Here is a 57,671-nt window from a genome sequence, read left to right on the forward strand (position 1 = left end):
TGTAATAGTCTTTTTTACACGTCGCTAATTCACGGCTCCAGTCGTAAGCAAAACCCAGTGATTGTAATTGGTTACGCATGTAATCAATATTTTCATAGGTCCATTTAGCTGGCGCTGTTTTGTTTTTAATTGCCGCATTTTCTGCAGGTAAACCAAATGCGTCCCAACCCATAGGTTGCATAACATTTTTGCCTTGCAGGCGCTGATAGCGAGAGATAACATCACCTAAACTATAATTACGCACATGCCCCATATGTAAACGTCCACTTGGATAAGGGAACATAGCAAGACAGTAATATTTTTCTTGACCGGGCTTTTCTTCGGCTTTAAAGGTATTGTTATCAGTCCAAAATTTTTGAACTTGCGCTTCGATAGCTTGGGGATTGTAAATGGATTCCATTAAAGATTTCTCAAACACTTTAGAATGTGGTGTTCATTAGCCAATCAATAGTAAATTGACCGCGATTATGAACGCATAAAAATAATGGCGATAGAATACCTTATATACCTGTCTCACATCAAGATACTGTTTTGAGCATATTGAAGTAAAGGAAGGATATGTTATAGTTTTTAGAAGTTTATTTGATTTGTTTTTTCTATAAAGCTATGACTAGCTATACTTAATCTATAAGTCGTCAAGGAATGTGTTATGAAATCAAAAAATAGTGTTTTTCAAGAGCTTTATCAAGCTTTAGTTACATGGGCTGAAGATGTTAACCAGCATGAGATAACTGATATTGTTAACAAAGTAGAGCAAAGTAAGCTTTACTTGCAAGCGGCAGAAAAACTACCTGAAGAGAAAGTTAAGCAGTTTGTTGATAATTTACGTTTTGATATCAACGAATTTATTATTCAAAATGAAGCACAAGCCAAACATTCCCTCTATTTAGGCTTACTCAATGAGTCTTTCTGGAAAAATATGCAAGCGATTACTGATAAGTCACAAGTGGAGTGGTCAGAGCTTGATGAAGATATTAAGCATCGTGGTCTATATGAAACGGGCGACTTTATTGGTTTTGGTTTGTTAGAGTGCCAGCATTGCCAAGAAAAAATAACATACAGTCATGCGGCGGATGTTGCTGATTGTTTTAATTGCGGCGGTAGTTCTTTTATAAGGTTACCCTTTGCTCCTTAAAACGAAGCTGGGACGCCACTAAAATTTACTAATTATTTAAAATGAGGGTACACTGGCATTATTAAATTTATTAATTATTATACGCTTTTTTTTTAAGCGTTATCAGTGAGATATTGTATGCCTTCATCCGTTAAGTTAACTTCTTCAATTACTCGGTTACCTGTTGAAAAATTAACTGCTCAATTATCTGCTGAGCAGTTTTCTAATGCTGAAGTCACTCCTGATGTAGAGCAAATTATTATCGGTCATGCTCGCGCTAAAGAGGCGCTTGAATTTGGTTTGTCTATGGAAGCTCCTGGTTTTAATGTTTTTGCTATGGGAGAGCATGGTACGGGCAGACAAACCTTAATTAAGCAAATGTTAGCAACAACCGCTGGCAATCAAGAAACGCCTTATGAGTGGTGTTATATCAATAATTTTGATGATGTTCATGCACCGCACAACCTCTATTTAAGTCCCGGAGATGGTAAACAATTATTGGCACGTATCAATACTTTTATTGATGAATTATTAGACGTGTTTCCTGAGATTTTTGATAACCCAAGTTATCAACGACAAAAGTCGGCGGTTGATCGCGCATTTAATAAAAAATATGATCAAGCCATCGCTGAAGTCGAAGAAAGTGCTTTAAAAGATAATGTTTTATTATTTGAAGAAAATGGAGAGATTGGTTTTTCACCGCTGGTTGAGGGAAAACCTTTAAATGATAAAGAATTTGCCGGTTTAGATGAAGGTAAACGTGCTGACTTTTATCTGTTGCTAGATAAATTAGAAAATTTCCTCTCTGAAAAATTGATTGAATTACCACAATGGAAACGCATCTCATCGGATAAATTACGTAAATTAAAAAATGAGACAGCAGAACAAGCTATTAGGCCGTTTCTAGAAGAATTAGAACATGAGTTTTCCAGTAATATTGGTGTGTTAAAGTACTTGTCAAAAGTAAAAACCCATGTAGTCGATACTGTTTTAGAAATTCTTGTTGATGAAAGTGTTGAGAACAGAAACGATAAAGATGCGCGTAAACTTATGGTTGAACAATTTTTACCTAATTTACTCGTTTCTCAAAAACCTGATGCTGGCGCTCCTGTTATTTATGAGCAAAACCCAACCTTTCAAAACTTATTTGGCCATGTTGATTTCGCGAGCTTTCAAGGAAGCACCTATACCAGTTATCGATTAATTAGACCTGGAGCATTACATAAGGCTAATGGCGGTTATTTAATTTTAGAGGCAGACAAGTTACTCAATCAACCCCTTGTCTGGGCACGTTTAAAATTAGCGCTTAAATCACAAGAAATTACCATTGAAAATCCTTACTCCGAATATAGTCAACCGGGCTCATTTAGCTTACAACCTGAAAAAATTCCATTAAACGTTAAAGTGATATTGCTTGGTGACCCCGAAATTTATTACATGTTGCAAGACTATGATCAAGAGTTCACCGAATTATTTAGGGTCTTAGCAGACTTTGATCAGTATCTTGAAAGTAACGAAGAAAATCTTAATGATTACGCTCATTTGATTCGCCAGCGTGCACATAAATACAGCTATCCACATGTCAGTAATGAAGCTGTATTAGAGCTAGTGCGCTATGCATTGAGACGTGCAGAGCATCAACATAAGATTTCGGCTAATATTGTTCAAGTAAACGACTTACTTGATGAAGCTTTTTATTTGTGGAAAAAAACAGACAACAAAGGTCATTTAACTGCCAGCCATGTTGCTTTAGCGCTTGCAGCTAAACAGCGAAGAACTGGCCGAATGAGTGAGTCATGGTTAGGCGAAATAAAAGAAAAACAAGTATTGATTGACACCCAAGGGCACCATATCGGTAAAGTCAATGGTTTAACTGTCTTAGAAATAGGAGACAGTGTTTTTGGAACGCCTGCGCGGATTACAGCAACCGTTTATGCGGGAAGTGAAGGTGTCACTGATATAGAAAGAGAAGTAGACTTAGGTAAGTCTATTCACTCCAAAGGCGTGCTGTTATTAACCGGGTATTTAGGACATAAATACGGGCAAGGTTTTCCAGTGTCAATTTCTGCTAACCTTGCAATAGAACAGTCTTACGGACATATTGATGGTGACAGTGCGTCTATGGCGGAACTTTGTGCGCTTATTTCTGCTATTTCTTTACTGCCAATTAAACAAGGCTTTGCCATTACTGGTTCGATTAACCAGCACGGAGGTGTGCAATCAATTGGTGGCGTAAATGAAAAAATTGAAGGTTTTTATCGTTTATGTAAGGACGAAGGCTTAACGGGAAAACAAGGGGTTATTATTCCGCGCACCAATGTTAATAATCTGATGTTAGCGGACGATGTTATTGAAGCGGTTAAAAACAACCAATTTGCCATTCACGCTGTTGAAGACATTGATCAAGCATTAGAGTTGCTGATGAATGAACCCGCTGGAGAAATTAGTCGAACGGGGCGCTACCCAAGAAAATCTATTCATGGTTTAGTTTTAAATAAACTTTCACTTTTTTCTGATTTGTTAACGGGTGCTGACGAGTAATTAAAATATTATCTACGTTTAAATGATTTTAATATAGGTCAGGCATATATAAGCGTCTGGCCTTTTTTATATCAATGTCTAGATAAAATGACCGATATAGCTCAGGCCACAGAGGATTACTTGTCAGTATTTGTAATTTAACCCCAGCCATTTCTTTTTCACGGCCAATCTCATTACCGCTGTTATTTATCTTTATTGGTATTAAATACATTTTTCTGATTGTTTTTTGAACAAAATGATTTATATACCTTGAATAATAAATAAATGTCAGTATAATGCGCGCCTCGATAACAGTGATTCTGACTTGAATATTTTCTTTCACACTGGTTATACGAAATGAGTGGGGTTTTCCGCCCAATAGACTTCTTAGCTAATATTCTTTATTAGCCCTATGTTCTTTAGTGAACGTGCCTTAAGTCTTCCTGGTGGTTTCCTCGTATATAACGCGGAATGTTTTGGTTACTTTTAACCTATTCCGCCACAAGAGAAGACAAAATTTATGACTACTTCTAACGATGCTCCTGTGAGCTTTGACTCTTTAGGCTTGCCTGAAACTTTATTATCTGCTGTAAAATCTATCGGTTTCGAAAACTCAACTGATATTCAAGCAAAAACTATTCCGCCATTATTAGCGGGTAAAGATGTTTTAGGTGAAGCACAAACAGGTACAGGTAAAACTGCTGCCTTTGGTTTACCTGCATTGGCTAAAATTGATGTTTCATTGAAAAAGCCACAGTTAATGGTGTTAGCACCAACACGTGAATTAGCGATGCAAGTTGCTGAAGCAATTGAAAGCTTCGGTAAAAATATGAAAGGTTTATTGGTTGCTACTTTATACGGTGGTCAATCATACCAGCCACAATTTCAACAATTAGAGCGTGGCGCTCAAGTTGTTGTTGGCACACCTGGTCGTTTAATGGATCACTTACGTCGTAAGAGTCTAAAACTAGGTAACTTATCTTTTTGTGTACTTGATGAAGCTGATGAAATGCTTAACATGGGTTTCCTTGAAGACATTCAGTGGATACTTGACCATTTACCAGAAACGACGCAAATGGCTTTGTTCTCTGCAACTATGCCACCAGCAATTCGTAAAATTGCTAACCGTTTCTTAAAAGATCCAGAACATATTAAAATTGCTGCTGTTAAACAGTCAAAAGCAAATATTTCTCAATTTGCTTGGAAAGTTAGTGGCATTCGTAAAATTACCGCTTTAGAGCGTATAGCTGAAATCGTTGATTACGATGCGATGATAGTTTTCGTACGTACTCGTAGCGACACGGTAGAAGTTGCAGAACAACTAGAGCGAGCTGGTTACCCAGCATTAGCTTTAAACGGCGACATGAACCAAGCACAACGTGAACGTTGTATCGAACAAATGAAATCAGGTAAGTCATCTATATTAGTGGCAACTGATGTTGTTGCTCGTGGTTTAGATATTCCACGTATTTCATTAGTGGTTAACTATGATTTACCAGGCGACAATGAAGCTTATGTTCACCGTATCGGTCGAACAGGTCGTGCCGGTCGTGAAGGTATGTCAATTGCATTTGTTCGTCCTCGCGAAATGCACTCTCTACGTCATTACGAACGTTTAACTTCAGGTGTTATTAACACTTATGAATTACCAAATATTGAAGAAATTGGTAAAAAACGTATTGAACGTACACGTGTTGAAATGGTGCAAATTGTTGCAGATAAAGATTTAGTAAACATGCGTGAAATTGTTGAAGCAATGGCCAATGAATCAGAGCTTTCTATGACTGATTTAGCTGCAGCTTTATTGTTCCAAAAACAATTAAACCAGCCATTACAACCAAAAGAAGATCCTAAGCCTCGTCGTGAAACGCGTGAACGTAGTGACCGTGATTCTAGAAGTGAGCGTGGTGGTCGTAACGAAAGTCGTGGCGGCAGAAATGAACGTGGTGGTGAACGTGGCGCTGAGCGTGGTGGCGAACGTGCTCCTCGTAAAGTTAAAGTTAACCGTACCGACGTTGATTGGCAGACATACCGTTTAGAAGTAGGTAAAGAGCATGGTGCACGTCCTGGTGATATCGTTGGCGCAATCGCTAATGAAATTTCGTTAGATAGTAGCTACATCGGTGCCATTAACTTACATGATAAACATACTTATGTTCAGTTACCAAAAGGTATGCCAGAGAAGTCATTTGAGCAATTAAAGCGTGTTAAAATTCGTCGTCAATCATTAGAAATTACGGTTTCAGATGTTAAGACGGTTGAATCAACACCAACAACTGATCGTCCTCGTAAACGTCAAGAGCGTTCTAATCGTCCTAGCTAGTCGATAAATAAATAATAAAAAGGTACGTATATCGTACCTTTTTTTATGCCCGTAATTTGCCAAAAAGCATGAATACTTTAGCGTTAATTAGTCATGTAAACATAACTGAACAGCTATTGGCTAAGCACTATATGGCTTGTCTTGACGTCGAATACATTCCGCACAGATAGCACGTACATTTTCTGTTACGCTGCGTTGCTTTATTAGATTTGCTTTGCGCTATCTCTTCATTGAAAACCTAGCAATAATGCAGCTATTGATTCTTTAAGAGAGATAAACATGACTGATGTAAAAAATCCACTTAACCTTCGTGGTATTGAATTCACTGAATATGCGACACCCGATTCAGATTTTATGGAAAACGCTTTTTATGGTTTTGGTTTTTCAAAAACAAAAAAGTTTAAAGGTCGTGATATCGATTACTTTAATCAAAATGATATTCATTTTTTATTAAATAATGAAAAAGCAGGTTTTTCAAAAGAATTTGCTAAAAGCCATGGTCCTGCTATTTGCTCTATGGGCTGGCGTGTAGACAATGCTGATTTTGCTTTTGAAGAAGCGATTAAGCGTGGTGCTAAATCTGCGGCTAATGAAGACAACAAATTACCTTATCCCGCTATTTTTGGTATTGGTGACAGTTTAATTTATTTTATTGAGAAATTTGCAGCGTCAACGACTAATCCGGGTTCTATCTACGAAGATGACTTTGAAGCGATTGACGCTCCGGTTATTAACGAAGATAAAGGTTTTTTACGTGTTGATCATTTAACGAACAATGTTCATCAAGGTACGATGGAGCATTGGGCTAATTTCTATAAAGATATTTTTGGCTTTACCGATGTGCGCTACTTTGATATTAAAGGTGAGAAAACTGCACTAATTTCATACGCGTTAGCATCGCCTTGTGGCACTTTCTGCTTACCAATTAATGAAGGTAAGGGTAAGAAGAATAACCAAATCGATGAGTACTTAGATGAGTATAACGGTCCTGGTGTTCAACACTTAGCCTTTATCAGTGATGACTTAGTTGGCTCTTTAGACAAGTTAGATAAAAATATTATTGATACCCTTGATATCGTCCCTGAGTATTATGATGACGTATTTAAACGCATTCCTTGGGTTAAAGAAGATCATAAACGCATTCAAGATCATCAAATTCTTGTCGATAGCCAAAAAGAAAACTCGTATTTATTACAAATTTTCACTAAAAATATTTTTGGTCCAATCTTTATCGAAATGATTCAGCGTGTTGACGACCAAGGTTTTGGAGAAGGCAATTTTACCGCTTTGTTTAAATCTATTGAGCTTAACCAAATGGAAAAAGGTACCGTTTAATTTTTATAAATGAGCGGTATAATGATTAAAGGTCTGCTTATGCAGGCCTTTTTTGTTGCTATTTTTCGTTTATTTAAGTGGCTTAGTTACTTGATTTTTAACGAATAAACTTAGATGTAATACAAATTAATCCAGATTTTTTTAAGGTTTTCTTAGCTAGGTTGTAAGGGAAGAGTATTGTTCAATAATACGGTTAATCGTTTGTTTCTCATTATCTTTTGCGGCCAGTAACATACGCTTATAATGGCCAATGGTTTTCGCTAAATATTGTTGATGTGATTTAATCGACAAATCCCACATTTTATCACCGGTAGGTGATATTTTATTTAAAGTGTTATCAATGTCGGCAGATGCACCAAACTGTTTTTTGACATGGATAATTTCATAGCAACGTTTGTTTTCAGTAACGATACATTCATCCAGTAAAATAAAATTATGAGCTATTAGGGTTTGTCTTACAGGGTAGTTGTAATGCACGGGGCAAACGATAAACTCTATTTCGCTTGTTGGGGGAACGAGCGAGTTTTGCTGAAAATTAGTGATGATACTTTCAATAAAACTAATGAGTAGCTCTCCACCAACGCCAGCAATAATAACTAACTGTTTATCTTGTATTGCCAACGGTAGCTTTGCGACATCAATACAATGGACCTGCCAAGCTTGGATATAGTCGTCTGCACTAAAGTGCTTTTGTAATAATGATTCAAGATGCGTGGTTAATGAGGGAACAATATCGACAAAATGCACAGTGTCAGCTGTTTGGCGCTTTAATAATGTTAGTCCCAGTAAACCATGATCACAGCAACAATCCCAAATGCTTTGATAGTGAGTACTGACCATATTATCTATTTTTTGCAATCGTTGACTAATGTTTCTCATCTGCATGCTTAAACCAAATTAAACCAAATCAAACCAAATTAAACCAATTTTTTTGCTGGCTTTCATCGAGAAAACTCCAAGCAATAAAACGACTGATTTTTTGTCCTTGCGCCATATCTACAACTTTTATTTGTTTGGCTTTCGACTTATTAAGCGTCTGCTTTAGTTGGCTAATGTGGTCTTTTTTTGACACTAAGCAGGTAAACCATAGCACTTGTTTTTGGATAGATTTACTTTCTTTTATCATCTGATTAATAAAGGCAAGCTCGCCACCTTCGCACCATAATTCCGCATTTTGACCGCCAAAATTTAACGAAACACTGGGGCTGGTTGTTAGGGAAGGTGTTAACGTTTTTTTATTTGCCGCTAAATTTTTGACTTTCCGAGCTGAGCCTTTTGTTGCCTCAGCCAATGAACGATGAAAAGGAGGGTTACACATGGTTAATTCAAAGCGATCATCTTCTTCAATGATGCCATTAAATATTTGTGATGAATTCGGCTGTAAGCGACAAGTAATCGATTTTTTAAACGACTTGTCAGCAGAGATTATTTGCTTGGCAACTTTAATGGACGTCGGATCTATATCGGTGCAAGTAAACTGCCATTGATATTCACGTTGACCTAAAATAGCATAAATGCAACTTGCCCCGGCGCCTATATCAAGCACGGATACTTTGCTTTCCTTTAAGGTTGAAGTTGCAGGGAGTGATATTACTAATAAATCAGCAAGATAATGAATATAGTCGACTCTGCCAGGGATAGGTGGACATAAATACCCCGTAGGTATATCCCATTGATTTACTTGATAGTGATATTTCAATAATGCCTGATTAAGTGCTTTTACCGCCTTTGCATTGGCAAAATCAATAGATAAGTTCTGATATTTATTGGTATGAACAAAGGGTTTTAATGTCGGTAACGACTGGCACAGTGCTAAAAAATCATAACCGTTGTTATGGCGGTTGCTTGGATGAAGGTTTTGTTTTAATGGCACGAATTTTCTCTACAAATAAATATCCCTAACATTTTAACATTTCCTTTATAGCCATGCCACATGATAATAAATGATAAGTTTGTCGTATATAAAGGTTATACGACAAACGTCAATAGCATCATCTTTACTTGAATGGTTTAAAGGTCATAACCTAGGTGCTGGTGTAAACGGATGACTAATTCTTCTTTCGAATTAACATAGCCTAGTTTTTCAGCAGTTGAACGCAGTGCTTGTTCAGCTAAATTAAGGAATTTACCATAGCCTTGACTCGTTTTATGATCTTCTGTTGCTATGATAACAAATTGTATGGAATCAACTAAGCAATCGCCAGCAAAATGTAAGGTGAAGTTATTATTAGGTTCAAATGGGTTGAAGCTTAATTTTTGTAACTCACCTGCAGCTTTATGCTTTTCTTCCAAACGACTTCTGACGATAGGTATTAAACCATTGGCTAAAATAGCACCTTCGAATAAATGTTGCTTATTAGCCGACTCAATAAAAGCATGGCTGATTAAATCATAGAGTGGTTGATAAGGTTGCTCTTTTGATTTATCAATATTAAGTAGTTCTTTGATGCGGCGGTTAATAGGTAAATCAGCCACTACATAAGTAAGTACATCTCTTTTGTCTGGCAAGCTAATATCATCAGCGGCATAGCGATTTTTTAAAGTACGTAATTTATGGGTTTGTGTACCCGTAACGCCTTTATCTTTAGAGAATAAATCATAAGTAAAATGTTGGTGATCACAGACTCTTACTGTTGATTTATTAATGTGGTTAACGTCAATAAACTCATTTAAAGCGAGCACAACATTCTTATGAAACTCTGCTGAGGTTTGGCGAACATCGTCACCATTAGCTAAAAATACCAGTGTAATAACTCGCACGCGCTTTTTGCCATTAATGTAAGTGTTTTGGCTGTAATGGTTGCGCGGACTGTACAAAAAAAGAATTTCTTCATCAGTTTGTACGGTTAATTTTTCTGGGCTATAACGGATACGAGCAAATTTTCCGTTAGCAATAAATTGTCCACTTTCTATGTCTAATTTATTATTCACGTCAAAGAAACTATCAGCTAAATGTTGATATAGACGCTGGTAGGGCTGCTCACTAGTTCGATCAATTAATTGATTGTTAAGACTGATTAACTCGTCAGTCAGTGGGAATTTAACTAACAAGTAGTGATTAGTACGCGCAGATGACGGAATGTATACTTTATGCTGACTATTACGAGAACGTGAGATAGGCATTTTATTTCCTTATTAAATAGAGTCATAAATCTTAAAGGCATTATAACAAGAAGCGTCTGTATTCACATGATCTAAAACAAAAATTTGGAGTATGATCACTTTATTCTCTCGTTTAAAAATTTTCGAGGGTAAATAAATATCAGCAAGTTAGTGAACTAATAGCCATTTTATTATATGACAATACCCCAGTGAAACCTTTAAAAAGTCAATGTACTATTATTAAGCTCATTTTTTTATTAAGTAGCGCATTTTGCAAATGAGCAACCTAATGCGTAGGACTTAGTGGGTAAAACATACGGTGTGGCACATTTATATCCACTAAGAAAAATATATTTTGATAGTCGTAATAATCATGTTCAAAAGAGACAGTTAATTAACTAAGGCGTTTTAAAACAAAAGTCTTAGATAAATAAAGTTATTTTTAATTGCACTGAAGACTATTATTTAATGTCATTGGTACCAACTGAATAAAATGTAAATACCCGCGTTAGTAAACCGATTACATCACTGAAATTTATTAATGAGTTGAAAATTACTCACTTGCCCAGTATGCTACGCGACCCCTTTTAGACTCAGTGGTATAAATAAACAATGATAGGTTTTGATTACGGTACTTCAAATTGTGCTGTCGCAGTAATGGAAAGTGGCCAGCCGAAGATATTATCTTTAGGCGAACATGGTAAGTATATTCCTTCAACACTATACGCACCAAGTCGAGACATTATTTCTCATTGGTTATGTCAACAATTAAGTGAAGAGCAACAGCTCCTGTTCAAACAACAACGGGTTGGTCCATTACAAAGGGGTCAGAATGTATTACGAGAGCTAAAGCTCGATGGCATCCCTAGTGAATTATCGTTTGGCCAAACGGCGCTGAACCTATACCTAGAAGATCCTGAAGAAGGCTATTACATTAAGTCACCAAAATCCTTTTTAGGGGCGAGTGGTTTGGTTGATAGCCAAATTAACTTATTCGAAGATATTGTTGCTGCAATGATGAGCAACATAAAAACATTGGCTGAAGAAAACCAGCAAAAAGAAATAACGCAGACTGTTATTGGCAGACCGATTAACTTTCAAGGCTTAAAAGGTGAAGAAAGTAATCGTCAAGCGCTAACGATATTAACTAATGCAGCTAAACGCGTCGGTTATAAGAGTGTAGAATTTCAATATGAGCCAGTTGCCGCTGGTTTTGAATATGAAGCAAGTTTGCAAGAAGAAACGAAAGTTTTGGTTGTTGATATAGGTGGTGGTACTACTGATTGTTCAATGTTATTGATGGGACCACAATTTAAAAGCAGTACTTCAAGAGAGCAACATTTGCTTGCGCACACCGGTGTTCGTATTGGCGGTAATGATTTCGATATTCAATTAGCGCTCAAGGGAATAATGCCAAGCCTAGGGATGAATGATACGTTAAAAACGGGTAAACCTATGCCTGTTAATAGTTTTAATCAAGCTGTGGCCATTAATAATATTAGCGAGCAAACTAATTTTTACAGTCAAGCCAATTATCGTTATTTGCAAACGCTGCAACGCGATGCTAAACACCCTGAGGTATTCTCACGTTTGTTAAAGGTTCACCAGCAAAAATTAAGTCACCTTATTGTTAATGGTGCAGAGCAAGCAAAAATAGGCTTAACCGAACAAGACTCTCAGCCAATATACCTAGATGAATTAGCTGATAATTTAAAAGTAGAAGTTAATCGTGCCTTGATGTTGAAAGCAAGCTCTTCACAATTGAAGCAAATTGCTCAATTGATGAATGAATGTGTGGTGCAAGCTAATTGCCAACCTGATGTGATTTTTGTTACTGGAGGCTCAGCAAAGTCACCGGTGTTAAACCAATTTTTACGTGAGCAAATGCCAAATACGCCGGTGATTGCTGGCGATCACTTTGGCAGTGTAACCGTCGGCTTAGCGCGCTGGGCTGAAAAAGTATTTCAATAGCATGACTATTTCACTGCAATTATCTTGTAATAGTAGTGTCAACAATGTTAAAAACAATACTGTGGAGTTGTGACTGGTTTTACATTTAAAAAGGAATTGATATGTGTATTAAAACATTAAGTTTTATTTGTTTTATTTATAGTTTTTTCACCTTCAGTGGCTTAGCTAATAATTATCAACCGATAGTTGTTGGCGTTAATGAAAGCATTGCCGGTAAATCACTTGATCAATATGCGAATACTTGGTGGCAATGGACCCAAACAATGAGTGATAGAAGCTCTCCGGTGCGTGATAGTACTGGAGAGTTTTGCGGTGTTAATCAAAAAGGGAATGTTTGGTTTTTAGCCGGTGGTTATGGCACCTCGAAAATAAAGCGGCATTGCATTATTCCTTATGGTAAACATATCTTCTTTCCTATTATTAATATGGCGTATTGGCCAGAACAAAATGTCAGTAAAACCTGTGATGAAGTAAAACAAGAAGCGGCATTAAACAATGGAGAGTTATATTTTGTTTATGCTGAACTTGATGGCCAATCTATTCCCAATATCCGTAATAATCGAATAAAATCAAAAGAGTGTTTTGATTTACACGCATTACTTGCGAAAACACAAGCAACAGAAAAAGTTTATCCTTCTGCTACTGATGGCTATTGGTTAATGTTGCGCCCCTTAGCTAAAGGTGTTCATACGTTAAAGTTTAATGCCCAGTACCATCATGATAATTCGGTACATGGACATATGATGCAGGATATTGAATATAAGATTGAAGTCATTTAAATGCGTTAAGCCTTTGAAGCGTTATGTTGATTGAATTGAATTGAATTGAAATAGACATTGAACATATTTAAGCAGCATTTTACAATGGTTTATGTTTACTTTCATATTGCTTAATTATGTCCTCTGATACCTTAGGCGCAAGCCTCAATTACAAAGCCAAAGAAAAGGGTTATCGTGACCGTGCCCTCAAATTATTTCCTTGGGTCTGTGGCCGCTGTGCTCGTGAGTTTGTTTATTCAAACCTTATGGAGTTAACTGTGCATCATGTTGATCACGACCATACTAATAATCCAAATGATGGAAGTAATTGGGAACTGTTATGTATTTACTGTCACGATAACGAGCACGCTAAATATACAGATCACGCTAAATATAAAACAGAAGTTATTGCCGGTGATACTAATCAAGATACGGCAACCTATAATCCATTTGCTGACTTGAAATCAATGCTTAAGAAATAATTTATCTATATTTCAACGTGGTTACAATTTTTTTCATTTTTTTACAAAATTACCATTGTGTTTTACCGAGATAACCCTGAGTATATTAAGTGAAGACAATTTTCTCTTAGTAAAAGGTAACATTATGAAAATAAATATTTCCGGTCACCATGTTGAAATTACTGAAGGTATCCAGCAGTCAATTGAGGACAAGTTTAAAAAAGTTGCTAAGCATTACCCAAGTCTCACTTCTATTAGCGCAATTATTACCGTCGAGCCTCATCAACAAAAATTAGAAGTTTCTACTCACTATGAAGGTAATGAGATCTCCGTAACGGCATCAGGAAAAGAGTTGTACGCTGCTATTGCAAGTGCTGCTAAAAAGATGGAAGCAGCCCTCGCTCACCGCAAAGGTGTCTTAGCTGCAAAATTACATAAAAAATATGAAGTTGAGCAATCAGATGCATTTTTACCTGTGGAATAAATGTAATCTAATTAGTTTATTATCTTAACAAAGGTTGCTATGAGCAGCCTTTTTTATGTTCAGGAAAATGTTCATAACAGCTTTAGGCATCCTAGTCTTTGCTGCAATAGTGCTTGTTGCACGTTATTTTAGCTGCCGACAAATCTAGACCTTCCATTGTGGATGGTAAATAACGATGATGTCTATAACTGGCAGCGTAAACAGGGAGAAACCATTGGCCGGATCAAGTTTATTAACCTTACTCGATGATATTGCAACAGTACTTGATGATGTCGCTATCTTATCAAAAGTCGCAGCAAAGAAAACAGCTGGCGTATTAGGGGATGATTTAGCACTGAATGCTGAGCAGGTCTCATGAGTTAAAGCTGAACGTGAATTACCGGTAGTTTGGGCTGTTGCTAAAGGGTCGCTGTTAAACAAACTTATCATTGTGCCTACCGCTTTAGTTATTAGTGCTTTTGTGCCGCCCTTAATTACTCTCTTGCCTGTTATTGGCGGGCTGTTTTTATGCTTTGAAGGTTTTGAAAAGGTCTTCCATAAATTCTTCCAACATAATGATAATTCATCTCAAGATCAAAAAGGGGCACATCAAAAAAAGTTGTTAGCTTTAGCCGATGAAAACGTAGATTTAGTCGCCTTTGAAGAGAAAAAATTAAAGGTGCCATGCGCACTGATTTTATATTATCAGCAGAAATTGTTGTTATTGCTTTAGGCACAGTTCAAGAGGCTGCCTTTGAAGTTCAAGTTTCGGTCGTTTCTGGACTTGCCCTAGCAATAACCTTTGGTGTTTATGGGCTTGTTGCCGCTATCGTTAAACTTGACGACTTAGGCTTATACTTATTAATAAAGTCTGTTTCGGGGCGCTTTAATGCCATTCAACGAGCTTTAGGGCGCGGTTTACTTATTTTTGCCCCGGCATTAATGAAAACGCTGACAGTGGTTGGTACTATTGCAATGTTCTTGTAGGTGGTGGTATTTTGGTCCATAGTTTTTCATGGTTGCATAAGCAGGTACATCATATGGTTGAATTTCTGGCGAACACTTTTGGGGCGATCGCTGAAATTATAGTACCGATATTAACCGAAGGTATCATAGGTATTATTGCCGGAGGCTTAGTGTTATTAGTCGTAACATTAGTAAAGTCACTTAAAAAAGCCCATTAATATGTTTTCTGTGGTTAGTTTAATGTAGCTGATGTTTAAAAACATTCAGCTACATGCTTGATTACTGATTACTGATTACTGATTACTGATTAAACCTTTCATATGTTCAACGACACTTCGTCCTAAAGCACTTAAAGCATAGCCTCCTTCAAGCATTGATATTATTCGACCTTCGCTGTACTTATCAGCAATGGTCTTAAGTTCATCCGTTACCCAACGGTAATCACACTCAGTCAGGCTAATTTGCGACATTTCATCTTCGATATGAGCGTCAAAACCAGCAGAAATGAAAATAATTTGTGGTTTAAATTTCTCTAAAGCTGGCAACCAATGCTTACATATTGCTGCTCTAAACTCAGGGCCTTTGCAAGTGGCAGGTAAGGGGGTGTTGATAATAGGTGGCGTATCACTTTCTTGCATTTCAAAAGGATAAAAAGGGTACTGGTAGCTTGAACAAAATAAGTAACCTTGTTCTTTGCCATTAGCGGTGGCTCTTTTAATAATATCTTCGGTGCCATTACCATGATGTACGTCAAAATCTACGATCGCGACACGTTCTAGTTTATATTTTTTCTTTGCGTAAGCGGCTGCGATAGCAATATTATTAAAAAAACAAAACCCCATACCTTTATCATATTCAGCATGATGCCCAGGAGGGCGCGTAGCACAAAAAGCGGCAGTTAAGGTTTTATCCATCACTAAATCAACGGCATTAATGGCTGCACCAGCCGATAATAAGGCAGCTGGTAAGGTATCAGCATTCATGCTGGTATCATCATCAAGGCGAAAAATGGCATCTTGATCGCTTGTTTTTGGAGCATTATCAAAAATATATTGGATATACTTGTCATCGTGAGCAAGTGAAATGAGATCTCGGTCGATAGGTGTAGCATCATATTGGCGGATAACATATTCAAGACCACTGCGGATCAACTGATCTTGAATCGCCCCCAGTCTTTTTGGGCTTTCTGGATGATAATCCCCCATACTGTGCCCATTACATTTATGATGACCAATTACACCTACTGTCATGATTGTTCCTCTATTTCTGCTATTGTTGATGCTGTTAATTGTAATTCTAAATTGAGTTCGTCCATCTCTTCAGAATATTTTCGAAGAAACCCTGCTTTTTCAAAAACCTTTAACATTGGCGCATTATCTCGTCTTACACAGGCAATGAGCTTGTCTAGCTTACGTAAGGTAGCAATTTTTATTATTTCATCTAATAAGGTTTTTGCCATTCCTTTACCACGTTTATGCTCGCTGATAACGAAAGCTACTTCACCACAATTATGACTTTCGATGAAGTAGTAGCGACCAACGGCATGGATAACATCAGCTAAATTAGTGCGCTGAGTAAAGCACAAGGCTAAATCTTTATGTTGGTCGACACTGACTAACTTACAAGCGTTTTCACGGGTCATTTGTGTGGCATGATGGTTATAACGCATGATCAAGGTTTCTTTGGTATGCGAATAGAAAAACTCCTGTAAACGACGTTCGTCAGCGGGAGCTAAGGGGCGTAAATAATAATTAATGTCTTCAAAGGTAAATTTTTTGAGTTCTATTTCGCCTAATTCAGGTACTGAGGTTGGCGAGCTCTCTTGATATTCTGGCACCCAATAGTTTTTCCTGACATCTTTTAAAAGTTGCTCGCGAAATTTTGGATGAGCAATACGAATAAGTTCTAATGCTCGTTCACGGATACTTTTCCCTAATAATGAAGCAATACCATATTCAGTAACAACATAAGAGACATGACCGCGAGAAGTGACCACACCACCACCTTCGGTAATATGGGCAACAATACGAGAGGTTTTTCCATCTTTAGTTGTCGAGGGCAGCGCAATAATGGGTTTACCACCTTTACTCAATGACGCGCCACGTACAAAATCGACTTGACCACCAATACCACTATAAAATTGATAACCAATAGAATCTGAAACGACCTGACCAGTCAAATCTACTTCTATAGCGCTATTAATAGAAACCATATTATCATTTTTAGCAATATTTACTGGAGAGTTAACATGCTCTGAAGGATAGAATTCAACATGGGGGTTACCATCAACAAAATCGTAGAGTCGCTGCGTTCCCATACAAAAAGTTAACACAGCTTTTCCTTTGTGGAAGGTCTTTTTACGGTTGTTAATAACACCCGAACGTATTAAGTCGATTACGCCATCAGAGATCATCTCACTATGAATGCCTAAATCTTTATGGTTCGCTAAATAGCGTAAGACCGCTTCAGGAATTTTTCCTATACCTATTTGCAGGGTTGAGCCATCTTCAATGAGCATAGAAACATATTGACCTACTTGCTCTGCCACTCGGTCAATACTCGGTTGTGCTAAAACAGGAAGAGTTTGATCTGCCTCTAACCAAGCATGAATTTGATTAACATGAACAAAACTATGTCCATTCGTTCGTGGCATTTTTGAATTGATTTGTGCAATAACATATTTTGCTGATTTTACTGCTGACGACACTATGTCTACGCTCACGCCAAGTGAACAATAACCATATTCATCTGGCGGACTAACCATAATTAATGCCGCATCAAGTGGTAAAACATTTTCACGAAATAAACGGGGGATATCAGAAATAAAGCTCGGTGTATAGTCAGCTCTGCCTTCTGCGATGGCTTCGCGAATATTTTTACCACCAATAAATAGCGCATTTACTTTGAATAAATCTTTGTGCTCAGGTGTTGCCCACTTATTATCTGAAAGCGTTAATATATGAACCGTTTCAATGTCATGCAATTTTGCACTGTTGGCAATTAAATCGTCGATTAAGGCGTTTGGTACAGCGGCATTAGAGCCAATGAAAATGCGATTACCTGATTTTAAGAATTGTTCCCATTTTACTGTTTTCTTATCTTGGTCGAATAATGACATAGTAAGTGACTCTCATTAATGATGATAAATAAAGTATGCCGCAACAGCTAAAGGCTTTATTGATTAAAATCAAGGCAATTGAGTATAACGTAACGTTATTGTCTATTGACTTGTACCTTGAGATACACACTTTTGGGTTATAAAAGTAATTAATTTATTTATTATCATTGACTGTAAAAAATAAAACCAATCCAGCTGATGACTAAAAGCAACCAAGGTAAGTAAAGTGCCCTTTTAGATGGTGTCTCTTGGGGGCAAGCTTCAGTGCTTTTTTCTTGATTGATTTTTTCTCTCAGTAATGATTTTTTGGCTTTATCACGCATGCGAGACTTTTTACTCTGCTGTTTCTTATATTCAGCAATACCTTTCTCAATACCTTGGGCAATAAGTTTAGTTTGCTCCTTCGTTTGTTTAGGCTTTTGTATGCTTTTAGCTATTTTTATTGCTTGTTCTTGTACTTCAGGAGAATGTTTATCTAACATTTTATTTATTATCGTCTAATATTAATATCATAAGGATGAATCTATAAGAACCTCACCTGTTGAGCAAGGCTTATCTTAACTTTTAAAAAGTGATAAACCATGCGCATGCCAGTGAAGGTAGTTGTTGAACTTTGAATGAAGATTTTTTAATTGTATGGCTTTATTATTTAAAAAAGAATTACTTGTCTTACTTATCTTTATTAATGTCGATAGTTATGCATCTAATGAAAATAAAGTGAAAACCTTCAAACAGGATCCACCTAGCATTCAGGTTGTATCTGAAATTTATCCACCTTACCAAGTTATCAATGAAAACGGTGATCTTGGTGGGCTTTCTGCTGATAAAGTAAAATTGCTCTTTCATCATTCGTCTATTGATTATCAGGTAAAGATATATCCGTGGGCACGAGCTTATCAATTAGCGTTAACGCAACCCAATATCTTTATATTTTCGCTGTTAAGGACACAAGAGAGGGAGTCTTTATTTCAGTGGGTAGCACCATTATGTTCAATAGAATTTTCATTTTATCGCTCAAAAAAAAGACCTGACATTCAAGTTAATTCATTAGCAGAAGCAAAAAATTATCTTATTGCTGTACAAAAAGGACAAGCTTCAGCTGAGTATTTATTAAGGCTAGGTTTTGAACCCAAAAAAAATCTATCTATTTCTTATAATGCTGATAATCTTATGCAAATGTTAGTCTATGATCGCGTTGAATTGATCGTTCTCTCATCAACATATTTTGCATCGCTCATTGAAAGCAATTCAAAATATGTGGACAAGATAGAACCTATTTTTCCTATCGATTACTTAACACGTAATTTATATTTAGCGAGTAGTCTTAATACTTCTTTAGATTTGATCAATAGACTTAATATATCTTATGATGAGTTAGCACCACAATTTGACCATGACTGTAAAAAATAAACCTTATTATTACTCGATGGGTTGGTTGAATTATACGGATATTGGTTAAAAATGCTAAATGATAATATTTTATTTTACTATTTAGTACCGTGGATATGTAAGGCATTGTAATTTAATACTATTATTAATGGTCTGTTTATTGCTTTAATTTCAATAATATTTTGGCTGTTTAGAGGAATAATAATATGGCCGTTAACATTGCAGACAGGCCTGTCGATAAAGTAAGAGAAGAGGTGGTTGACCAATTAGTGATGAACTATAGTCACGGTGAACTTTCACATGAAGCTTTTGAAAGGCGATTAGATCAAGCAATGGCTTTTGAATCTAATGAAGACCTTGTTTCACTTGTTGCTGATTTAGACTTAAAAGTTGACGAAGAATATATCGAAAAGAAAAAAGAAGACTTTCGCTTTAATTATTCCTCAACGCCAACAGATGACAGTGATTTACTTATTAATATCTTTAGTGGAAGTGGCCGTAGTGGTGAATGGCGAGTCGCTAAAGAAATCAAATCAATAAGTGTCTTTGGTGGTTGTGATATTGACTTTAGTGAGGCTATTTTTACTCAGCGTGAAGTAACAGTGAAAGTTTTTTGTTTGTTTGGCGGAATTGATATATTCGTACCTGAAAATGTTAAAGTTGTTTCGAAAGCTTTTTGTATTTTTGGTGGCATTGACAATAAAGCGCCATCAACTGATTATATTGATGCACCAAAAATATATGTTGAAGGTTTAGTTTTATTTGGTGCACTAGATATCAAGCTGAAACGTACCTTAAAAGAACGTTTCACCGCTTTTGCTAATGGGTTAAAAGATATATTTTATTAGCCTAGATGATGTTATTTCAACGTTAAATTAATGGCTTTATTCCTCAAGGAAAGTAAACTTGATTTTGGTAGAGTAACGTTTAATAAAGGCACTTTCGATAATCGCCCAAAATAATAGATAAATAAAACGCTGACTCATTACGTGTCAGCGTTTTTTATTCGCGAATAAAATAGTTAGTCTGTAAAGGTAATTCTTGGTTTAGCACCCTTAGTAGAGTCTATTTTTGGTGAGCAAAGTAACAGCCTAGAAGAGGCAATGCCGTGTTCTTTTACCATATAATCTTTAAAAGCCTCAAGGCGCTGTCCAGAGATTTCAGCCAATTGTTTTATATCATCTATGTCGGTAATCTTAGTCCCTAACGGTTTATCAATGTCTTCTGGTGTTGCAATAGCACACAAGGTTAATTGTGTATCGAGCTTATCTGTCATCAGGGCTGAAAATTGAGTTAAAAATTGGCTTTGCTGAGCTGTTAATTGCGTTTCTTTTATTGGAAAGTTTAAATCATTAAAACGAACTTTTAATAAGTAATCACCCGCAGACATAGCCACATTAACTACATTGGCGTAAGGCACAAAGGTAGTGATCAAATATTCTTTAGCAGCAGACATCGTTGCTTTCTTTACCAGTAAATTAATAAAACCGCTCATGCCAAAAGAAGGATCATCAGTGCTACCTTTCAACGGAATATCTAGCTCTACGTTGCCATCACCATCTTTTAACATCCCTAAGGCAATGTTAAAAGGTACCGATGTTTGGCTTTTCACTGTGCCTGTTTCATGATCGTTTGCTGCACCTAGTTCCACACCTCTTAAAAATAACTTGGTCTTGCCAGCAATTTTTTTATCATCAATGGTTACATCTAGATCGACATCAAGCTGACCGCTTTTAAGTTCGTAGTTAAGTGCTTGCGCAATATAAGTCGATAATGAAGGCAAACTGACCTCTTTGAAGAAACCATTCAATTTATAATAGTCTTTTTTACTAAAAGGTTTAGCAACGGCAGATAAGTTGAAATTAGCGTATTTATCACTGTTACCGGTTAAGGTGAAATTACTTTCTTGCTGTGGTTTTTGGTTATCAAAAGAGCCAGCGTTAAACGTTGTGATGTTGAATGATCTTTTGTAATACGGACTTGTGCTGCGATCAATAAAAGTAATACCGGCGGTATCACCAAATGAAAAAGAATTGAGTGATAATAAAAATAATTTTTCTTCGCTTCCTGCCTCTCCCTCAATGGTTTTAGGTGAATTAATTGTTTTGGCTATCGGCTCGGCAACGGGTGGTTGATCTTTTGGTGAAGTGGGTAAACCAGTAATATTTTTTTCTTTGTCTAAGTTGGTATCAATAGTTAAACCTAAAAGGTTAATTGTATCGATGAATAGACCCTGCTGCGACACAGTTACATCATTAATACTTAGGTTTTTGAATTGGGCTAAAGGAGGGAAATTATCTGTGGTATTTTCAGCAAATAGACTTTGCTCAATAATCAAATTTTTGATACTAGCTGTTATTAATGACTCTGTTGTAGTCACCGTAATATCATCAAGTTTTATTGTTGATATTTTAGCCAATAATTGTGCGCCTTCACCTTCATAAGCCTTTAAATCATTAATATTTAGTGAAGCGGTACCATTTATTTTAGGTGCTTGTTCATTAACAAGCACCAGAGAAAAGTTTTCTAAAGTTAGTGGGAAAATATTAAGTGCAAGCGTTTTGTTTTTTTTTGTCGCTTTAAAGTCAGTTGCTTTTAACTCAAAAGTTTCAACGTTAATGTCGGTGACAGCAGTCGACAGAGAAATTGACTGCTTGCTATTAAGACTGATAGAACCTTGCATTGTTAGTGGTTCTTGCTCGGGGATATTAGCGGTTAGCAGCGGCTGTAATGGGGCGAGTGCTAATTCAGATAAGGTTATTTCAGAGCTTATTTTACGCTGTTCTGAAGTCAAATCGGCATTTAATTTTAGAAGCAAAGGGGCCTTATTAATTAAAGCATTAAGTACAACCTCTGCTTGTTGTGTTTTTGTCGAGGCAAGTACATTTTTTATAACAAGTGAATTAATGATAAATTCTTGTTGGCTTTGTTCAATACCAACATTAAAAGTAGCATTGGAAAGGCTAAAATAGGGTAATGAAACTTGATAATTATTGGCAACCTCATTATTTGAATCTTTTGCTAAATCTGCTGTTTGTGCTGCAGGTGTTTCGACGGATTTTTTAGTCTCGTTTGAATTATTGGCAATAACAAAGCCACCAATAATGGGTGCCTCACCATTTAAATTAACATCTAGATATAAGCCATCAATAGCAAACTCTGAAACAAATAAAGTGTCAGTTAATAGTTTAAACAAACTCAACGTAACGTTTAAAGATTTTAACGATATAAGGGGCTTGTCGCTATTTTCTACGCTTACTATTTCTAGCTCTCGTATATTTAAATTCGACCAAAAAGGGTTATAACGTATGGTTGTTTTATCCGCTAGGGTGAGCTGGTGCTCATTAAGGTATTTAGTTAGGTAATGTCGACTAACAAATGGCGAAGAGAGCCAGATAATTAGCAAAAGAGCAATAATAAATAAGCTGAAAAACTTAATTGCTTTAGCTAAGGTTTTTATCGAAGAAGACATAAATTTCCTAATTTAGGGAGCAGTTGTTATTAAAATTATTATTCATTAAATAAAGCAGATGTTTAATACTTTTGCATCATGTTCTTGTTAAAAAAATGATGCTTAACGGCAATAATATTGTAAATTGGAGTAGGTTATTGACTTTTTAATCGACTGTCTAGTCTTATGGTTAGGATCTTGCCAGTAATCCAAGTCTTAAGTTATTTTTGTTGATCAACAGTACCCAACACCGTATGCTGATTATCCACTGGTCGGACCTTTTTTTCTATTCACGAATATTTTAATAATCCTATGATAAATCAAGAATCTTTATTTTTATCTCATGGAGATCACCAACTTCATTTAAGGCATATTTGGCAAAAAAAGGGCGGGGCGCCTATTTTTATGTTGCATGGTGCGATTGAAAATGGCCTTATTTTCTATACTAAAAAAGGTAAAGGTCTAGCATGTTACTTAGCAGAGCAGGGTTTTGATGTTTATGTCGCCGATTTACGTGGCCGTGGTGAAAGCACACCCCGTATTGATGAGCATGCTGTACATGGTCAATTTGAAGCGATCACTGAAGATATCCCACGTTTTATAAATTATATTTTTCAAGTCACACAACAAAAAATTCATCTTGTTGCACATTCCTGGGGAGGGGTTTTATTGGCGAGTACGCTGGCCAGGTTTCCTAAAATAATTGAACGTATACGTAGTAAAACTTGTTTTGGTACCAAGCGCATGGTGACAGTAAAAAGTTTAGAAAAAATGTTTAAAGTGAATATTGTTTGGAATAATGTCGCCCCTAAATTGGCAAGGAACAGAGGCTTTTTAGATGCTAAAAAGCATGGCATTGGCTCTGATAATGAAACCGAACAATCGTTAGCCGATAGCGTCGCTTGGGTTAAAAAAAGTGCTTGGCATGATACGACTGATGGTTTTGATTACTTTCAAGCCGCTAAGTCTGTTGATTGGCCCCCAACATGGCACTTTACTGGCAGTAAAGATAAAGTATTAGGACATGCCAGTGATGTTAATATTTTCATTCAAGAATATAATCCGAAGGCGAAATTTACTTTGCTGTCAAAATCTTCAGGGAATATGCAAAATTACGATCATATTAATATTCTTACTCATCCTAATGCTAGAATTGATCACTATCCGCAGCTAGTTAAATGGTTAAAGTCTCATTGACTTACCGAACAGTTAGGTCGTTTTCTAAGTGGTTATACAAATAGCCTTTTACCCGAGACCTTATTAAACCAATAATGTTATTCATTCAGTGTAGATATTTAGCCTAACTTTAGTGTTTAAAAATTTGCTGCAACCGCCTTTACTGAATGCTGCAAGGGTAATGCTATTCTTCTCCCCTTCCACCGACAATATAAATGCGGCAATGAGAAAAACAACAAGGTTATCAATGAACAACCTTGTGGTAGGTATTTATCTAGTCTTGATCCTAAAAAGAATACTTTGTTGAATCATCCTAGTAAAAATAAAATCAACATCAACATAACGACAAGTGCAACTCATCCTTATTTAATGATAGGTCAGGTAGCTCACCTTTGTAAAAACAACCATTGTTACAATTTATTACTTGGTATTAGAGGATAATGCTATTAAGTTTGAACTATGTTAATCATTTGTAATCAATATTAGTTCAATATCTTTGTGTTCACTTAGATGGGTATAAAGACTAGCAATAAATCAGACACCAAAGGATTATTATGTCAAAGATAGCAACAATAACGATGGTTTTATTATTAACGACTTTAGCTTCTCCTCTACTTTTAGCAAAAGCTAATAAATTAAATTTTAATAAATCTCAGCAAAGTTCGCAGCACAAAATAACAGGGAAGTTGCTGTATCTAAATGAGAAGGGTAGTGATGTTGATTTACTTATTCATGATGGTAACCGCTTTAGTTATTATCCCCGTATCAGTAAGAGTGGTTTAGTTGAGCAAGCACAGATTATTGATATTCCTGAAAACGCACAATTCTTTAATCAAGCAACATTGGCGAAGCAAGTAGGCGAAGTGATTGTTTACTTAACAACTAATGCGGTGATGTCTTACAACCTAGAAGATAAAACCATCAGTAAATTGATAGACGTTGATACTTTATACAAATACCAAGGCATTTTTGAGGTAAACTTTGGTGATTTTGTCAAAGATTTTAATCAGGATGGTCTAAGCGATTTTATTACTCACAGTTTAGATACAACTCACATATATTTGCAAAACGCTATGGGAGAATTTACTCATCAATCCTTCGCAATATCACCTCGCATTGAAAAGTCAGGACGTGGTCTGTCATTTACCCCTCAAAATTTTTACCATGCTGACTTTAACCACGATGACAAAAAAGATATCGCCTTCCAAATTGATGATCAATTGATGGTCTTTGCTCAAACGCCTGCTCAGTTATTTGATATTAACCCCATGGTTATAAACTTAAATGCACATTTAGAAAATAAAAACTCTAGGATAAAAAAACAACAAGGTGAAAAAAGTCCTTCTGTAAACCTTGAAACCATTGAAGATATCAATGGTGATGGGCTCGTTGACATTGTCACTAAAGAGTCAGTACGAGAAGGCATGATGTCTAGAACTAATCACTTGATGATACGTTATGGGTTCATAGAAAATGGTCTGATGCACTACAAAAAGGAAGCTGATGGTCATGCGACTTTTGATGGTGAGGGTATGATAAAGTTTAAAGATGTTGATGGTGATGGCTTGAAAGATTATTACACCTTAAGTGTTGAAATGGGCATAGGTACTATGATGTCGGCAATGTCTGGTGCTATAGATATGGATTTACGCTTCTATAAGTTGGAAAAAAACGGTAAGTATGTAAAAAAGCCTATTTATGAAAATGAAGTTGAAATAGCAATTAATTCTGGCAGTGACGGTCAGGCACTAACCGATGTTAGCGACTTTGATGGTGATGGCATTAACGACCTGATCCTTAAAACAGATGATAAAGAATTTACCATTTACTCGGGGGCTAAAGGCAAACGTTTATTTGCTAAACGTGGCGCTGATTATGAAATCTCCTTACCTAAAAGTGTCCGTACTGAAATTAAAGATTTTAATAATGATGGTAAAGCAGACATCCTCTTTTTATATGGCACCCACTATGATGAAGATGAAGAGAAAGAAGTGGGTGAAAATAAACTGACATTATGGTTATCAGCGAGTTAATTAACACTAAAGTTCGTTATACTATCAAGGGTTAATGCCAATGTGATTTGCTACAAGCAAATCACAAGCCTTCCCTTTTTTTAGCAATGTCATAGTGCCATAAATAACACCATGACAATTTTTAAGGTCACATTATGCGTTTTTTATCCCGTAGATTGGTTCTTCCTAATGATTTAAACTATGCAGACTCACTTTTTGGTGGCCGTGCATTAGCCTGGATTGATGAAGAAGCTGCTATTTTTGCTATTTGTCAATTAGAGACTAACTGCCTAGTGACTAAACACATTGGTGCAATAAATTTTGAATCACCAGCCGTACAGGGTGATGTAGTTGAGTTTGGTTTATCAACTAAAAGTGTGGGGAAAACGTCAATAACAGTCACTTGTTTAATGCGTAATAAAATTACTAAAAAGACCATCTGTTTAGCTGATGATATCGTCTTTGTACAAGTCGACCCTGAAACTAAAGCACCTATCCCACATGGAAAAACCTTACTAGCTTTACAGGCTCAAGAAGCGGAATAAATCACGCCACTTTAGATTCTCATCAAAATATCCCTGTCATAAAAATCAACATTTCCTGTTGATTTTTTTAATTTTTTAATTTTTTAATTTTTTTATTGATTTCACTCCGCTAAAGAACCATTTGAAATATTTATTTACATATGTAGATTATTTTATCTACATATTTTTCTTGTGTGCTGGTGTGTTGGTGATGTATAACACACGTATTGTTTTTATTTAAACATAAATAACAGAACTTAAGCATAACTACCGTTAGGAAATATTATGATACCTCAGTGGGATAATGAAAAACCGATATACCTACAGTTATACCAGCAAGTTGTTGCTCGTATTCTCGATGGTTATATCAAAGAAGGCGAAGCATTGCCATCAGTCCGAAAAGTGGCTGCAGAATATCAAGTGAACCCAATTACTATTTCTAAGGCGTATCAAATGTTACAGGATGAACAAGTTGTAGAAAAACAGCGTGGAAAAGGTTTATTTGTTAAATCAGGAGCGCAAGAACTAATGCTTGATCGAGAGCGCGAAACTTTCTTGGTTCAGCAATGGCCAGAAATATTAAAACAAATAACGCGATTAAAACTTTCTGCTGAGCAGTTGCTAACAGGAGATAAGTTATGAATGAATTAATTTCTATAACAGGCTTAAACAAATCTTACGGTAAGAAACATGTTGTTTCTGATGTGAGCTTAAGTATTCATAAAGGACAAATTGTTGGTTTAGTTGGTCCTAATGGTGCCGGTAAAACCACATGTCTTCAATCATTGCTAGGTTTAACTGATTTTCAAGGTGATATTAATGTTCTTGGCCATCATCCAAGAAAAGACCGTGAAAAGATGCTTAATGATGTCGCCTATATTTCAGATGTCGCTATATTGCCTAAATGGTTAAAAGTTACTCAAGCATTAAGCTACATGAATGATGTTCATCCTAATTTCGATATTGAAAAAGCACGTACATTTCTGGCAAAAACTAATATCGATATGAATGATAAAGTGAAGGCTTTGTCTAAAGGAATGGTTACTCAGTTACATTTATCTTTAGTATTGGCTATAGACGCTAAAGTGCTTGTTTTAGATGAACCAACGTTGGGTCTAGATATTTTAACCCGTAGACAGTTTTATACGCACTTATTAGAAGACTTCTACACGGAAGATAAATGTATTCTTATAACTACGCATCAGATTGAAGAAATTGAGCATATTTTAACAGATGTTGCCTTTATTCAAGAAGGTAAAATTGTTATAGCTGAAAGCACTGAAAATATTCGTGAACGTTTTACATTGTTAACCGTAACTCAGGACAATATCGAGCAAGCAAAGCAATTTAAACCGCTATTTTCAAATAGTTTAATGGGGTTAACCACCATGCTTTTTGACAATCAAAAAAATGAGGACTTACAAGCGTTGGGTAAAATAAGCGTACCGAGTTTAGCTGACATTTTTGTTGGCGTGATGACCAAGGAGATATATTCATGAACACGAAAGTATTAACAACTTCAATTAAAAAAGAATTATGGGAATTTAGCAATATTCTAAAATGGCTGCCCATTATTATCGCTGCTTTGGTCATCGTGATGCCTCTCGCTATTTTTATGCAAAGTAATGAAAGTCTTAGTGAATTATTTCAGTTTTTAACGACATTCCCTGAACAGTTTTTTTCTGCTGAGCATGCGCCAATGATCCCTAAGTTATTCTTTGTAATGGCACTTTCTTTATTTGCACCCTTTTTAGTGGTGGCGCTAATCATTCAGCTTTATTACTTTACTGTCTGTCTATTTGATGAACGCAGAGATTTATCTATTATGTTTTGGCGTTCGTTACCTGTTTCTGATGTCACCGCAATTATTGCCAAATTAATTACCGGAGCCTTAGCAATTCCAGCTATATTTTTAGGAGCCGCAACCGCTACTTTATGCTTGATTCTTTTGTTAGCGTTTTTAGTTTGCATTATATTGTCTGTTGGTTACGATGTTAGCTTATGGGCATTGTGGGTTGATGCTGATATTTTAAGTGGTGTATCACTTATTTGGTTACACCTTCTTCCCCTTGCTATTTGGATGCTACCTTTGTTTGCATGGTTAATGTTAGCGTCTATGTATGCGAAGAAAGCCCCATTTTTATGGGCAATACTACCTGTGGCCGTTGTTTTATTAGTGGAAGGTTTTGTCGTGCACTACTTCCATTTATCGCAATCCTATATAGGTAGCTTATTACTAGAGTATTTCTCACTTTCATCACAATTTATTGAATCTGTGCAAGGGCAAGAACATTTTGCCAGAACAGTACCATTACAGGCATTTATTACTAAATTAAATATAGGAAGTGTATTAGTGGGTATTTCATTACTTTATGGCACATATTGGTTAAGAAAGAATAAAGCTGAGGTGTAACATTATTTAAGCATATTAACTTAAACATATTAATTTTAGCCGCAACAAGCTGCGCCACCAACATGCTATATGTTAATGGCACAGCTTTTTTGTGGGTTAATAGTCTTAACTTTAAATATCTAAAAACAACTAAGTGAACTTAGGTTGATATTATATTTGGCGAAGTAATTGATAATAGTTCGAATAGGAAAGTGTTTGGTAAACGCTATAGCAGAGCCTATAGCGCGATAAATAATTTAGACGATAACTTTCTTTGCAAATAAAGTTTCAATTTGTTGTCTTAAGCGATTTTTAACTTGCTTATTAAGGCCGAGTGTAAAAAGTATACTTGAAATTGTGGCTACGATAATCACTGTTTTATATAATTTTATCCCCGTAAACATAATTAACAGTATTAACAATAGTGCGTAGGCTACTCCCATTACAGCAAGGCATAAACAGAGTCCTTGCAGCTCTTTATTTTGAAATAATTTCATATTTTAGCCTTTTTAACTTTCTTTGATTTTAATATAATAAGCTTAGCAAAGTTATCTTATTCGCTCTACATAGAAGCTAATGATAAATGTTACATTAGATTTCAAAAGGAAAAAATGGCTACCAACTTGGCCTTACAATCAGTTTTTTAGCTGGTGTCACAGGTTTACTTATATAATGCTGGCCGATTTACGACTTTTTAGAATTCATAAAGGAAATACTATGCAATTAAATGACTTACTTAAACAGCTATCAACTAAAGCTGAACAAATAGAATTTAGTGAGGTAATGGCGGTAATATCAGCTAACTATAACTATCAACCATGTGCTTTTAGTAATGGTGACTTAATGAATGAGTCAGGAACTAATGAAGGGTCGTGTAAAATATTTGCTTTTGCAAAGTTACATGATTTATCCGAACAGACAACATTAGCGTGTTTTGGCGAATATTACCGAAAAGATGTATTGTTAAATCCTAAGGGTGACGATCACACCAATATTCGAAACTTTATAAAGCAAGGTTGGCAAGGTATTACGTTTGCAGGTGTCGCGCTTTCTTAATTAAGTGTCGTCTGCGGATAAGTAACTCTGGTAACCTTTTACGCCAAAATATCGAACAGATTTTTTTAGTTTGATCATTTTGGCGATAAGTGACCCACCAAAATAAACTTTCACGACTTGTTTTTCGCCATTAGTGTCGCTTTGGTATTGATGGAGCGGATTGTTTCTTAAATTATCAAACGCTGTTTTCATAATTAATTTCAATGGCTTAATTTTCTTCCTTTAACGTGCTGGTATATTTACTGACTATAGCATTTATTTTTCCATTCTTTACTAAGCGATTAATAGCTTGGTTTATAATAGGTAAAATATGCGCTTTAGATTTATGTATACGCAACGGGCGTAGGGAATGTTCATGAACTTGACCTATGACAACCGTTAACTGATGACTTCTACTCAGGTAGTTAACTATGGTTCGATCGACAATGCCGACCGGTAATCTATTACCTTCAATAAGCTTTAATAATTTCAGTTCACTTTCTACATCATAGCGGGTGAAAACGGTATCAAAAGCGTAGCCAAAACCCTTGATTGTTGCAATGTTTTCATCTGCTAACGGACCAATAGTTCTTAATTTCCCTTGCGGAAATACATAAACGTCTTCAGTTTTGAATAGCGGTTGGCTATAGAGAGAAATGGCCGTTTCGTTTGCTCGCCACGCGCCAATAGGACAACATTCGATATCGACTTTACCGTCGGTAAAACTAGAACGTACTCGTGCAGAACAGAGATAAACAAACTCTAATTGATAAGGGGTTAGTTTAAATATCTCTTGAAATACTTCGACATAAATACCGCGGTGCTCTTGTTCTCTAAATGAATAAGGAGGCTTTCCATCGAAAGATATCGCTACCCTTATCGTTTCGGCTTGAGCTGATAAAAAATAAAATACACTTCATGCTATAAAAGACTAGTTGTTACGGTTTTCTTCTATTTCGATTATAACAAAAATAATGGCTTGTGCTTAAATTATTATTTCTGATGAATTAATCGGTCTAGCTCTTGTTTGGACAAGTAGTTCTCCATGGTTGAACGCAGCAACTTATATAATAAAATTGAGCCATCAATTTCTTCTTTACGGTTGGTTAAACTCTCAATATTTAATCCTAATGGTAAATCGTAGGGTAATACGGCATCGAGTATTTGTTGTAAAGTATTTAAACAGATGCGAATAGATTCATATAGTGGTTTTTCTGCATTAAGAATACGTAAACTAGTCGCTTCAGGAACACTAACACCTAACCATTCAATAAATTCGAGTGTTTTTTTACTGCCACAAGGTGAAAATGTTAAAATTATCCGCTGAGGCTTTAATCCTTGCTGCTGACATTCAATTGCATAGCGCGTTAACATATCTATAGTGGCTTGTGGATTATAGATAGCTTGAGAAATAAAGAAATTGCAACCCTGCTGATGTTTTTCTATCAACCGAGTATGTTCATTACCTTTATTTGCATGACGTTCTGCAATGGTGATCCCACCGATAAAGAAATCATTTTTATTATCAACTAAAGTTTTATAAGCACTGGCAAGTGGTAATGAAATCGTGTTTTTTTGCGAAGGGCTGCCAACAAGAACAACGTCACGAATGCCATACGTGTGCCAAGCTTCATTTGCCCATTGATCAAAATCATCGTTATTTGACTGAATGACACTTTTATAAGTGATCACGGGGCGTTGAGATTGATTTTGCAATAATGATGAATAATAACGGGGATCTAATGTTGATTTAAAAGGAAAAGGACGCGGTACATTGGTACGCGAATTTTCGTCTTGTATATCATAAACAATCAAACCATCAAAATCGATATCACTGACCCGTTCAAGCAGCTTATTAGCAATAATTTCAATTTGTTCTGCTGGTGTATCACTTTTAGGGGGGGTTGTGCCAATAAAATAGACGCCGCGTGTATTATCGTTATAGCGAGCTCTTAATTCTGAACCTTTGTTCACTTTATTTAAATACCGTAATTTTGATAAGACTGTAAGATTATAATACCTTCTTAGTAAAAATAAATCTTTGTGATATTCATATTTTATTGTTGATAAAAAAATAATTTGTATATATTGATAAATAATTAAAATTAATTGTAATAAATCTTAATTCTATAAGACTAACTGTTCTATAAACCACAAAACACTGACGCTTAAAGTTATATATTAAGGAAGATATGTCCCAATATTCAATTGAGCTTAATGCTCGCTATAAATAGAAGACTTAGAATAGATTTTCAATTTTTAAATTTAACTATAAAAATAAACTAACAAAAGAGAACATTATGAAAATGTCTGCAAACCCATTTCAAGCGTGCTTGGACACAATACTTTCACCCACCGTAGCTTTTGACACGATTAAAGAAAAAAAAGGTTGGTCATGGTTACCATTTGTCTTACTGACGAGTTCAACATTCGTTTTATTCCTGTATTATTTTAATGTTGTTGATTTTGCTTGGCTTAAAGAAACTATGCTTAATCAGGCTGCAGCATCAAAACCAATGACTGATGACGAACTTAAAGCAATAGGAAGTTTCTATGAAAAAGACACTATGCTGTGGACAACGGCTATTGGTGGCACAATAGGTTTCATCGTTATCAATACACTTACCGCTATTTACTATCATATTGCTACTAAAGTAAGCGCAAGTAGTGAATATAAGTTTACTCAATGGTTTGCATTCACTTGGTGGGCAAGCTTTCCTGCTTTCGTATCGGTATTGCTCAGTGCACTTGTTATCTTTTTCTCTTCTGATGGCATGGTTTCAATGCAAGATTTACAACCTACAAGTTTAAATAGCTTATTATTTTCTGTAGAACCGAGCAACGCTTGGTACAGCTTTCTTGAAGCTATTAACTTATTTACATTTTGGATGATTGCCGTTACCAGTATTGGCCTTGGTTCTTGGCTAAATATTGACAGTAAAAAATCATTAATCATTGCAGCTGCACCGCAGATTTTTATCTTTGGCGGTTGGGCTTTATTCCTACTGTTTACGGCTTAATAGAGAACTGATTGATGAAAAAAACACTGATTATAATTGCGGTCATTATTGGGCTAGTTAGTCTGGCTTATTTTAAAAAAACAGGTAAATCACAGACACTAGAAGTTAAAGTTCAGCAAGTTGCCACTGAAAATATCAAACGTTCAATTTTGGCCTCAGGCACTTTAGTTTATAAAGAGCAGGTTCAGTTACGCTCTGAAGTTATTGGCCAAGTCAGTGAAATGTTAATAGAAGAAGGTGATGAGGTGACTAAAGGACAAGTATTAATGCGCCTTGAACCTCGCACTTTCCGTGCTGATGTTGAGCAACAAGCGGCTTTTGTTCGTATTCAAAAGATTGCCATCGAGCATCAAAGCAAGAAAATTGAAAACTTAAAATCTCAATGGCAGCGCAAACATGACTTATATCAGCGAAAAATTCTTGATCGTGACGCTTATGAACTTATAGACAATCAGTACGCGTTAGCAAAAATTGATTTACGTTCTCGTCAAGAATCTTTACTGCAAGCACAAGCTACACTCGATAAGGCACAAGAGCGTTTAGATAAAACCGTTTTTCGTTCACCTATAAAGGGGATTGCGACGTCAGTTGATATTAAGCAAGGCGAAACAGCCATTAGTGGCAGCACAAATATTTCAGGCTCGAATTTAATTACTTTAGCTGATCCCTCTTCTATTCTTATTGAAGTAGAGGTCGACGAAGCTGATATTGCAAATATTCTTGTTGGACAGCAAGCCGATATTTTTGCGGTCGCCTTTCCGGATAAAGCACTTAAGGGGCAAGTTCAGAGTATTGCCACCACAGCTAAGCGCGCACAAGGTCGACAAGGTTTAAGCTTCAAAGTTAAAATATTATTGTCTGACTCAAATACTATCGCCGTTCGACCTGGCATGAGTTGTCGCGCCGAAATATATACCCAGAGTAAAAGTAAAACGATAGCGGTACCCAGTGAGTCAATCATTTTTGCTTCACAAGGAAAGAACGTTCAAGAAGACGATGAAAGCGATAACGAAGTGCTTGCAGATAATGTTGACCACGTATTTGTGCTTATTGATGGTAAGGCGGTAAAGCAGACGGTTGAGCTAGGTATCTCAAATGATCGCTTACAAGAAATTACTTCTGGCCTAAAAGTAGGTGATAAAGTGATCACAGGACCCGCAAGAGCACTTGGTAAATTAAAAGATGCTCAGTCGGTAAAAGTGATCGATAAAGAGGCATAAATGATGTCTAAAATTTCTCAAGAAAAAAAAGTGATCGCGCCAATTATTTCATTAAGAAATATCGCTCGACTTTATAAAATGGGTAATCAAGCGTTTTATGCACTGAATAATTTTGATCTCGATATTCGATATAATGACTTTATTGCTATTACCGGACAGTCGGGGTCAGGTAAGTCGACCTTGATGAATATTCTTGGCTGCTTAGATTATCCAACAAGTGGTGAATATAAACTTAAAGACAGAAATGTAGCTAAGCTTGATGAAGCGACTCTAGCGGGCATTAGAAATTTAGAAATTGGCTTTATTTTTCAAAGTTTTAATTTGTTACCCAGATCAAGTGCTTTACAAAATGTCATGCAACCATTGATTTATCGAGGCATGCCAATTAAACAACGAAGAATAAAAGCTCAGTTAGCTTTAACTCGAGTCGGTTTAAAAGATCGTGTTGACCATTTACCGAATCAGTTGTCTGGTGGGCAACGTCAGCGTGTCGCTATCGCTCGGGCATTAGTCACCGAACCGGCGATATTATTAGCAGATGAACCTACCGGGAACTTAGATTCAGCGACTACAATGGAAATTATGGCACTGTTTGATGAGCTTCACCAAGATGGTCAAACCTTAATTATTGTTACCCATGAACAAGAAATAGCCGATCGTTGTCAGCGAGTTATACGCTTAACTGATGGCTGCTTAGTTGCTGATTCATTAAATCCAAATATTGAACAGCACTATAAAGAGCAGCAACTGATAAAGGAGAGTGCTAATGTCTAGTGTTTTCTTTAAAGTTGTTGAGAGTACTCGTTCAGCTGCACATTCGGTTCGAGCTCACGGTTTTCGAAGTTTTTTAACAACCTTAGGTATTATTATTGGCGTTGCTTCAGTGATTGCAGTTGTCTCTGTCGTACAAGGATTAAGTAGCAGTATTACTTCGCAGTTTGACGATATGGGCACTAATGTTGTCAGTATTAATGCTTTTACGCCATTAAAAGAACGTCTTCAAGGCAAAGTTGCCAAACTAAGTTATCGTGACTTTTTAGAAATCCAGTATAAAGTTTCAGGCATTAGCCATATCACTCCGACAGTTGCTGCAACAGGCCCAAATGGCGTAGTTCAGTATAAAGGGGAGTCAACGGCAACACGCGTTGTAGGAACCGGTTCTAGTTATCAATCCCTATATGGCATCTTTCCTGAAACGGGGCGCTTTTTTAATATTAATGATGATAAGTCTCGACGTCGAGTCGCTGTGTTAGGGGACTCGATTATAGACAAGCTTGAAATAAAAGGTTCTGCTGTTGGTCAGTATATTATGATTGGCGGTGAGTGGTTTAAAGTGATTGGCGTGTTAGAAAAGCGCGGTAAACTTTTCGGCTTTGATCAAGATGACTTTATTCTTCTACCATACACAACAACAAGAGCCTTGTTAGGCGGTGCTGAAGAGCCAGATATTAGTATTTCGTTGCAAGTAGACGATGCTAGTCAGCTTGATAGTATCAAGCAGCATATTAAAAACTTACTACGTCGAAATCATAATTTATCTAAAGATACGGGGGATGATTTTAAAATTAGTACCGCAGAACAAATGCTTGAAACAGTCAATGATATTACCTCGAATACCACTATGGTGCTTAGTGGCGTGGTTGGTATTTCATTATTAGTGGGGGGCATCGGTATTATGAATATAATGTTGGTTTCTGTGACTGAACGTACGCGTGAAATAGGTATTCAAAAAGCACTTGGAGCAACGCGTGTAGATATACTTTTGCAGTTTCTTATAGAAGCTGTGTTCTTATGTTTACTGGGTGGTTTAATTGGTTTGGCATTAGGTTATGGTGCTGGCGCTTTGGTCAGTAACCTTATTGATTTACCATCAGCAGAAGTACCTATGTGGGCTATAATGTTATCGTTTGGTTTTAGTGCAGGCGTTGGGCTGTTATTTGGTATTATTCCAGCGGCTAAAGCGGCTAATTTAGACCCTATTGATGCGCTACGTTATGAGTAGTTAACATGTATTACAGCGATATAATTGTGTAATTAAAGAGCTTGTTAACGTTTTATATTTTATACCTCTTAAACAAAAAAAAGCCCAGTCATAGACTGGGCAAAAAATATAAGGGAGAAACATAATCAATAAAAGTTTAGCTTTCGTTTGCTCCTATCGAATGGTTAGTACTTGAAGCAGCACGTGGTTGCAGTAAACTTTTACCATTTATCGCAATTTTTCTTGGTTTTAACGCTTCAGGTATTTCTCTCTCTAAATCTATATGTAGCAAACCATGCTCCATAAAAGCACCGATGACTTTGACATGTTCACCGAGTTGAAATTTACGTTCGAAGTTACGCTCAGCAATACCTTGATGTACAAAGTTTCTTGGTGAACCATTATCGTTGACAGGTTTGGTACCGGTAACGATTAAGGTGTTTTCTTTTGATTCAATTTCAAGATCTTCATCGGCAAAGCCAGCAATAGCCATAGTAATACGATATTGGTCTTCGGCAAGTAATTCTACATTGTAAGGGGGGTAAGATGATTGCTTGTCTGTACGAGACGCTTTTTCAATTAAACCCGCTAAGTGCTCAAAGCCGATAAATGAACGGTAAAGTGGGCTGATATCTGTTTGTATACGCATAATTCATATCCTATTAGTTATACCCATAATTAAGATGTTAGGGTATTAGCAATATGGGATCTCTTTTGAATATTTCTGTGCTTACTATAACCAACATAAAGTCGCGATATAGCTAGGCTGAAATTATTATTCTCAGAGATTTAAGGTGCCTTTCAATATTGAACAGGCGGTTAATGTAGTCCCGTTTATCTTGTGGCGACTACATTAATAAAGATGGGCGCGATGTTTTATTTTTCAAGTTTTAAACTTAAATTAAAATTATTTTTAATTTAAGTTGCTGAAATGCATTGATTTATTATTTGTCGTTATTCTCTTGAACCGTTTCCATATCTAGTGCTTCAATTGGGCTTAATGCTTGTATAGTCGAAAGCGCTAATTCATAATTAGGGTGCTTTGAAATATCAGCAACAATTTCCTTGTAAGCGATCACTCCTGATGAATCAATAATAAATATCGCTCGCGTTAATAAGCCCATATCTTTAATGAGTAAGCCGTAATTACTGCCAAAGTTGCGCCACACTGAATCAGATAAGACCGTTATTTTATCGATACTTTCTGCTTCACAAAAACGTTTTTGCGCAAAAGGTAAATCATTGCTAATCGTTAATACAATAATGTCTTGGGGTAATTTAGCCATTTCTTCGTTGAAACGTTTTGTTTGTAAGGCACAGACGCCGGTGTCTAAACTCGGTACCACAGAGATAAGAATATTTTTTCCTGAGAATTCTTTGAGAGTTACTGGCACAAAGCTGGCATTAACCACTTTAAAATCAGGTGCTTTTTGACCAACATTAACTTGTGTACCTAATAGTGTAATGAATTTGTTATTTGCCTGAACCAAGTCAGTTGTTTGTTGTAAATTATCTTGATCAAATAGCTTTGCAGATGCCACAAAAATGCTCAGGCTATTTAAAGTTAAAATCAGTGAAAATGTAATAAATACTGTTAAAAATTTCATAATGTTAAGCGCGCTTAAAAATTGTTAATAGAGAGATGTTAACTTTGACGATAAAAAATAGCCATTATTTAGTGCTTTATTTCAAATATTATCTATTGTTATCTATAGATAAATAGTAAGGTATTGAGAATCATCACCACAATTATTATCTTAGAATAGGAATAACGAAAATATGTCAATACCCTTGTTAATTTGTGATGACTCAAATATGGCGCGTAAGCAGGTAGCACGTTCTTTACCTGATGATTGGGATGTCGAGATAAGCTTCGCTACTAATGGCGAAGAAGGCATTCAAGCAATAAAAGCAGGTAAAGGTGATGTACTTTTACTTGATTTAAATATGCCTGTGATGGACGGTTACCAAGTCCTTGAAACTATTATTAAAGAAGACTTAAACACTATGGTGATTGTTATTTCTGGCGATATACAGCCGGAAGCACACCAACGTGTTACGAGCTTAGGTGCTCTAGACTTTATTCAAAAGCCAGTCAATAAAACCAAACTAACAGAAATATTATTGGCTTACGGTATTTTTACCCAAGACAGCGAAGAAGAAAAGCCTTTACCCGTTGAAATCGAAAAACCGCCGGTGATAGCTCCAGCTCCTAAACATAGCGAGTTGGCACCACTGACACAAGCGGCAGAGACAGTTAGTATTGAAAGAGAACAATCAGATGAAGCGTTTTTCTTAGACCCTGAACTTCGAGACTGTTACCAAGAAATAGCCAACGTCGCTATGGGACAAGCAGGAGACTTATTAGCGCGTTTACTCGATGTGTTTGTTGTTCTCCCCATTCCTAATGTCAATTTAATTGAAGTTAGTGAACTGAGCATGGCGCTCTTTGATGTAGAAGAACAAGAAAGTACTTCGGGAATTTGCCAAGGATTTATAGGCGCGGGTATTTCTGGTGAAGCACTACTTATTTTAAATGACTCAAGTTTTAAAGATGTTGCTTCATTAATGAATTATAAGTATGAAGTTGATGAAAGTACAGAGCTTGAATTATTAATGGATCTAGCCAATGTACTTATTGGTGCTTGTTTAAATGGTGTTTCTGCCCAATTAGATATGCCTTTTAGCCAAGGCCACCCCGTTGTTTTAGGACAACATAAAAAAATATCTGAGTTGATAGCGACCAACTCTAAAAAATGGAAGCGTACCTTAGCTATCGAAATTAGTTATAGCATTGAAGACTATTCAATCAAATGTGATTTACTCTTACTCTTTACCGAAGAGTCTATGCGTACACTCAATAATAAAATCTCTTACTTACTGGATTAACTATGTCATTAGAAACATCACAAATAAATGAATTACATTGGTTAATGGAAATGTTACACACCATCGATGTAGGATTGGTTGTACTAGATAGAGATTATAAAGTGCAAATATGGAATGGTTTTATGGAGAATCATAGCGGTCTGTTACCCCGTGAAGTGAAGGATAAAGTGCTATTCCCTTTGTTTGATGAAATACCTGAAGCATGGTTTAAGCGCAAAGCTGAATCAGTATTCTTACTAAAAAATAAAGCCTTTACAATTTGGGAACAACGTCCTTATTTGTTTAAGTTTCAAAATTATCGTCCTATTACAGGGGCGGCTGATTATATGTATCAAAATACTACTTTTATTCCTTTGATGTCAGCGACAGGAATAGTGACTCATTTATGTCTCATTATTTATGATGTAACTGATAATGCTTCTCATAAAAAAGACTTAGTTAAGGCGAATAAAGAACTCGCTATTTTGAGTCAAACTGATGGCCTAACAAAACTCTTTAATCGCACGCACTGGGAGCATTGCTTACAAGCGGAATACAAGCGTTGGATCCGTAGTCAAAACCCTAGTTGCTTAGTGATGATTGATATTGATCATTTTAAAGTGGTTAACGATACCTATGGCCATGTCGTTGGTGACGAAGTTATTCGCCATATCTCAGGACTTATTCGCCATCATGTGCGTGAAACCGATGTTTCGGGGCGCTACGGTGGTGAGGAATTTGTTATATTATTAGCCGACACACCATTAGATAATGGTAAAGTATTTGCTGAACGATTAAGAGAAGAAATTGAAAAATCTGTGGTGAAATATAATGACATTGATGTTAACTACACGGTAAGTATGGGGATTGCTGAAATAGACATCAGTATCGAAAGTTATGAAGCTTGGATTGAGTGTGCTGATGCGGCTATGTACCGAGCAAAAGATAATGGTCGTAATCAAATATGCTTGCACCCTAAGCAACTAGTTTAGTGCGTTATAAATACCTAATAAAAAAAGCCCTTACGGGCTTTTTTTATGTAAAACATTTACTTTAATGAGCGTAAACTTTTTTTCCGTTTACCCAAGTCGCTATGACTTTATTCTTCCAGATATCTTGTTGGTTTTCCGTAAAGTAATTATCCTCTAATAAAATAAAGTCAGCCTTTTTACCTTTTTCTAAGCTCCCTAAAATATTTTCTTGGTGTGCTGCATAAGCCGCGTCAATAGTAAAAGTTGTTAAGGCTTCTAAGCGTGTCATACTTTCTTCACTGAACCAGCCATTTTTCGGTTGGTTCTGATGATCCTGACGGGTGACTGAAGAGTGCAAACCAAAAAATGGATTAGGAGATTCCACCGGAAAATCTGAGCCTGCAGCGATTATAGCTTTGGCATTCATCAATTTACGCCACGCATAAGCACCTAAAATACGTTCTTCACCAATTCGGTCAACAGCCATGTTTTTATCACTGGTTGCGTGTGTTGCTTGCATTGAAGCGATAATGTTGAGCTCAGCGAAGCGAGGAATATCACTTAATTGTAATATTTGTGCATGTTCAACTCTATGACGAAGCGTTTTGGTATTTGTTGCTTTTATTTGGTGTTGATATAAATCTAGAACCACTTTATTAGCATTATCACCGATGGCATGAGTATTAACCTGAAAACCTGCCTTCATCGCAGTATTCATATACAAGGTTAACTTTTCTTTATCATGTAACATCAAGCCTTTATGACCAGCATGGTCTGAATAATCAGCAATTAAAGAGGCGCCACGACTACCTAAAGCCCCATCGGCTTGAATTTTCACACTATTAAAATTAAGCATGTTATCACGGCTAGTGAATGGTCCTTGCTTGAGTGTTTCCTGCCAATTTTCAGAGGGTAAATACAACATAGCGTTAACACGCATAGGGAGGGCGTTTTCATTGCTCAATTCTTTGAATAGCTCAAGGTTATCAGTAAAAATACCAGCATCATGAACACTGGTTAAACCAAAAGAGACCAATTTATTAAGTGCTTTTTTTAAAACTAATTTTTGTTCTTGCTTGGTCAAAGGGGCAATACTTTTAGTAATCAAATCCATGGCATTATCAATAAAAACACCTGTAGGCTGACCCGAATCATCTCGAATTATATCGCCACCTGTTGGACTTTGTGTCGCTGATGTTATACCGGCAAGCTCCATCGCTTTGGTATTGGCCCAGCCCGCATGTCCATCAACACGTCTTAAGAAAACAGGTTTGTTAGGAAAGTGTTTATCTAGCGATTTTGCTGTTGGAAATTGAGTATTTTCCCATTGAGTTTGGTTCCAGCCTTGTCCTTGTACCCAAGCAATATCTGGGTTTGCCTTTGCATAATTTACGGCTTTCTTTACGGCTGATTCTTCTGAAAGTGAGCCAAGTACATTTGCTTGCATCAAACTTAAACCGTAACTTAATATATGACCATGAGCATCAATTAAGCCCGGAAGTAGTGTTTTACCTTGGCCATCGATAACAGTCATCTGTCCGGATTTAGGTAATAGTTCACCGATGATAAAAAGCTTATCAATTTTATCATCGGTAAATTGAATAGCGGTAAACTGCTTTAATTCTTGGTCAGCTAAAGTATAGCCTTGAACATTAGTGATAAGAGTTGTTTCTGCGAAGGCGAAACTGGTAGAGGTTAGTAAAAAAAAGATTAAAGTGGATAGGTGTTTAGTCAATACTTTCATAAATAAATCCTAGGTATTATTGTTTTTATGTTTTTTTATTGAGCATAGGATAAAGGCAGAAAAATAAAATTAATAGTATTAATGGTAATAACCAGTGAATAAGTTGCCAATATTGGCTATAAAAAGTCTTTCCATGGACGAGTTCAAGCTCAGCTTTAAGCACAGCGTTGGTAAATTGTGGCAGTGTGGCTTGAATATTTCCTTGGTGGTCAACGATAGCTGTTACACCATTATTGGTGGCGCGTAGCAGGGGGCGACCAAATTCCAAAGCGCGCATGCGAGCAATGTCTAAATGTTGATGAGGTCCATGTGAGTCGCCAAACCAAGAGTCATTACTAACCGTGAGTAAAATGTCAGTTTTGTCGGTAAAATTAGCAGCTAATTGCTCAGGAAAAGCAATTTCAAAACAAATAAGTGGTAATAGATGAACGCTTTTAGCAACAAGGTTGGGTTGAATATAGTCACCTCGGGTAAAAGAAGAATATTGTAAATTAAATATTGGCGCAATTTTTCTTAATACGTCACCAAAAGGCACAAATTCACCTATGGGTAGCAGGTGGTTTTTATAATAGCGGTTACTATGGTTATAACGGTAATGCCCAGTATCGTCGTTGCTTTCTTTCTTACCGATGACAATCAGTGAATTGAAATAGGTTTTTGATTGATATTTGTAATCTAAAATACCGGTAATAATAGCACTATCATTAAGTGCGGCAGATCTATCGGCCATGCTGAGAAAGTCTTGTGCTGCGAGTTCTAATGCTGTTACTGCTGACTCCGGCCAAACAATTATGTCAGCATCATAATTTTCTCGGCTGTGATCTAGGTATTTTAATTGGATGGGCCACTCTTTTTCGGGCTGCCATTTCATTGATTGTTCAACATTACCTTGTATTAAAGCAGCGGTGATTTTTTTGCTGGTCGGTGTTACCCAAGCAACATTCGTTAATAAATAAGCAGAGAGACACACAGCAATCAATAAGAGTATATGTGTCTTGCGATAGCAGTTATTTACAACATTAATAACCGCAATACTAATTACCAGCAGCAAAGCACTTATCCCTATTTCACCAATAAGTGGTGCAAAATTCGCTAGTGGGCCATCGATTTGGCTATAGCCAATTGAAAGCCAAGGAAAACCAGTCAAGATGTTAGCACGTAAATATTCTGAAATAAGCCAGCAGGGTGGCAGTAACCACAGTGAGAATTGTTTCTTTGGCGCAAACCTCGTTGATAAATAACAAGCAAGTGCTGGATAAAGTGCCAAATAACAACACAATAATACCATCAATAATAGTGAGAAAAATAGTGGTAAACCACCAAATTGATCGATACTGACATGCACCCAACTAATACCGCTACCAAACCAACCAAGTGCAAAGATGAAACCTTGTTTAGTAGTTGTCTTTACATCAGTACCATTAATAGAATGGAGAAATAACGGCAGCACAATAAGCATCAGCCACCATAATGAAAATGGTGCGTAGGCCAGCACTAAGCTAAGCCCAGCAATGAAGCTGAGCCAGTTACGCTTATTAAATAAGTTGTCGCGTAGTCGCTTTAGTAGGCGAGTGCCTAGTGTTTTTATCGCCATTGAGGTTAGTCGACTATCTTTCCATTGATTTTATGGTCTTTTGGAATCGTAATATGTAAGCTTTGGATACGGCGATTATCGCCAGCGGTGACTTTAAATTCAAAATCACCAATCGTCATTATTTCACCTTTTTTAGGCATATGGCCAAATTGATGTAACACTACACCACCAATCGTATCGGCATCGTTGCCATCAAACTCAGTATTAAAATATTCATTGAAGTCATCAAGCTCTGTTAATGCCTTAACTTGATAAACATTACCGGCAAGATACTTAATATCTAGTTCAATTTCATCATCTGTTTCATCTTCAATTTCACCAACAATTAATTCAAGAATATCTTCAATGGTCACAACACCAGAAACGCCACCATATTCATCAACAACAATTGCCATATGATAACGCTGCGAACGAAACTCTTGTAATAACGGTTCAACTCTTTTACTTTCTGGAACAATAATCGATGGACGAATTATTTTGGCTATGATGCATTCTTCTTGTTGACCAAAGCCGTAAGCGAGCAGATCTTTAGCGAGTAAAATCCCCTCAATGTGATCAATGTCGTCGTTAATAACAGGAAATCTAGAGTGACCAGACTCTAAGATGATCGGTAAAGAATGTTCAATCGGATCGTTAATATCAAGCGTGACCATTTGCGATCTTGGGATCATAATATCACGCACTCGCATATCAGAAACTTCTAATACACCTTGGATCATTAACTTGGTTTCTGGTTTTATTAAGTCGCGGTCTTCAGCGTCATTTAATACATCAACCAATTCGTCTTTACTTTTGGGCTCTCCGGTAAAGACCTGTACTATTTTATCAAGTATCGATCGATTTGCAGAGCCGTTGCTAGAGTGGGGGTGGTCATCGCTCATAGAGCTTATTTATTTCCTGTAAGGTTAACTTGTTGCTTATTTTCTAATCAATCGAAAGTAAGTTCAAGTAGTAAGTGGTTATTTATCTATGAATTATAAAGGATAAATTTATTCATTTATAATATAAGGATCGGATATATCGAGTGCTTTAAGTAATTTTTTTTCCAGTGCTTCCATTTCTGTGGCTTCAACCTCATCAATATGATCGTAACCTAATAAATGTAAGCAGCCATGAATAACCATATGAGCCCAGTGATTATGCAGTGCTTTGTGCTGTTCGTCGGCTTCTTGGGCGACGATGTCAGCACAAATTACTAAATCACCGAGTAAGTCTAGTTCAATTTCTGCTGGTACCTCAAAAGGAAATGACAAAACATTGGTCGGTTTATCTTTTCCACGATACTGTAAGTTCAGAGATTGGCTTTCTTTAACATCAACGAGACGTATGGTAAGTTCAAAATCTGTTTTATCATTATTTAAAGCGATATTTACCCAAGATTGAAATTGTTCATTGCTGGGCAAATTTTTGGCATCACAAGCATGTTGAAGATCGAGTAGTGTTGCCACTATTGATTATCCATTGCATCAAGCGCCGCTTTATTTCTTTTTTCATCTTTTAAACGTTTTTCTTTTTTTTCAAAAGCATCATATGCATCAACAATTCTAGCCACAACCGGATGGCGGACAATATCTTTTGATTCAAAGTAGTTGAAACTAATGCCTGGAATATCGTCAAGTACTTCAATCGCGTGACGTAAGCCTGATTTAGCACCACGTGGTAAATCTACTTGGGTAATATCACCGGTGATAACAGCACGGGCATTAAAGCCAATACGGGTTAAAAACATTTTCATTTGTTCTACGGTCGTATTCTGACTCTCATCAAGAATTATAAAAGCATCATTTAATGTTCTACCACGCATATAGGCAAGAGGAGCAATCTCAATGACATTGCGCTCGATAAGCTTTTCAACTTTTTCAAAACCCAGCATTTCAAAGAGTGCGTCATATAATGGGCGCAGGTAAGGATCCACTTTTTGTGATAAATCACCTGGAAGGAATCCCAATTTTTCACCCGCTTCAACGGCTGGGCGTGTTAACAAAATCCGTCTAACTTCTTGCTTTTCTAAGGCTTCAACAGCACAAGCAACGGCTAAATAGGTTTTACCCGTACCCGCAACACCAACGCCAAAGCTAATGTCATTACTCATAATGTTATGTACATAACTTTGTTGGTTTGGATTACGAGGCTTGACGACACCACGTTTGGTTTTTATGGTCACTAACTTGTCGAAATCAACATCAACTTTAGTGGGCTCTTGCTCAAGCACCTTGGCGTCTAAAATAGCAAGATGGACCATTTTTTCTGTGATCTCTCTTAGCTCATTTTTTACGGTTGCTGTTTCAATATATAAATTCTTAAGCAAGACAATGACGGCTTCACAATTTGCGGGTGCGCCCATCACTTTAAATGCATTGCTGCTGTAACTTATTTTCACACCAAGGCGACGTTCAATGGTTTTCAAGTTATCGTCCATTGAACCACATAAATTCGCTAGGCGATTATTATCAAGCGGTGTTAAGTCAAATTGTTTGCTAATACTTGTAGTCAAATTTATATCCGTTTTTATAGGCTAAGGTTTTAATCATTAAGGCGTAAAACTACCAACACCTAACTCATCGATGTTACTACTTTTGCTCGTATGATGACTATTGGCTAGGATGTCTTGTGGAGAATACGCTATGCGTAAGCCCATTTCACTTTCTTCGCGCACTAATTCACCGCGCAGCGAGTTAGCATAAACATCAGTAATTTTAATATCAACAAATTGACCAATGACGGTGTGAGGAGCAATAAAGTTAACCGTGCGGTTATTTTCTGTTTTACCGCGTAATTCCATCGGATTTTTCTTTGAAGGACCTTCAACAAGGATACGCTGTTCCGTATTCAACATTTGACGTGCAATACGTAATGCTTGATGGGTAATTTGGTCTTGAAGCACTTTTAAACGTTCTTTTTTAGTGATATCGGAAATATCATCAATCATATCTGCTGCTGGTGTACCAGGGCGCGCACTGTAAATAAAACTAAAGCTTAAATCGAAATCTACCGCTTTAATTAAATCCATTGTTGCTTGGAAATCAGCATCCGATTCACCAGGAAAACCAATAATGAAGTCTGAACTCATGCAAATATCTGGACGTGCTTTCTTTAATTTTCGAATTTGTGACTTATATTCTAATGCAGTATGACCACGTTTCATTTGCGTTAAAATTCTATCTGAACCACTTTGTACCGGTAAATGTAGGTGACTTACTAGCTCAGGAACGTCTTTGTAAACCTCAATGATATCATCGGTAAATTCAATCGGATGTGATGTTGTATAGCGAATACGGTCAATGCCATCAACAGTAGCAACCAAACGCAATAACTCTGAAAAGCGACAAATATCATCATCGTGCGTAATACCACGATAGCCATTAACGTTTTGTCCTAATAAATTAACTTCACGTACACCTTGTGCAGCAAGTTGAGCTATTTCATATAATACATCGTCAAGCGGACGACTGACTTCTTCACCGCGTGTGTAAGGTACAACACAGAAGGTACAGTATTTACTACAGCCTTCCATAATCGACACAAAAGCGCTAGCGCCATCAGCTTTAGGTTCAGGAAGACGATCAAACTTTTCAATTTCAGGAAAGCTAACATCAACAACAGGATTATGATCACCAGTAACTTGTTGGATCATTTCAGGTAGGCGGTGCAATGTTTGTGGACCAAAAACCATATCAACATAAGGCGCACGCTGGCGAATAGCATCACCCTCTTGAGAAGCAACACAGCCACCAACACCAATTAATAAACCGGGTTTATTGTCTTTGAGATGTTTCCAACGCCCTAGCTGATGAAAAACCTTTTCTTGTGCCTTTTCGCGTATAGAACAAGTGTTTAATAAGATGACATCAGCATCTTCAGCTTCTTCAGCCAATACAAAACCATGCGTTGAGTCTAATAATTCCGCCATTTTCTGCGAGTCATACTCGTTCATTTGGCAACCCCAAGTTTTGATATATAGCTTTTTACTCATTAACTTTCCACTCATTAAATATTTAAAAATTTAGACACACTAACATGAAATTTATTGCTTCACTGTTAGTTCAATTTAAGGATGCATATTTTACTCCTTCTTGACGCTTGACGCCAGTACCCGATTCAACTTTAAATGGCGTGTGTCTATCTGATTTTAATTATTGACCGCAACCATTAATAATATTCGTATAAATGATATAGGTTGGTTAGAATAACTTTGAAAAATCATTAAATAAAAAGTGTAAATTTTATGAGCAATTTTGATTGTGTAGTTGTTGGTGGTGGAATGGTTGGCGCGGCTAGTGCGTTATCTTTGGCAAACTTAGGGTTAACTGTAGCGGTTGTTGAACCAAAGCAGCCTGTCTGTTTTAATGAAACACAAGCACTAGATTTACGTGTTTCAGCTATATCGCTTGCTTCTGAGCATTTGTTGACACAATTGGGCGCTTGGCCACAATTAAAACAATGGCGAATGTGTCCTTATAAACGATTAGGTGTTTGGGAAAATCAGGCAAGTTATACCGAGTTTAACGCCGATGATATTGGGCAATCCCATCTTGGCCATATTATTGAAAATCGCCTAGTCCAGCTTGCCTTATGGCAGCAAATTAAAACTCACAGCAAGGTGACTTTATTTGCACCAGCGAGTTTAGAAAGCTTTATTGAACATCAAAATGAAATAGCAGTAAACTTGGCAATTAAATCGGCTGAAAAAGAGTGTGGCGAAATAGAACAAATTACCACTCAATTATTAATTGCGGCTGATGGCGCTCATTCACAAGTAAGAAAACTAGCTCATATAGGTATAACGGGTTGGGATTATCAGCAATCAGCAATGCTTGTAAATGTTGAAACTCAGCATTTACAACAAGATATTACCTGGCAACAATTTTTTCAGACTGGCCCAATTGCTTTCTTACCGTTACCAGGAGAAAGTCAATTAGGTGGTTATGCTTCCTTGGTTTGGTATCATCAAAAAAGCGAGATAAAAAGGTTGTCGGCTTTATCTAATGAACAACTGCAAAGTGAAATCATTGAAAAATTTCCGCAACGAATAGGCCAAATAAAGGTTATTAATAAAGGAGCATTCCCACTGACTCGTCGACATGCTAATACTTATCAAAAAGGTCGAGTATTATTATTAGGTGATGCAGCGCATACCATTAATCCTATGGCAGGGCAGGGGGTAAATCTTGGCTTTAAAGATGTTAAGGCTTTGCAAACCGTCATAGCCAGTGCGATTGGTAATAATGAGTGTTGGCACTTACCTGAGGTTTTATCACGCTATGAATCTAAGCGACGATTAGACAATCTTTTGATGATGACGACTATGGATTCACTGTATGCAACGTTCAGCCACCCATCACCAGCCATTAAACTCTTTCGAAACCTAGGGCTGAATATGGCTAATAAGATACCTTTTTTGAAAAATAAGGCTTTAGCTTACGCTTGTGGTGTATAAGTTGAAGTAAAAATGGGTCTTAAAAGAAATTTTTTAATGCAGTAAGAGATTAAGTATCAAGATAAAATGTATTGGGTGTTTAAGGTAAGATTTGAAAATAATGGCAGGGGTAAGAGGATTTGAACCTCTGAATGACTGGATCAAAACCAGCTGCCTTACCGCTTGGCTATACCCCTGTAATATCACTTATTTTCTAACAACTATCATGATGATATCTGTTAATTAGAATGGTACGGGTCAAGAGACTTGAACTCTCACATCTTTCGATACTGGAACCTAAATCCAGCGCGTCTACCAATTCCGCCAAACCCGCATTGTTTCTAATAATACTTAGCGTTAATAGCCTTGTAGATATTTCAAATAATTATTATGTCACTCAGTAATGTTTACTATTTTTTTAATAAAGATTAATTACTTCTTAAAAAAGGAATCTTAAACAATAAAGTGGCAGGGGTAAGAGGATTTGAACCTCTGAATGACTGGATCAAAACCAGCTGCCTTACCGCTTGGCTATACCCCTGTAGGTATTCTAAATAACAAGTAAATATGACACTTATTATGTTTAATATTAGTTTTAATAAAGACTGATTGAGTTTTAAAAAAGGAATGTTAAACAAGAAAGTGGCAGGGGTAAGAGGATTTGAACCTCTGAATGACTGGATCAAAACCAGCTGCCTTACCGCTTGGCTATACCCCTGCAATGTTACTTACTTTCTAACAAATATCATGATGATAAATGTTAGTTAGAATGGTACGGGTCAAGAGACTTGAACTCTCACATCTTTCGATACTGGAACCTAAATCCAGCGCGTCTACCAATTCCGCCAAACCCGCATTTTTTCTAATACTACGTTCACTACTAAGAGTTAAATGGTGGCTACACCGGGATTTGAACCTGGGACCCCATCATTATGAGTGATGTGCTCTAACCAGCTGAGCTATGTAGCCTTTCCGTATTGCCTCTCAGCAAGTGGCGCGTATTATGCAAATCTGCTTAGGCTACGTCAACCGTTTTTTTATAATAAATGCTAATTTCTTTCTGTTTGCTTGTTTAGTCTACAAATTGGGCGTTTAATATTCTAGGAAAGCGCAATCTCTTTAAAATAAAAACAAGAACGCTAAGTTCTTGCTTTATTTTAAAGAACCGTAGATATCAAATAATGATTATTTTACGCGTTCTTTTGCTTCTTCTTCTAAATGTTTTGAGTATTTACCAATATCGGCGATATGTTTAGCCACTTCTTTTGAAGGAACTTTACCAATAATAAATTCACCTGTTTCTAAAGCGCTATTAGATGCAGCAAAAACTAATAAATTTTGGCCGTTACATTCGATACTACCAAAAAGTGTACGAATTTTTAATTTATTTTGTTTCATAAATGAACGTAAGCGGTTCTTATCATTTGCCGCAACGTATTCACAAATACGAAGAGATATATTATCGGCTTTAGTCACAGGGGCAAAAGTTACTGAAGCGGCAATTAAGCTAGCAAGTAGGAGTGTTTTTTTCATGGTCTGCCTTTTTATTGTTTATTAAAGTAATAGGTTGTTGGTCTGACGTTGATAATTTCAACTTATATCAGATTGGTATTATGATAATTGTGGTATATTTTAGAAATAAAACAAGATATTTTTAAATTTTTTAAATTAAGTAGTCTATTGTTTTCATTGTTTTTTATTTATATCTTTTTCTTTTGCAGTCATTTTTTTACATTTTAATGACGGATAATAACTTATTTTGAAAGACAAAAAAGGAGCCGAAGCTCCTTTTACTATTTAAGTTATTCGCGTTAAAGCGTAAACATTACACGTTAAATCTGAAGTGAACAACATCACCATCTTTAACACGGTACTCTTTACCTTCTAAACGCCATTTACCGGCCTCTTTAGCCCCTGACTCGCCATTAAATTCGATAAAGTGATCATAGGCGATAACTTCTGCGCGAATAAAGCCTTTTTCAAAGTCGGTATGAATAACACCAGCAGCTTGTGGAGCGGTAGCATTTTGCTTTACTGTCCATGCACGTACTTCTTTTACACCTGCCGTGAAATAGGTTTGTAAGTGAAGCAAAGAATAACCAGCATTAATAACACGATTAAGCCCAGGTTCTTCTAGTCCAAGGTCAGCCATAAATTCAACACGGTCTTCATCATCCATTTCAGACAATTCGCTTTCAATTTCAGCACAAACAGCAACAACAATAGCACCTTCGGCATCAGCAATTGCTTGAACTTGATCTAGATAAGGATTATTTTCAAAACCATCATCATTCACATTAGCGATATACATGGTCGGTTTTAGTGTTAAAAAGTTTAAGTAGTCTACTGCTGCTTTTTCTTCTTTAGACAATGTTAAAGAACGTATCATATGTCCTTCTTCAACATGCTTTAATATCTTTTCTAATACCGGCATTTCAAATTTAGCGTCTGCATCGCCACCTTTTGCTTTCTTCGCTAAGCGAAAAATTGCTCGTTCTGCTGTGTCCATATCAGACAAAGCCAGCTCAGTATTGATCACTTCTATGTCATCACTAGGGCTAACCTTATTGGCAACATGAATAATGTTGTCGTTATCAAAACAACGCACAACGTGACCAATTGCATCGGTTTCACGAATGTTAGCAAGAAATTTATTTCCTAAACCTTCACCTTTCGAAGCACCAGCCACTAAACCAGCAATATCAACAAATTCCATAGTCGTTGCTAGAACACGTTCAGGGTTTACAATTTTGGCTAATGCATCTAAACGAGGGTCGGGCACTGGCACTACACCCGTATTCGGCTCAATAGTACAAAATGGAAAATTAGCTGCTTCAATACCTGCTTTTGTTAATGCATTGAAAAGTGTTGATTTACCTACGTTGGGCAAGCCAACAATACCGCATTTGAATCCCATGATAATACCTTAATTGTTTTGCAAAATTGTTTTAAAAGTTTAGTTATAGCGGCTTGAATGAATGCAAACGATTTTGAGCTTTCTTTAAATCATCTGTTTGCCAGATGTCGATACATCGGCTTGCTTCATCAATCGCTTGATCTATTTTGTCTTGGTCAATAGCTGGTGCTTTGCCAAGTACATGTCCGGTAACGCGATCTCTATGACCTGGGTGGCCTATACCAATGCGTAACCGATAAAATTCTTTGTTATTAGCCAGACACGAAATAATATCGCGTAAGCCGTTATGTCCACCGTGCCCGCCACCCTTTTTAATTTTACAGACGCCCGGTTCCATGTCTAACTCATCATGAGCAACAAGGATATTATCGACGGGAATACGGAAAAAATTTGCAAGAGGCGCTACAGACTGACCACTTCTATTCATAAACGTTGTTGGAACAAGCAAATGAACAACTTCGTCACCTATTAGGCCTTTGCCGTAAAGTCCGAAATATTTTTTTTCTGGTCTGAGGGAGATGTTGTAGCGAGAAGCAAGTTCTTCGACGAACCAAACTCCGGCATTATGACGAGTTTTTGTATATTCGGGGCCTGGATTACCCAGGCCCACAACTAGTTGAATAGTCATTTAAGCTTATACTTAATGATTATTCAGTAGCTTCAGTTTCTTCAGCTTCATCAGTTTCTTCACTTACGCCTTTCGGTGCATTTAATGAAACAACAGCTTGATCATGATCTTCGCCTTTTGCTAATTCGTCAGATGTTACACCTTTAGGCAAAGTAACGTCTGATAAATGCAATGTTTGACCAACTTCTAAATCAGCAACATCAACTTCGATGAATTCTGGAATGTCAGCAGGCAAACAGCTAATCGCAATTTCGTTAATCTGGTGAGTAATTTTGCCACCTTTTTTCTCTGCTTCTTCTTCGTTAAGGAAGTGAATAGGAGCGTTAACGTGAACTGCATGAGATGCATCAATGCGTAAGAAATCTAAATGCATTACAAGTTGCTTGAACGGATGACGTTGCATGTCTTTTAAAAGACACTCAACTGGCTTACCGTCGATGTTTACAGTTAAAACGTGAGAGTAGAATGCTTCTTCTTGTTGTGCACGGTAAACATTTTTGTGCTCTAACGTTAAAGAAATCGGCTCTTGGCCTTCACCGTATAAAATTGCAGGAACTTTGTTTGCGTGACGTAGGCGGCGGCTCGCACCTTTCCCTAGGTCAGTACGAACTTCAGCTTCTAAAGTAAATAAATCAGTCATTTTTTTAATACCTAATATTAAAGAGTTAGTTGAGTTGTTTTTTGCGACCAAAAACAACAATGAACCTTTACAACAATAAAAATAATTCAATCATCATAAAAGGCGCAGCATAATAACACCTCAACCTAAACATATCCAACGTTAATATGATTAATAACCTATTAATCATGGCTGCTTATTATGGGTATCATTGGGCTAAATGGCCGTTATAGATAATTTTTTATTGAAATTTAGGTGTTAGACCCGTTACCATTCAAAATACACTCTAGCAACCTGCGTTCTGAAAATGAGCGGGTATATGTGCCTCATACTTCTAATGCCTAATGTCGATAAGAGAATTAACTATGACAATTACATCTTTCTATCCAACTCCTCGTACTTTAATGGGCCCCGGTCCTAGTGATGTTTCACCTCGTGTTTTATCTGCTTTAGGTCGTCCGACCATAGGTCATTTAGATCCAGAGTTTGTGCAGATGATGGACGAAATCAAATCATTACTACAATACGCATTTCAAACCAAGAATGAATTAACGATGGCGGTTTCAGCGCCAGGCTCGGCAGGTATGGAAACTTGTTTTGTTAACTTAGTGGAACCAGGCGAAAAAGTGATTGTTTGTGTAAATGGTGTTTTTGGTTCGCGTATGGTGGAAAATGTTCAACGCATCGGGGCTCAAGCCATCGTTATAAACGATGAGTGGGGAACGCCTGTCGATGTCAATAAAGTAAAACAAGCTTTTAAAGACAATACCGATGTTAAATTTTTAGCCTTTGTTCATGCGGAAACATCTACCGGCGTATTGTCTGATGCAAAAGCCTTATGTGCCATAGCACAAGAAAATTCAGCGCTTTCTATCGTCGATGCAGTGACCTCATTAGGCGGTGTTGAACTAAAGGTTGATGATTGGGGAATCGATGCTATTTATTCGGGGAGCCAAAAATGTTTATCTTGTGTGCCTGGCATATCACCGATTAGCTTCAGTACTAAAGCGGTTGAAAAATTAACAAATAGAACGTCTAAAGTGCCCAGTTGGTTTTTAGATTTATCGTTGGTTATGGGCTATTGGGGCGGTACAGGTAAACGTAGTTATCATCATACGGCACCGGTAAATTCTCTCTATGCTTTGCATGAATCTTTAGTGATGTTACAAGACGAAGGTTTAGAAAATGCGTGGCAACGCCATAAAAACCAACACCTGAAATTAAAAGCAGGATTAGAAAAACTAGGTATAGCGTTTGTTGTTAAAGAGCAATACCGTTTACCACAATTAAATACGGTATTAATTCCTCAAGGCGTCGATGATGCAGCTGTTCGCCAAACCTTACTTAATGAATATAATTTAGAAATTGGCGCTGGTCTAGGTGGTTTTGCCGGTAAAGCATGGCGCATTGGTTTAATGGGCTATGCGGCAAGAACTGAAAATGTGACCTTATGTTTAGCGGCTTTAGCGGATGTTTTAGAGAAATAGTCAACGTCTGACAGAAATAATTGAGTGCCTGTAGCTCAAGTGTTGTGTTAAATAAAAAAGCCCCGAGTCAAAAAATGACTCGGGGCTTTATTATTTATGAAGTTGTTTTATCAGTAAATGCTTAACTGTCAAACATTGCTGAAATAGATTCTTCGTTACACACACGGCGAATCGCTTCAGACAACATACCGCTTAAAGTAAGTTGACGAACAATACCAAGCGCTTTAATTTCGTCGGTAAGTGGTATTGAATCTGTTACCACTAACTCATCAATAACAGAATCTCTTAGGTTTTGCGCAGCATTACCTGAAAGAACTGGATGAGTAGCATAAGCAATAACGCGTTTAGCGCCATGTGCTTTTAATGCTTCAGCCGCTTTTGCTAATGTGCCGCCAGTATCTATCATGTCGTCGACAATGATACAGTCGCGGTCAGCAACATCACCAATAATGTGCATAACTTGTGCAACATTGGCTTTTGGACGGCGCTTATCGATGATAGCAAGATCGGCTTCATTGAGTAATTTAGCTACGGCACGAGCGCGAACAACACCACCAATATCAGGAGAAACTACAATCGGGTTATCTAGATCACGAGAAAGCATATCTTCAAGTAAAATAGGTGTGCCAAATACGTTATCTACCGGTACATCGAAGAAACCCTGAATTTGCTCAGCGTGTAGGTCAACCGTTAATACTCGGTCTACACCAACACTTGATAAAAAGTCAGCAACAACTTTCGCTGTAATTGGTACACGAGCACTACGTACACGTCTATCTTGGCGAGCATAACCAAAGTATGGAATAACTGCAGTAATACGACCAGCAGATGCTCGTCGTAATGCGTCAATCATTACAATTAATTCCATTAGGTTATTATTGGTTGGCGCACAAGTTGATTGAATAATAAAAACATCCGCACCGCGCACGTTTTCGTTAATTTCAACACTGATTTCACCGTCGCTAAAACTACCGACTTTGGCATCGCCTAAAGTCATATACAAGCGATCAGCTACTTTCTTGGCCAGTTCAGGGGTGGCATTACCCGTAAATATTTTCATGTCAGGCACGGTCAGTTCCTCGGAAACTATTGACATTTTAAGTTACGCTATTAGTAAACCTTGAGTTTACTATCAGCAAATTATTAAATTTTTTCCAGTGGTTCTTGGCATTTTTATGAAAATAAATTCTCAATGGTATTAATATTCTGCATTTTCTGTTTGCAATGTTATTAAGTTGTTAATGGCATTGCGTAATGGAGATGTATTGACACCTTTCGCCACAAAAGAAATTATTCCATTAGGAAGTAATGACTGGATGCGACAAGCCTCTTGCTCAGTATCAAAACGAGAAAAAATACACGCTCCGGTACCAGTCATTCGAGACGGTGCGTATTCTACCAACCAAGCCAGTAACTTGGCAACCTCGGGATACTTTTTTATTACTAACGTCTGGCAGTCATTGTGGCATAAGTCTATGTCTAACTTACTAATATCATCATTTAAATTAACTTTTGCCGTATTGCGGGTTAAGTCAGCATCAGTAAAAATACTGGCAGTAGAAATACTGACATCAGGTTTACTGACTAAAAACCAGCTTTCTTGAGGATAAACAGCAGTGAGTTCTTCACCAACACCCTCAGCAAAAGCAGCAAAACCATGAATGAAAATCGGTACGTCAGCGCCTAGCGATAGGCCAAGTTTTGCTAGTTCTGTGTTAGACAAATTGGCCTGCCACAGAGTATTTAAAGCCAATAAAATAGTGGCTGCGTTGGATGACCCGCCACCTAAGCCTCCCCCCATAGGGAGAATTTTTGTTATTTTTATTTGTGCACCTAAATATACGTTATTAAAAATAGTCGAGTTTTTTAGTAGGTGGCTTTGCAGTAACCGAGCTGCTTTTACAATTAAGTTATCTTCATGTAATACACCATCAATCGGCGTGAGTAATTCAATATTATTATCCTGAGTCTTCCTTATTTCTATGGTGTCGCTGTGATCTAAAAATTGAAAAATAGTCTCTAACTGATGATAGCCGTCGTTGCGTTGACCAATAATATGGAGGAATAAATTAAGCTTTGCCGGCGCAGGAAAACTCTGAAATTGTTGGTTAGTCTGAGTCATTGCTTGTCACGTCCCATTGGTGAACATTAATTTTAATGGTGATGTTATCTTGTTTTATGGTGAACTTCGTTGCTAACTGATATTGGTCTACTTGTTGATAGCTACCATACTTAATAAACCATTTTTTTTCATCAGAGAAGCTGGTCAGTGTTTGGGGTAATTGTGTTATTTCGTTAGAGGTTATTTTATCATTAGCTAAATAAGGTAAGCCTTTTAACCAGAAAGTCATCGCGTGTGTCGGTAATGTGAAACCTGTTAGCGAAGCAAGCAGGGTGTTTAAATCAGGGCTTTGGTAGCGCTCACCATCGACATTAACAACATGCATATTATTGACTGACTCTAAAGTAAAAACTTGAATACCTAGCACTGTGGTTAAATTTAGCATCTGGCGATTTTTATCTCCTTGGTAATGCCAATTTAATGTTAAGCTATGACGCTCATTAGGGCTGATTATGCCCATTTTACCTTTTATTTTCCAATTCGACATTGCTGTAAGCTTTTTAGTGCGCTCGGTAATGTTTTGGTGTTCAGTAATTTGCTGATGGTTATTCGTTAAAGAACTACAACCAGATAGAAATATCAGTAAAAAACTGAAAAAGAGTGGCAGCGATAAGGTAATTTTATTCATATAAACCATTATTATTAAGTTAATCGCCATAATATTGCGTTATCGCGTATTTGATGCTTTTAATTTTCTGCGATTTTTCGTAAAATTAACATCATTATTTATCATGGATAATAGGTTTTTTATAAAACTTGATTAATAATGTCGTTAATAAAAAGATTAATGGAAAAAAAATTGCTTATCGATAATTTTTCTTTCTGGTATTAATCGTCTTAAAAAGGCTGAATCGTTCCGTTATGTCTATAGTTGCTGTTGGAATCAATCACAAAACTGCCCCTGTTGCCGTTAGAGAAAAAATCTCTTTTAATCCCGACAATTTAAGTGTGGCATTAACTGAATTACTTGGAAA

53 protein-coding genes, 6 tRNA genes and 1 pseudogene (2 of these 60 cut by a window edge) are annotated in these 57,671 nt (G+C 36.8%); 27 read left to right on the forward strand and 33 right to left on the reverse strand.

Annotated features, from left to right (window positions below; all coding sequences use genetic code 11):
* Positions 1-400 carry the 5' end (the start) of a leucine--tRNA ligase gene (gene leuS / locus H4J66_RS04680; RefSeq protein ID WP_182171213.1) on the reverse strand. Its footprint begins 2,204 nt before the window's first position, so the window shows 400 of its 2,604 coding nt (coding positions 1-400); it begins with the start codon at positions 398-400; its stop codon lies off the left edge, out of view.
* A 249-nt stretch (positions 401-649) separates the two neighbouring features.
* On the opposite strand from leuS, the gene H4J66_RS04685 reads away from it, so the two are divergent.
* The 4 genes from H4J66_RS04685 (at position 650) to hppD (ending at position 7,292) form a co-directional block, all read left to right on the forward strand.
* Complete coding sequence (locus H4J66_RS04685; RefSeq protein ID WP_182171216.1) at positions 650-1,135, forward strand: zinc ribbon-containing protein; 486 nt, start codon at positions 650-652, stop codon at positions 1,133-1,135.
* Between the two features lie 117 nt (positions 1,136-1,252).
* A complete protein-coding gene (locus tag H4J66_RS04690; protein ID WP_182171218.1) occupies positions 1,253-3,655 on the forward strand; it encodes an ATP-binding protein in 2,403 nt (800 codons plus the stop codon).
* 499 nt (positions 3,656-4,154) lie between these two features.
* The gene (locus H4J66_RS04695) at positions 4,155-5,957 is read left to right on the forward strand and encodes a DEAD/DEAH box helicase (protein WP_182171221.1); all 1,803 of its coding nucleotides are present in this window, start codon (positions 4,155-4,157) and stop codon (positions 5,955-5,957) included.
* 279 nt (positions 5,958-6,236) lie between these two features.
* Positions 6,237-7,292 carry a 4-hydroxyphenylpyruvate dioxygenase gene (gene hppD / locus H4J66_RS04700; protein WP_182171224.1) on the forward strand — a complete coding sequence of 352 codons (1,056 nt, stop codon included), beginning with the start codon at positions 6,237-6,239 and terminating at the stop codon, positions 7,290-7,292.
* A gap of 156 nt (positions 7,293-7,448) precedes the next feature.
* On the opposite strand, the gene H4J66_RS04705 is transcribed toward hppD, so the two are convergent.
* The 3 genes from H4J66_RS04705 to H4J66_RS04715 form a co-directional block, all read right to left on the reverse strand.
* Positions 7,449-8,171 (reverse strand): tRNA (adenine(22)-N(1))-methyltransferase TrmK, encoded by a 723-nt coding sequence (locus H4J66_RS04705; protein ID WP_182171227.1) that lies wholly within the window; start codon positions 8,169-8,171, stop codon positions 7,449-7,451.
* A gap of 28 nt (positions 8,172-8,199) precedes the next feature.
* Positions 8,200-9,165: a 23S rRNA (adenine(1618)-N(6))-methyltransferase RlmF gene (gene rlmF / locus H4J66_RS04710; protein WP_182171230.1), complete on the reverse strand. Its 966-nt coding sequence runs from the start codon at positions 9,163-9,165 to the stop codon at positions 8,200-8,202.
* A gap of 137 nt (positions 9,166-9,302) precedes the next feature.
* Positions 9,303-10,415 carry a DUF3083 family protein gene (locus tag H4J66_RS04715; protein WP_182171233.1) on the reverse strand — a complete coding sequence of 371 codons (1,113 nt, stop codon included), beginning with the start codon at positions 10,413-10,415 and terminating at the stop codon, positions 9,303-9,305.
* A 591-nt stretch (positions 10,416-11,006) separates the two neighbouring features.
* On the opposite strand from H4J66_RS04715, the gene yegD reads away from it, so the two are divergent.
* From yegD to H4J66_RS04740, 5 genes and pseudogenes are all read left to right on the forward strand, one after another.
* Entirely contained in the window at positions 11,007-12,365 is a 1,359-nt protein-coding gene (gene yegD / locus H4J66_RS04720) for a molecular chaperone (RefSeq protein WP_182171236.1), read from the forward strand.
* 101 nt (positions 12,366-12,466) lie between these two features.
* Positions 12,467-13,144 carry a hypothetical protein gene (locus tag H4J66_RS04725; RefSeq protein ID WP_182171239.1) on the forward strand — a complete coding sequence of 226 codons (678 nt, stop codon included), beginning with the start codon at positions 12,467-12,469 and terminating at the stop codon, positions 13,142-13,144.
* A 116-nt stretch (positions 13,145-13,260) separates the two neighbouring features.
* Complete coding sequence (locus tag H4J66_RS04730) at positions 13,261-13,605, forward strand: YajD family HNH nuclease (RefSeq protein WP_070376120.1); 345 nt, start codon at positions 13,261-13,263, stop codon at positions 13,603-13,605.
* A 124-nt stretch (positions 13,606-13,729) separates the two neighbouring features.
* Positions 13,730-14,068: a ribosome hibernation-promoting factor, HPF/YfiA family gene (gene hpf / locus H4J66_RS04735; protein WP_070377205.1), complete on the forward strand. Its 339-nt coding sequence runs from the start codon at positions 13,730-13,732 to the stop codon at positions 14,066-14,068.
* A 214-nt stretch (positions 14,069-14,282) separates the two neighbouring features.
* Positions 14,283-15,231: pseudogene (locus tag H4J66_RS04740) on the forward strand (DUF808 domain-containing protein).
* Between the two features lie 75 nt (positions 15,232-15,306).
* On the opposite strand, the gene H4J66_RS04745 reads toward H4J66_RS04740, so the two are convergent.
* The 3 genes from H4J66_RS04745 to H4J66_RS04755 all read right to left on the reverse strand — a co-directional run bounded on the left by H4J66_RS04745 (position 15,307) and on the right by H4J66_RS04755 (position 18,613).
* Positions 15,307-16,263 carry a histone deacetylase family protein gene (locus tag H4J66_RS04745; RefSeq protein WP_182171242.1) on the reverse strand — a complete coding sequence of 319 codons (957 nt, stop codon included), beginning with the start codon at positions 16,261-16,263 and terminating at the stop codon, positions 15,307-15,309.
* Positions 16,260-18,131, reverse strand: coding sequence for a GNAT family N-acetyltransferase (locus H4J66_RS04750; protein ID WP_070376122.1), 1,872 nt, complete (start codon positions 18,129-18,131; stop codon positions 16,260-16,262). Before H4J66_RS04750 ends, H4J66_RS04745 begins: the two co-directional genes overlap by 4 nt.
* 164 nt (positions 18,132-18,295) lie before the next feature.
* Positions 18,296-18,613, reverse strand: coding sequence for a DUF2956 domain-containing protein (locus tag H4J66_RS04755; protein WP_182171245.1), 318 nt, complete (start codon positions 18,611-18,613; stop codon positions 18,296-18,298).
* 154 nt (positions 18,614-18,767) lie between these two features.
* Here H4J66_RS04755 and H4J66_RS04760 point away from each other — a divergent pair, with 154 nt between their 5' ends.
* Positions 18,768-19,541 (forward strand): ABC transporter substrate-binding protein, encoded by a 774-nt coding sequence (locus H4J66_RS04760; RefSeq protein ID WP_182171248.1) that lies wholly within the window; start codon positions 18,768-18,770, stop codon positions 19,539-19,541.
* 185 nt (positions 19,542-19,726) lie between these two features.
* Positions 19,727-20,368: a LiaF domain-containing protein gene (locus H4J66_RS04765; RefSeq protein ID WP_182171250.1), complete on the forward strand. Its 642-nt coding sequence runs from the start codon at positions 19,727-19,729 to the stop codon at positions 20,366-20,368.
* Between the two features lie 173 nt (positions 20,369-20,541).
* Here the strand turns inward: H4J66_RS04765 and H4J66_RS04770 are convergent, their stop codons facing one another.
* Positions 20,542-22,992: a DUF748 domain-containing protein gene (locus tag H4J66_RS04770; RefSeq protein ID WP_182171253.1), complete on the reverse strand. Its 2,451-nt coding sequence runs from the start codon at positions 22,990-22,992 to the stop codon at positions 20,542-20,544.
* Between the two features lie 291 nt (positions 22,993-23,283).
* Here H4J66_RS04770 and H4J66_RS04775 point away from each other — a divergent pair, with 291 nt between their 5' ends.
* From H4J66_RS04775 to H4J66_RS04800, 6 genes are all read left to right on the forward strand, one after another.
* Positions 23,284-24,168 (forward strand): alpha/beta fold hydrolase, encoded by an 885-nt coding sequence (locus H4J66_RS04775; protein WP_182171256.1) that lies wholly within the window; start codon positions 23,284-23,286, stop codon positions 24,166-24,168.
* 533 nt (positions 24,169-24,701) lie between these two features.
* Entirely contained in the window at positions 24,702-26,180 is a 1,479-nt protein-coding gene (locus H4J66_RS04780; RefSeq protein ID WP_182171259.1) for a VCBS repeat-containing protein, read from the forward strand.
* Between the two features lie 134 nt (positions 26,181-26,314).
* Positions 26,315-26,704, forward strand: coding sequence for an acyl-CoA thioesterase (locus H4J66_RS04785; protein WP_182171262.1), 390 nt, complete (start codon positions 26,315-26,317; stop codon positions 26,702-26,704).
* 264 nt (positions 26,705-26,968) lie between these two features.
* Complete coding sequence (locus H4J66_RS04790; protein ID WP_182171265.1) at positions 26,969-27,325, forward strand: GntR family transcriptional regulator; 357 nt, start codon at positions 26,969-26,971, stop codon at positions 27,323-27,325.
* On the forward strand, positions 27,322-28,182 hold the full coding sequence (locus H4J66_RS04795; RefSeq protein WP_182171268.1) for an ABC transporter ATP-binding protein: 861 nt from the start codon (positions 27,322-27,324) through the stop codon (positions 28,180-28,182). The genes H4J66_RS04790 and H4J66_RS04795 overlap by 4 nt, the downstream gene beginning before the upstream one ends.
* The gene (locus H4J66_RS04800) at positions 28,179-29,096 is read left to right on the forward strand and encodes an ABC transporter permease (RefSeq protein ID WP_182171271.1); all 918 of its coding nucleotides are present in this window, start codon (positions 28,179-28,181) and stop codon (positions 29,094-29,096) included. Before H4J66_RS04795 ends, H4J66_RS04800 begins: the two co-directional genes overlap by 4 nt.
* Positions 29,097-29,332: 236 nt before the next feature.
* Here H4J66_RS04800 and H4J66_RS04805 read toward each other — a convergent pair whose 3' ends face one another.
* Positions 29,333-29,572: a hypothetical protein gene (locus H4J66_RS04805; protein WP_182171274.1), complete on the reverse strand. Its 240-nt coding sequence runs from the start codon at positions 29,570-29,572 to the stop codon at positions 29,333-29,335.
* Positions 29,573-29,792: 220 nt separating this feature from the next.
* Between H4J66_RS04805 and H4J66_RS04810 the strand changes: the two genes are divergently transcribed.
* Positions 29,793-30,131, forward strand: a complete 339-nt coding sequence (locus H4J66_RS04810; protein ID WP_182171277.1) for a HopJ type III effector protein — start codon at positions 29,793-29,795, stop codon at positions 30,129-30,131.
* Here the strand turns inward: H4J66_RS04810 and H4J66_RS04815 are convergent, their stop codons facing one another.
* From H4J66_RS04815 to H4J66_RS04825, 3 genes are all read right to left on the reverse strand, one after another.
* On the reverse strand, positions 30,132-30,323 hold the full coding sequence (locus H4J66_RS04815; protein WP_259368543.1) for a hypothetical protein: 192 nt from the start codon (positions 30,321-30,323) through the stop codon (positions 30,132-30,134).
* A 16-nt stretch (positions 30,324-30,339) separates the two neighbouring features.
* The gene (locus H4J66_RS20720) at positions 30,340-30,990 is read right to left on the reverse strand and encodes a transporter substrate-binding domain-containing protein (RefSeq protein ID WP_182171388.1); all 651 of its coding nucleotides are present in this window, start codon (positions 30,988-30,990) and stop codon (positions 30,340-30,342) included.
* A 113-nt stretch (positions 30,991-31,103) separates the two neighbouring features.
* Positions 31,104-32,084, reverse strand: a complete 981-nt coding sequence (locus H4J66_RS04825) for a methylenetetrahydrofolate reductase (protein ID WP_182171283.1) — start codon at positions 32,082-32,084, stop codon at positions 31,104-31,106.
* A 326-nt stretch (positions 32,085-32,410) separates the two neighbouring features.
* Here H4J66_RS04825 and H4J66_RS04830 point away from each other — a divergent pair, with 326 nt between their 5' ends.
* Genes H4J66_RS04830 through H4J66_RS04845 form a run of 4 tightly spaced genes read left to right on the forward strand, consistent with a single transcriptional unit; the run spans position 32,411 to position 36,352 of the window.
* Complete coding sequence (locus H4J66_RS04830; RefSeq protein ID WP_070376137.1) at positions 32,411-33,130, forward strand: YIP1 family protein; 720 nt, start codon at positions 32,411-32,413, stop codon at positions 33,128-33,130.
* Positions 33,131-33,144: 14 nt separating this feature from the next.
* Entirely contained in the window at positions 33,145-34,350 is a 1,206-nt protein-coding gene (locus H4J66_RS04835; RefSeq protein WP_182171286.1) for an efflux RND transporter periplasmic adaptor subunit, read from the forward strand.
* Complete coding sequence (locus H4J66_RS04840) at positions 34,351-35,124, forward strand: ABC transporter ATP-binding protein (protein WP_404842788.1); 774 nt, start codon at positions 34,351-34,353, stop codon at positions 35,122-35,124.
* Positions 35,117-36,352 carry an ABC transporter permease gene (locus tag H4J66_RS04845; protein ID WP_182171289.1) on the forward strand — a complete coding sequence of 412 codons (1,236 nt, stop codon included), beginning with the start codon at positions 35,117-35,119 and terminating at the stop codon, positions 36,350-36,352. Before H4J66_RS04840 ends, H4J66_RS04845 begins: the two co-directional genes overlap by 8 nt.
* Before the next feature lie 136 nt (positions 36,353-36,488).
* On the opposite strand, the gene H4J66_RS04850 is transcribed toward H4J66_RS04845, so the two are convergent.
* Both H4J66_RS04850 and tpx read right to left on the reverse strand, forming a co-directional pair.
* Positions 36,489-36,980, reverse strand: coding sequence for an Hsp20 family protein (locus H4J66_RS04850; RefSeq protein WP_070376140.1), 492 nt, complete (start codon positions 36,978-36,980; stop codon positions 36,489-36,491).
* A gap of 295 nt (positions 36,981-37,275) precedes the next feature.
* Positions 37,276-37,938, reverse strand: coding sequence for a thiol peroxidase (gene tpx / locus H4J66_RS04855; RefSeq protein WP_182171291.1), 663 nt, complete (start codon positions 37,936-37,938; stop codon positions 37,276-37,278).
* A gap of 172 nt (positions 37,939-38,110) precedes the next feature.
* Between tpx and H4J66_RS04860 the strand changes: the two genes are divergently transcribed.
* Entirely contained in the window at positions 38,111-39,220 is a 1,110-nt protein-coding gene (locus H4J66_RS04860; protein ID WP_182171293.1) for a response regulator, read from the forward strand.
* A gap of 2 nt (positions 39,221-39,222) precedes the next feature.
* Complete coding sequence (locus H4J66_RS04865) at positions 39,223-40,191, forward strand: GGDEF domain-containing protein (RefSeq protein WP_182171295.1); 969 nt, start codon at positions 39,223-39,225, stop codon at positions 40,189-40,191.
* A 61-nt stretch (positions 40,192-40,252) separates the two neighbouring features.
* Here the strand turns inward: H4J66_RS04865 and H4J66_RS04870 are convergent, their stop codons facing one another.
* The 6 genes from H4J66_RS04870 to miaB all read right to left on the reverse strand — a co-directional run bounded on the left by H4J66_RS04870 (position 40,253) and on the right by miaB (position 47,481).
* Positions 40,253-41,914, reverse strand: a complete 1,662-nt coding sequence (locus tag H4J66_RS04870; protein WP_182171297.1) for an amidohydrolase — start codon at positions 41,912-41,914, stop codon at positions 40,253-40,255.
* Positions 41,915-41,939: 25 nt separating this feature from the next.
* A complete protein-coding gene (gene lnt / locus H4J66_RS04875; RefSeq protein ID WP_182171299.1) occupies positions 41,940-43,508 on the reverse strand; it encodes an apolipoprotein N-acyltransferase in 1,569 nt (522 codons plus the stop codon).
* Positions 43,509-43,513: 5 nt separating this feature from the next.
* Complete coding sequence (locus H4J66_RS04880; protein ID WP_070376146.1) at positions 43,514-44,389, reverse strand: HlyC/CorC family transporter; 876 nt, start codon at positions 44,387-44,389, stop codon at positions 43,514-43,516.
* Positions 44,390-44,497: 108 nt separating this feature from the next.
* Complete coding sequence (gene ybeY, locus H4J66_RS04885) at positions 44,498-44,956, reverse strand: rRNA maturation RNase YbeY (RefSeq protein ID WP_182171301.1); 459 nt, start codon at positions 44,954-44,956, stop codon at positions 44,498-44,500.
* Positions 44,956-46,002, reverse strand: coding sequence for a PhoH family protein (locus H4J66_RS04890; protein ID WP_220463203.1), 1,047 nt, complete (start codon positions 46,000-46,002; stop codon positions 44,956-44,958). The genes ybeY and H4J66_RS04890 overlap by 1 nt, the downstream gene beginning before the upstream one ends.
* A gap of 36 nt (positions 46,003-46,038) precedes the next feature.
* On the reverse strand, positions 46,039-47,481 hold the full coding sequence (miaB, locus tag H4J66_RS04895; protein ID WP_182171304.1) for a tRNA (N6-isopentenyl adenosine(37)-C2)-methylthiotransferase MiaB: 1,443 nt from the start codon (positions 47,479-47,481) through the stop codon (positions 46,039-46,041).
* Between the two features lie 252 nt (positions 47,482-47,733).
* Here miaB and H4J66_RS04900 point away from each other — a divergent pair, with 252 nt between their 5' ends.
* Positions 47,734-48,945 carry an FAD-dependent oxidoreductase gene (locus H4J66_RS04900; RefSeq protein ID WP_182171306.1) on the forward strand — a complete coding sequence of 404 codons (1,212 nt, stop codon included), beginning with the start codon at positions 47,734-47,736 and terminating at the stop codon, positions 48,943-48,945.
* Positions 48,946-49,046: 101 nt separating this feature from the next.
* On the opposite strand, the gene H4J66_RS04905 is transcribed toward H4J66_RS04900, so the two are convergent.
* From H4J66_RS04905 to H4J66_RS04950, 10 genes are all read right to left on the reverse strand, one after another.
* Positions 49,047-49,121, reverse strand: a tRNA-Gln gene (locus H4J66_RS04905).
* Between the two features lie 52 nt (positions 49,122-49,173).
* Positions 49,174-49,258: transfer RNA gene (locus tag H4J66_RS04910), tRNA-Leu, on the reverse strand.
* Positions 49,259-49,390: 132 nt separating this feature from the next.
* Positions 49,391-49,465: transfer RNA gene (locus H4J66_RS04915), tRNA-Gln, on the reverse strand.
* A gap of 102 nt (positions 49,466-49,567) precedes the next feature.
* Positions 49,568-49,642, reverse strand: a tRNA-Gln gene (locus H4J66_RS04920).
* A gap of 52 nt (positions 49,643-49,694) precedes the next feature.
* Positions 49,695-49,779: transfer RNA gene (locus H4J66_RS04925), tRNA-Leu, on the reverse strand.
* Between the two features lie 37 nt (positions 49,780-49,816).
* Positions 49,817-49,893: transfer RNA gene (locus H4J66_RS04930), tRNA-Met, on the reverse strand.
* Positions 49,894-50,109: 216 nt separating this feature from the next.
* On the reverse strand, positions 50,110-50,457 hold the full coding sequence (locus H4J66_RS04935; RefSeq protein WP_182171308.1) for a DUF3718 domain-containing protein: 348 nt from the start codon (positions 50,455-50,457) through the stop codon (positions 50,110-50,112).
* 292 nt (positions 50,458-50,749) lie between these two features.
* On the reverse strand, positions 50,750-51,841 hold the full coding sequence (ychF, locus tag H4J66_RS04940; protein ID WP_070376152.1) for a redox-regulated ATPase YchF: 1,092 nt from the start codon (positions 51,839-51,841) through the stop codon (positions 50,750-50,752).
* Between the two features lie 43 nt (positions 51,842-51,884).
* Entirely contained in the window at positions 51,885-52,469 is a 585-nt protein-coding gene (pth, locus tag H4J66_RS04945) for an aminoacyl-tRNA hydrolase (protein WP_182171310.1), read from the reverse strand.
* A gap of 19 nt (positions 52,470-52,488) precedes the next feature.
* On the reverse strand, positions 52,489-53,109 hold the full coding sequence (locus H4J66_RS04950; protein ID WP_182171312.1) for a 50S ribosomal protein L25/general stress protein Ctc: 621 nt from the start codon (positions 53,107-53,109) through the stop codon (positions 52,489-52,491).
* Between the two features lie 344 nt (positions 53,110-53,453).
* Here H4J66_RS04950 and H4J66_RS04955 point away from each other — a divergent pair, with 344 nt between their 5' ends.
* Positions 53,454-54,575: an alanine--glyoxylate aminotransferase family protein gene (locus H4J66_RS04955; protein ID WP_182171314.1), complete on the forward strand. Its 1,122-nt coding sequence runs from the start codon at positions 53,454-53,456 to the stop codon at positions 54,573-54,575.
* Positions 54,576-54,696: 121 nt separating this feature from the next.
* On the opposite strand, the gene H4J66_RS04960 is transcribed toward H4J66_RS04955, so the two are convergent.
* From H4J66_RS04960 to lolB, 3 genes are all read right to left on the reverse strand, one after another.
* Positions 54,697-55,644 (reverse strand): ribose-phosphate pyrophosphokinase, encoded by a 948-nt coding sequence (locus H4J66_RS04960; RefSeq protein WP_070376156.1) that lies wholly within the window; start codon positions 55,642-55,644, stop codon positions 54,697-54,699.
* 129 nt (positions 55,645-55,773) lie between these two features.
* Positions 55,774-56,697: a 4-(cytidine 5'-diphospho)-2-C-methyl-D-erythritol kinase gene (gene ispE / locus H4J66_RS04965; RefSeq protein ID WP_182171316.1), complete on the reverse strand. Its 924-nt coding sequence runs from the start codon at positions 56,695-56,697 to the stop codon at positions 55,774-55,776.
* Complete coding sequence (gene lolB / locus H4J66_RS04970; RefSeq protein WP_182171318.1) at positions 56,684-57,325, reverse strand: lipoprotein insertase outer membrane protein LolB; 642 nt, start codon at positions 57,323-57,325, stop codon at positions 56,684-56,686. Before lolB ends, ispE begins: the two co-directional genes overlap by 14 nt.
* A 233-nt stretch (positions 57,326-57,558) precedes the next feature.
* Here lolB and hemA point away from each other — a divergent pair, with 233 nt between their 5' ends.
* A protein-coding gene (gene hemA, locus H4J66_RS04975) for a glutamyl-tRNA reductase (RefSeq protein ID WP_182171320.1) crosses the window boundary here: on the forward strand, positions 57,559-57,671 show its beginning. It continues 1,147 nt past the right edge of the window; the window shows 113 of its 1,260 coding nt (coding positions 1-113); its start codon is at positions 57,559-57,561; the stop codon falls past the right edge of the window.

The organism is Colwellia sp. MB3u-55 (genome assembly GCF_014076785.1).
Lineage (GTDB): Bacteria > Pseudomonadota > Gammaproteobacteria > Enterobacterales > Alteromonadaceae > Colwellia_A.

What these genes read in the sequence shown, in the direction of transcription:
- H4J66_RS04685 (WP_182171216.1), top strand. Translation starts at nt 650, where the DNA reads ATGAAATCAAAAAATAGTGTTTTTCAAGAGCTTTATCAAGCTTTAGTT.
- H4J66_RS04690 (WP_182171218.1), top strand. Translation starts at nt 1,253, where the DNA reads ATGCCTTCATCCGTTAAGTTAACTTCTTCAATTACTCGGTTACCTGTT.
- H4J66_RS04695 (WP_182171221.1), top strand. Translation starts at nt 4,155, where the DNA reads ATGACTACTTCTAACGATGCTCCTGTGAGCTTTGACTCTTTAGGCTTG.
- hppD (WP_182171224.1), top strand. Translation starts at nt 6,237, where the DNA reads ATGACTGATGTAAAAAATCCACTTAACCTTCGTGGTATTGAATTCACT.
- H4J66_RS04705 (WP_182171227.1), bottom strand. Translation starts at nt 8,171, where the DNA reads ATGAGAAACATTAGTCAACGATTGCAAAAAATAGATAATATGGTCAGT.
- H4J66_RS04715 (WP_182171233.1), bottom strand. Translation starts at nt 10,415, where the DNA reads ATGCCTATCTCACGTTCTCGTAATAGTCAGCATAAAGTATACATTCCG.
- yegD (WP_182171236.1), top strand. Translation starts at nt 11,007, where the DNA reads ATGATAGGTTTTGATTACGGTACTTCAAATTGTGCTGTCGCAGTAATG.
- H4J66_RS04725 (WP_182171239.1), top strand. Translation starts at nt 12,467, where the DNA reads ATGTGTATTAAAACATTAAGTTTTATTTGTTTTATTTATAGTTTTTTC.
- H4J66_RS04730 (WP_070376120.1), top strand. Translation starts at nt 13,261, where the DNA reads ATGTCCTCTGATACCTTAGGCGCAAGCCTCAATTACAAAGCCAAAGAA.
- hpf (WP_070377205.1), top strand. Translation starts at nt 13,730, where the DNA reads ATGAAAATAAATATTTCCGGTCACCATGTTGAAATTACTGAAGGTATC.
- H4J66_RS04745 (WP_182171242.1), bottom strand. Translation starts at nt 16,263, where the DNA reads ATGACAGTAGGTGTAATTGGTCATCATAAATGTAATGGGCACAGTATG.
- H4J66_RS04750 (WP_070376122.1), bottom strand. Translation starts at nt 18,131, where the DNA reads ATGTCATTATTCGACCAAGATAAGAAAACAGTAAAATGGGAACAATTC.
- H4J66_RS04755 (WP_182171245.1), bottom strand. Translation starts at nt 18,613, where the DNA reads ATGTTAGATAAACATTCTCCTGAAGTACAAGAACAAGCAATAAAAATA.
- H4J66_RS04760 (WP_182171248.1), top strand. Translation starts at nt 18,768, where the DNA reads ATGGCTTTATTATTTAAAAAAGAATTACTTGTCTTACTTATCTTTATT.
- H4J66_RS04765 (WP_182171250.1), top strand. Translation starts at nt 19,727, where the DNA reads ATGGCCGTTAACATTGCAGACAGGCCTGTCGATAAAGTAAGAGAAGAG.
- H4J66_RS04770 (WP_182171253.1), bottom strand. Translation starts at nt 22,992, where the DNA reads ATGTCTTCTTCGATAAAAACCTTAGCTAAAGCAATTAAGTTTTTCAGC.
- H4J66_RS04775 (WP_182171256.1), top strand. Translation starts at nt 23,284, where the DNA reads ATGATAAATCAAGAATCTTTATTTTTATCTCATGGAGATCACCAACTT.
- H4J66_RS04780 (WP_182171259.1), top strand. Translation starts at nt 24,702, where the DNA reads ATGTCAAAGATAGCAACAATAACGATGGTTTTATTATTAACGACTTTA.
- H4J66_RS04785 (WP_182171262.1), top strand. Translation starts at nt 26,315, where the DNA reads ATGCGTTTTTTATCCCGTAGATTGGTTCTTCCTAATGATTTAAACTAT.
- H4J66_RS04790 (WP_182171265.1), top strand. Translation starts at nt 26,969, where the DNA reads ATGATACCTCAGTGGGATAATGAAAAACCGATATACCTACAGTTATAC.
- H4J66_RS04795 (WP_182171268.1), top strand. Translation starts at nt 27,322, where the DNA reads ATGAATGAATTAATTTCTATAACAGGCTTAAACAAATCTTACGGTAAG.
- H4J66_RS04800 (WP_182171271.1), top strand. Translation starts at nt 28,179, where the DNA reads ATGAACACGAAAGTATTAACAACTTCAATTAAAAAAGAATTATGGGAA.
- H4J66_RS04805 (WP_182171274.1), bottom strand. Translation starts at nt 29,572, where the DNA reads ATGAAATTATTTCAAAATAAAGAGCTGCAAGGACTCTGTTTATGCCTT.
- H4J66_RS04810 (WP_182171277.1), top strand. Translation starts at nt 29,793, where the DNA reads ATGCAATTAAATGACTTACTTAAACAGCTATCAACTAAAGCTGAACAA.
- H4J66_RS04815 (WP_259368543.1), bottom strand. Translation starts at nt 30,323, where the DNA reads ATGAAAACAGCGTTTGATAATTTAAGAAACAATCCGCTCCATCAATAC.
- H4J66_RS04830 (WP_070376137.1), top strand. Translation starts at nt 32,411, where the DNA reads ATGAAAATGTCTGCAAACCCATTTCAAGCGTGCTTGGACACAATACTT.
- H4J66_RS04835 (WP_182171286.1), top strand. Translation starts at nt 33,145, where the DNA reads ATGAAAAAAACACTGATTATAATTGCGGTCATTATTGGGCTAGTTAGT.
- H4J66_RS04840 (WP_404842788.1), top strand. Translation starts at nt 34,351, where the DNA reads ATGATGTCTAAAATTTCTCAAGAAAAAAAAGTGATCGCGCCAATTATT.
- H4J66_RS04845 (WP_182171289.1), top strand. Translation starts at nt 35,117, where the DNA reads ATGTCTAGTGTTTTCTTTAAAGTTGTTGAGAGTACTCGTTCAGCTGCA.
- H4J66_RS04850 (WP_070376140.1), bottom strand. Translation starts at nt 36,980, where the DNA reads ATGCGTATACAAACAGATATCAGCCCACTTTACCGTTCATTTATCGGC.
- tpx (WP_182171291.1), bottom strand. Translation starts at nt 37,938, where the DNA reads ATGAAATTTTTAACAGTATTTATTACATTTTCACTGATTTTAACTTTA.
- H4J66_RS04860 (WP_182171293.1), top strand. Translation starts at nt 38,111, where the DNA reads ATGTCAATACCCTTGTTAATTTGTGATGACTCAAATATGGCGCGTAAG.
- H4J66_RS04865 (WP_182171295.1), top strand. Translation starts at nt 39,223, where the DNA reads ATGTCATTAGAAACATCACAAATAAATGAATTACATTGGTTAATGGAA.
- H4J66_RS04870 (WP_182171297.1), bottom strand. Translation starts at nt 41,914, where the DNA reads ATGAAAGTATTGACTAAACACCTATCCACTTTAATCTTTTTTTTACTA.
- lnt (WP_182171299.1), bottom strand. Translation starts at nt 43,508, where the DNA reads ATGGCGATAAAAACACTAGGCACTCGCCTACTAAAGCGACTACGCGAC.
- H4J66_RS04880 (WP_070376146.1), bottom strand. Translation starts at nt 44,389, where the DNA reads ATGAGCGATGACCACCCCCACTCTAGCAACGGCTCTGCAAATCGATCG.
- miaB (WP_182171304.1), bottom strand. Translation starts at nt 47,481, where the DNA reads ATGAGTAAAAAGCTATATATCAAAACTTGGGGTTGCCAAATGAACGAG.
- H4J66_RS04900 (WP_182171306.1), top strand. Translation starts at nt 47,734, where the DNA reads ATGAGCAATTTTGATTGTGTAGTTGTTGGTGGTGGAATGGTTGGCGCG.
- H4J66_RS04935 (WP_182171308.1), bottom strand. Translation starts at nt 50,457, where the DNA reads ATGAAAAAAACACTCCTACTTGCTAGCTTAATTGCCGCTTCAGTAACT.
- ychF (WP_070376152.1), bottom strand. Translation starts at nt 51,841, where the DNA reads ATGGGATTCAAATGCGGTATTGTTGGCTTGCCCAACGTAGGTAAATCA.
- pth (WP_182171310.1), bottom strand. Translation starts at nt 52,469, where the DNA reads ATGACTATTCAACTAGTTGTGGGCCTGGGTAATCCAGGCCCCGAATAT.
- H4J66_RS04950 (WP_182171312.1), bottom strand. Translation starts at nt 53,109, where the DNA reads ATGACTGATTTATTTACTTTAGAAGCTGAAGTTCGTACTGACCTAGGG.
- H4J66_RS04955 (WP_182171314.1), top strand. Translation starts at nt 53,454, where the DNA reads ATGACAATTACATCTTTCTATCCAACTCCTCGTACTTTAATGGGCCCC.
- ispE (WP_182171316.1), bottom strand. Translation starts at nt 56,697, where the DNA reads ATGACTCAGACTAACCAACAATTTCAGAGTTTTCCTGCGCCGGCAAAG.
- lolB (WP_182171318.1), bottom strand. Translation starts at nt 57,325, where the DNA reads ATGAATAAAATTACCTTATCGCTGCCACTCTTTTTCAGTTTTTTACTG.